General features: G+C 61.9%; 46 protein-coding genes (2 of these 46 cut by a window edge). 26 read left to right on the top strand and 20 right to left on the bottom strand.

The features are described 5' to 3' along the window. The 3 genes in view from AO240_RS12625 to AO240_RS12615 are tightly spaced (at most 58 nt apart) and all read right to left on the bottom strand, a layout consistent with a single transcriptional unit that may run on beyond the window. On the bottom strand, positions 1-1,223 hold the 5' end (the start) of the coding sequence (locus AO240_RS12625) for an ATP-binding protein (RefSeq protein ID WP_099236759.1). 1,576 nt of this gene lie to the left of the window's left edge; the window shows 1,223 of its 2,799 coding nt (coding positions 1-1,223); the start codon lies at positions 1,221-1,223; its stop codon lies off the left edge, out of view. Between the two features lie 58 nt (positions 1,224-1,281). Next, positions 1,282-2,262, bottom strand: coding sequence for a fimbrial protein (locus AO240_RS12620; protein WP_099236758.1), 981 nt, complete (start codon positions 2,260-2,262; stop codon positions 1,282-1,284). Between the two features lie 23 nt (positions 2,263-2,285). Then, the gene (locus AO240_RS12615) at positions 2,286-2,975 is read right to left on the bottom strand and encodes a molecular chaperone (protein WP_099236757.1); all 690 of its coding nucleotides are present in this window, start codon (positions 2,973-2,975) and stop codon (positions 2,286-2,288) included. 199 nt (positions 2,976-3,174) lie between these two features. Here AO240_RS12615 and AO240_RS12610 point away from each other — a divergent pair, with 199 nt between their 5' ends. Next, complete coding sequence (locus AO240_RS12610) at positions 3,175-3,696, top strand: hypothetical protein (protein ID WP_058412828.1); 522 nt, start codon at positions 3,175-3,177, stop codon at positions 3,694-3,696. Here AO240_RS12610 and AO240_RS12605 read toward each other — a convergent pair whose 3' ends face one another. Next, on the bottom strand, positions 3,697-6,009 hold the full coding sequence (locus AO240_RS12605; protein WP_099236756.1) for an FdhF/YdeP family oxidoreductase: 2,313 nt from the start codon (positions 6,007-6,009) through the stop codon (positions 3,697-3,699). A gap of 253 nt (positions 6,010-6,262) precedes the next feature. On the opposite strand from AO240_RS12605, the gene AO240_RS12600 reads away from it, so the two are divergent. Further along, the gene (locus AO240_RS12600) at positions 6,263-7,393 is read left to right on the top strand and encodes a catalase family protein (protein WP_058412826.1); all 1,131 of its coding nucleotides are present in this window, start codon (positions 6,263-6,265) and stop codon (positions 7,391-7,393) included. Here AO240_RS12600 and AO240_RS28955 read toward each other — a convergent pair. The 4 genes from AO240_RS28955 to AO240_RS12580 all read right to left on the bottom strand — a co-directional run bounded on the left by AO240_RS28955 (position 7,379) and on the right by AO240_RS12580 (position 11,754). After that, entirely contained in the window at positions 7,379-7,507 is a 129-nt protein-coding gene (locus AO240_RS28955; RefSeq protein ID WP_256585937.1) for a hypothetical protein, read from the bottom strand. The two genes, AO240_RS12600 and AO240_RS28955, sit on opposite strands and share 15 nt — an antisense overlap. A gap of 116 nt (positions 7,508-7,623) precedes the next feature. Further along, positions 7,624-8,955, bottom strand: coding sequence for an OprD family porin (locus AO240_RS12590; protein WP_099236755.1), 1,332 nt, complete (start codon positions 8,953-8,955; stop codon positions 7,624-7,626). A 72-nt stretch (positions 8,956-9,027) separates the two neighbouring features. Next, positions 9,028-10,536: an MFS transporter gene (locus tag AO240_RS12585; RefSeq protein WP_099236754.1), complete on the bottom strand. Its 1,509-nt coding sequence runs from the start codon at positions 10,534-10,536 to the stop codon at positions 9,028-9,030. 9 nt (positions 10,537-10,545) lie between these two features. Beyond that, complete coding sequence (locus AO240_RS12580; protein WP_099236753.1) at positions 10,546-11,754, bottom strand: aspartate transaminase; 1,209 nt, start codon at positions 11,752-11,754, stop codon at positions 10,546-10,548. Positions 11,755-12,245: 491 nt separating this feature from the next. On the opposite strand from AO240_RS12580, the gene nac reads away from it, so the two are divergent. From nac to AO240_RS12515, 12 genes are all read left to right on the top strand, one after another. Beyond that, entirely contained in the window at positions 12,246-13,151 is a 906-nt protein-coding gene (gene nac / locus AO240_RS12570) for a nitrogen assimilation transcriptional regulator NAC (RefSeq protein ID WP_058412820.1), read from the top strand. A gap of 114 nt (positions 13,152-13,265) precedes the next feature. Beyond that, the gene (locus AO240_RS12565; RefSeq protein WP_099236751.1) at positions 13,266-13,682 is read left to right on the top strand and encodes a biotin/lipoyl-containing protein; all 417 of its coding nucleotides are present in this window, start codon (positions 13,266-13,268) and stop codon (positions 13,680-13,682) included. A gap of 33 nt (positions 13,683-13,715) precedes the next feature. Beyond that, positions 13,716-15,068 (top strand): acetyl-CoA carboxylase biotin carboxylase subunit, encoded by a 1,353-nt coding sequence (gene accC, locus AO240_RS12560; RefSeq protein ID WP_099236750.1) that lies wholly within the window; start codon positions 13,716-13,718, stop codon positions 15,066-15,068. Further along, positions 15,065-15,736 (top strand): 5-oxoprolinase subunit PxpB, encoded by a 672-nt coding sequence (gene pxpB / locus AO240_RS12555; protein ID WP_099236749.1) that lies wholly within the window; start codon positions 15,065-15,067, stop codon positions 15,734-15,736. The genes accC and pxpB overlap by 4 nt, the downstream gene beginning before the upstream one ends. Further along, positions 15,733-16,707 carry a biotin-dependent carboxyltransferase family protein gene (locus tag AO240_RS12550; RefSeq protein ID WP_099236748.1) on the top strand — a complete coding sequence of 325 codons (975 nt, stop codon included), beginning with the start codon at positions 15,733-15,735 and terminating at the stop codon, positions 16,705-16,707. Before pxpB ends, AO240_RS12550 begins: the two co-directional genes overlap by 4 nt. Next, positions 16,704-17,102, top strand: a complete 399-nt coding sequence (locus tag AO240_RS12545) for a hypothetical protein (RefSeq protein ID WP_099236747.1) — start codon at positions 16,704-16,706, stop codon at positions 17,100-17,102. The genes AO240_RS12550 and AO240_RS12545 overlap by 4 nt, the downstream gene beginning before the upstream one ends. After that, a complete protein-coding gene (locus AO240_RS12540; protein ID WP_099236746.1) occupies positions 17,099-17,872 on the top strand; it encodes a LamB/YcsF family protein in 774 nt (257 codons plus the stop codon). The genes AO240_RS12545 and AO240_RS12540 overlap by 4 nt, the downstream gene beginning before the upstream one ends. Before the next feature lie 93 nt (positions 17,873-17,965). After that, positions 17,966-18,718 (top strand): SDR family oxidoreductase, encoded by a 753-nt coding sequence (locus AO240_RS12535; protein ID WP_058412813.1) that lies wholly within the window; start codon positions 17,966-17,968, stop codon positions 18,716-18,718. Between the two features lie 110 nt (positions 18,719-18,828). Next, positions 18,829-19,530, top strand: a complete 702-nt coding sequence (locus AO240_RS12530; protein WP_058412812.1) for an amino acid ABC transporter permease — start codon at positions 18,829-18,831, stop codon at positions 19,528-19,530. Positions 19,531-19,536: 6 nt separating this feature from the next. Beyond that, positions 19,537-20,280 carry an amino acid ABC transporter permease gene (locus AO240_RS12525; RefSeq protein WP_058412811.1) on the top strand — a complete coding sequence of 248 codons (744 nt, stop codon included), beginning with the start codon at positions 19,537-19,539 and terminating at the stop codon, positions 20,278-20,280. A gap of 23 nt (positions 20,281-20,303) precedes the next feature. Beyond that, complete coding sequence (locus AO240_RS12520) at positions 20,304-21,032, top strand: amino acid ABC transporter ATP-binding protein (RefSeq protein WP_177445818.1); 729 nt, start codon at positions 20,304-20,306, stop codon at positions 21,030-21,032. A 58-nt stretch (positions 21,033-21,090) separates the two neighbouring features. Continuing rightward, a complete protein-coding gene (locus tag AO240_RS12515) occupies positions 21,091-21,924 on the top strand; it encodes an ABC transporter substrate-binding protein (protein WP_099236744.1) in 834 nt (277 codons plus the stop codon). A 165-nt stretch (positions 21,925-22,089) separates the two neighbouring features. On the opposite strand, the gene AO240_RS12510 is transcribed toward AO240_RS12515, so the two are convergent. Further along, positions 22,090-23,166, bottom strand: a complete 1,077-nt coding sequence (locus AO240_RS12510; RefSeq protein WP_099236743.1) for an aldo/keto reductase — start codon at positions 23,164-23,166, stop codon at positions 22,090-22,092. A 132-nt stretch (positions 23,167-23,298) separates the two neighbouring features. Between AO240_RS12510 and AO240_RS12505 the strand changes: the two genes are divergently transcribed. Both AO240_RS12505 and fetB read left to right on the top strand, forming a co-directional pair. Then, positions 23,299-23,976 (top strand): ATP-binding cassette domain-containing protein, encoded by a 678-nt coding sequence (locus AO240_RS12505; RefSeq protein ID WP_099236742.1) that lies wholly within the window; start codon positions 23,299-23,301, stop codon positions 23,974-23,976. Continuing rightward, a complete protein-coding gene (gene fetB, locus AO240_RS12500) occupies positions 23,973-24,764 on the top strand; it encodes an iron export ABC transporter permease subunit FetB (protein WP_099236741.1) in 792 nt (263 codons plus the stop codon). Before AO240_RS12505 ends, fetB begins: the two co-directional genes overlap by 4 nt. An 88-nt stretch (positions 24,765-24,852) precedes the next feature. On the opposite strand, the gene AO240_RS12495 is transcribed toward fetB, so the two are convergent. After that, positions 24,853-25,647 carry a helix-turn-helix transcriptional regulator gene (locus tag AO240_RS12495; RefSeq protein ID WP_099236740.1) on the bottom strand — a complete coding sequence of 265 codons (795 nt, stop codon included), beginning with the start codon at positions 25,645-25,647 and terminating at the stop codon, positions 24,853-24,855. 485 nt (positions 25,648-26,132) lie between these two features. Here AO240_RS12495 and AO240_RS12490 point away from each other — a divergent pair, with 485 nt between their 5' ends. After that, the gene (locus tag AO240_RS12490) at positions 26,133-32,402 is read left to right on the top strand and encodes a non-ribosomal peptide synthetase (RefSeq protein ID WP_177445817.1); all 6,270 of its coding nucleotides are present in this window, start codon (positions 26,133-26,135) and stop codon (positions 32,400-32,402) included. A 223-nt stretch (positions 32,403-32,625) separates the two neighbouring features. On the opposite strand, the gene AO240_RS12485 is transcribed toward AO240_RS12490, so the two are convergent. From AO240_RS12485 to AO240_RS12475, 3 genes are all read right to left on the bottom strand, one after another. Beyond that, complete coding sequence (locus AO240_RS12485) at positions 32,626-34,143, bottom strand: glycosyltransferase family 39 protein (RefSeq protein ID WP_099236738.1); 1,518 nt, start codon at positions 34,141-34,143, stop codon at positions 32,626-32,628. Between the two features lie 26 nt (positions 34,144-34,169). Continuing rightward, positions 34,170-35,825, bottom strand: coding sequence for a lipid IV(A) 4-amino-4-deoxy-L-arabinosyltransferase (arnT, locus tag AO240_RS12480; protein ID WP_099236737.1), 1,656 nt, complete (start codon positions 35,823-35,825; stop codon positions 34,170-34,172). A 189-nt stretch (positions 35,826-36,014) separates the two neighbouring features. Then, positions 36,015-36,689: a histidine phosphatase family protein gene (locus tag AO240_RS12475; RefSeq protein ID WP_099236736.1), complete on the bottom strand. Its 675-nt coding sequence runs from the start codon at positions 36,687-36,689 to the stop codon at positions 36,015-36,017. A gap of 274 nt (positions 36,690-36,963) precedes the next feature. Here AO240_RS12475 and AO240_RS12470 point away from each other — a divergent pair, with 274 nt between their 5' ends. The 4 genes from AO240_RS12470 (at position 36,964) to AO240_RS12455 (ending at position 42,718) form a co-directional block, all read left to right on the top strand. Continuing rightward, positions 36,964-37,632 (top strand): ABC transporter ATP-binding protein, encoded by a 669-nt coding sequence (locus tag AO240_RS12470; RefSeq protein ID WP_099236735.1) that lies wholly within the window; start codon positions 36,964-36,966, stop codon positions 37,630-37,632. 1 nt (position 37,633) lies between these two features. Then, positions 37,634-40,096, top strand: a complete 2,463-nt coding sequence (locus AO240_RS12465; protein WP_099236734.1) for an FtsX-like permease family protein — start codon at positions 37,634-37,636, stop codon at positions 40,094-40,096. Continuing rightward, entirely contained in the window at positions 40,086-41,150 is a 1,065-nt protein-coding gene (locus AO240_RS12460; RefSeq protein WP_099236733.1) for a lipocalin-like domain-containing protein, read from the top strand. Before AO240_RS12465 ends, AO240_RS12460 begins: the two co-directional genes overlap by 11 nt. Positions 41,151-41,275: 125 nt before the next feature. Next, positions 41,276-42,718 (top strand): hypothetical protein, encoded by a 1,443-nt coding sequence (locus AO240_RS12455; protein ID WP_099236732.1) that lies wholly within the window; start codon positions 41,276-41,278, stop codon positions 42,716-42,718. A gap of 111 nt (positions 42,719-42,829) precedes the next feature. Here AO240_RS12455 and AO240_RS12450 read toward each other — a convergent pair whose 3' ends face one another. The 5 genes from AO240_RS12450 to AO240_RS12430 form a co-directional block, all read right to left on the bottom strand. Next, positions 42,830-43,693, bottom strand: a complete 864-nt coding sequence (locus AO240_RS12450; protein ID WP_099236731.1) for a LysR family transcriptional regulator — start codon at positions 43,691-43,693, stop codon at positions 42,830-42,832. 144 nt (positions 43,694-43,837) lie between these two features. After that, positions 43,838-44,599 (bottom strand): alpha/beta fold hydrolase, encoded by a 762-nt coding sequence (locus tag AO240_RS12445; protein WP_099236730.1) that lies wholly within the window; start codon positions 44,597-44,599, stop codon positions 43,838-43,840. Positions 44,600-44,701: 102 nt separating this feature from the next. Further along, entirely contained in the window at positions 44,702-46,117 is a 1,416-nt protein-coding gene (locus tag AO240_RS12440; protein ID WP_099236729.1) for an efflux transporter outer membrane subunit, read from the bottom strand. Further along, the gene (locus tag AO240_RS12435) at positions 46,110-48,101 is read right to left on the bottom strand and encodes a MacB family efflux pump subunit (RefSeq protein WP_177445816.1); all 1,992 of its coding nucleotides are present in this window, start codon (positions 48,099-48,101) and stop codon (positions 46,110-46,112) included. The genes AO240_RS12440 and AO240_RS12435 overlap by 8 nt, the downstream gene beginning before the upstream one ends. Next, positions 48,085-49,257 (bottom strand): efflux RND transporter periplasmic adaptor subunit, encoded by a 1,173-nt coding sequence (locus AO240_RS12430; protein ID WP_099236727.1) that lies wholly within the window; start codon positions 49,255-49,257, stop codon positions 48,085-48,087. Before AO240_RS12430 ends, AO240_RS12435 begins: the two co-directional genes overlap by 17 nt. 265 nt (positions 49,258-49,522) lie before the next feature. On the opposite strand from AO240_RS12430, the gene AO240_RS12425 reads away from it, so the two are divergent. The 5 genes from AO240_RS12425 to AO240_RS12400 all read left to right on the top strand — a co-directional run bounded on the left by AO240_RS12425 (position 49,523) and on the right by AO240_RS12400 (position 54,818). Continuing rightward, positions 49,523-50,005: a sigma-70 family RNA polymerase sigma factor gene (locus AO240_RS12425; protein WP_099236726.1), complete on the top strand. Its 483-nt coding sequence runs from the start codon at positions 49,523-49,525 to the stop codon at positions 50,003-50,005. 119 nt (positions 50,006-50,124) lie between these two features. Continuing rightward, positions 50,125-51,462: a lysine N(6)-hydroxylase/L-ornithine N(5)-oxygenase family protein gene (locus tag AO240_RS12420; protein ID WP_099236725.1), complete on the top strand. Its 1,338-nt coding sequence runs from the start codon at positions 50,125-50,127 to the stop codon at positions 51,460-51,462. A 104-nt stretch (positions 51,463-51,566) separates the two neighbouring features. Then, positions 51,567-52,787, top strand: a complete 1,221-nt coding sequence (locus AO240_RS12415) for a putative DNA modification/repair radical SAM protein (RefSeq protein WP_058412789.1) — start codon at positions 51,567-51,569, stop codon at positions 52,785-52,787. Beyond that, positions 52,784-53,626 (top strand): TIGR03915 family putative DNA repair protein, encoded by an 843-nt coding sequence (locus AO240_RS12410; protein ID WP_099236724.1) that lies wholly within the window; start codon positions 52,784-52,786, stop codon positions 53,624-53,626. The genes AO240_RS12415 and AO240_RS12410 overlap by 4 nt, the downstream gene beginning before the upstream one ends. A 298-nt stretch (positions 53,627-53,924) precedes the next feature. Next, positions 53,925-54,818 (top strand): GNAT family acetyltransferase, encoded by an 894-nt coding sequence (locus AO240_RS12400; protein ID WP_099236722.1) that lies wholly within the window; start codon positions 53,925-53,927, stop codon positions 54,816-54,818. Positions 54,819-55,340: 522 nt separating this feature from the next. Here AO240_RS12400 and AO240_RS12390 read toward each other — a convergent pair. Both AO240_RS12390 and lpdA read right to left on the bottom strand, forming a co-directional pair. Further along, a complete protein-coding gene (locus tag AO240_RS12390) occupies positions 55,341-56,360 on the bottom strand; it encodes a branched-chain amino acid aminotransferase (protein ID WP_058413422.1) in 1,020 nt (339 codons plus the stop codon). Between the two features lie 194 nt (positions 56,361-56,554). Beyond that, a protein-coding gene (gene lpdA, locus AO240_RS12380; protein WP_099236720.1) for a dihydrolipoyl dehydrogenase crosses the window boundary here: on the bottom strand, positions 56,555-57,671 show its 3' portion. Its footprint extends 260 nt past the window's final position; 1,117 of the gene's 1,377 nt are visible here — the last part of the coding sequence; its start codon lies off the right edge, out of view; its stop codon occupies positions 56,555-56,557.

Below are 57,671 nucleotides of genomic sequence, written 5' to 3'. Positions count from 1 at the left end.
CGGCCGTCAATCGTTTCAAAGTAGTCGCTGCGTTCGTGCGGCTCACCGGCGAAGGCTTGCTCTATCCAGCCCGCGCGCAACGCCTCGCGCTCCGGGCCGTTGCCCAGCCATTGCTGGGCCAGGGTGTTTTCCAGCACCACTTGGCCGTCGGTGCGGCGCAGTACACACAGGGCGACCGGCGCGGTTTGGATCACGTCGCGGCCGAACGCTTCGCTTTCGATCAATGCCTGGATGCGATGGATCGAGGGCACGATAAAACGTTGGTCGACGCGGCGCATCACCAGCCAGATCAGCGCGAGGCTGAACAAGCAGAACAACAGCGAACCGAGCAGTTGCTTCCACAACCCGTTGACCACCGCGCGCAGGTCAATGGAATACATCAGTTGCCAGTCCGAGGATTTCAGGTGCTTGCGAATCACCAAGTGGTCGGGCAACAAACCGTTACCGACAAAACCGAAAAAGTTCTCTTCCCTCGGCTTGAGGCGTTGCTGCTTCAACTGTGCGTCGTCGCTGTTGGTGAACACCAGCGCGCCCTGCGAGTTAAGCATCATGAACTCGCCGGCGCTGTGGTCACTGAGGGTTTGTGACACCTCGCGGCTTTGCATTTCCAGGCCCAGCCAGCCGGAGTCGCGGTCGCGCTCATCAAGACGGATGAAAATGTACAGGTGCGAGTGTTGCTCGGTCGTGTCGCTCAGCCACACCTCGTTCAGCGTGTTCGGGTCGCTGTGTTGCAAGGCCTTGAGACGGTTGAGCATGCACGTGGAAATCGGCAGCACCTGCGCCGTCGCGTTGTACAGGCGCGTCACCTGTGGCGTGGGGTCGGCGTTCACATAGAGCAGGTTGAGCTGCTTGTTCTTGAGGTAGTCGCGCATGCGCGTGGTCAGCCAGATGCTCCACTGGCTGCCGGGCGTATCGCCCAACTGCACGTGCAGTTCTTCGGGGGAGGGCGGGTAAATCGTGGATTGCTTGCGCACCGCGGAGAGGCTGAGGCTTTCGAGCAGCGCCTCGCGGTTGGTGAAAAACGTATGCGCCTCGGCGATCGCGCTGCTCATGTAGCCACGACGTTGGGAAATGTCGTTGTTGAAGGTCGACAGCAGGAACGTGTAAACCCCACTGAGGATGCCGATGAGCAGCACGGTCGCGAAAATCCGCAGCAGCCTTCTGGCGGCTTCGGGTCGGGAGAGGACGGGGTTGATCTGCAGCAGATAACTTTTCAATCGCATTGGCGCACTTTAAGTGGCGGCCAATGCGCGTGGCATAAGACGATCCTTAAAAGGCCGGCTATTTGTAATACATGTCCACCACCACGGCGGCGTCGAACGCGCCGGGTATCGGCAAGGTGCGCCATTTCACGTCGGCGCGAAATTCATCCAGGCTTGTGCCGCGTCCCATCAACTCCTGCAACGTGAACCAGGTGTTGAAGGGCAGTTGCTGTTGGCTTTCGACGCGCGACAACGAGATGCCCACCGAGCTGTTGTTGTCCGGCACCAGCAAGCCATTGCTCACGCTGCCGCCGCCCGGCGTGGTGGCGAAGCGCGCGCTGACGGTGTAAGGCGTGTCGCAGCCTTTGTTCAGGCCCAAACTGAAGTTTGCGCTGCTGGCCACTTCACCGATCGAGGCTTTGCGCGACGGTGTGGGAAAGCTGACCGTGCTGGGGCTGATGGTCAACTCGGGCGTGCACGGCACGAAGCGAATGCCGTTCATACCGGTGACCACGTAGTTGAAGTTGCTGTTGGGCCGGGAGTTGAGCCCAAGCACGCCGTCGAGCTGGAACACGCGGTACGCGCTCAATGTACTGGCTTGGCCGCTGGGCGGGGTAGGGTCGTACTTCTCGATGAAGACGCTGAAGTTAAGGGTGAAGCGTGCGTACTGCCAGCCCGTGCAGTTGGCGGTGCAGCCACGGTGCGAATAGAACCCGGTACTGACTTTACCGGTGCTTTGCGTAATCGGCTGGTTGTTGTAACGGATACCCACGCGAATGCCCTTGCCGATGCTGACGTTGGCCGGGTTGACGTAGAAATACACCAGCTCGTTGCCGTAGTTGTAGTCGTCCCGGCAGATCACATTGGTCGAACGTGGGCCGGATTCCCAGATGATGCTGCCGTTGGGCGCATCGGCGGCGACCGCCAACGCGGTGCCCAGCGCCTCTTGGGTGATGATCGAATCGGTGCCGTCTTCACGGCAGGCCAGCGCATGGCTGGTGGCCGGCAAGATAGCGCAGGCCCACAGCAGCATCGGCAAAAAACGTTGGGTGAGTGACATAGGTGCAAGTACCCCGCGATAGATTACTTGAGTACCGCGCTGCGGCGGGCCTGCAAGCCAATATCGTTGATTTCGGTGAAGTGAAGGGTGGTGCCGGTTGGCAACGGGCTCGGCGCGCTCAGGGTTTTGTGCTCGTAGGGTTTGAGCAGCAGGTAATCGCTGAGCGCCACGTTGTCGGTTTGCAGGTTCACCAGCGATACGTGGAACGCGCTGGGGTTGCTGACCGTGACACTGCGCCCGGCGTCGCTGCGCCACTGCAATTGCTGCACCGCCTCGGCCGAGCCGCCCTTGAGCGCGGGCGGCCGATAGAACAGCTTGAGCCGTTGGCGTATCGCAAACTGCACGCTGTTGGGGTCTTCAGGCTTGAGCGGTATCTCCATGATATTCAGCCAGAACAGCGATTCGCGATCGCTTGGCAAGCCTTCACCGGCATACAGGATGCGCAATGCGTGATGCTCCCCGGCGGCCAATTGCACCAGCGGCTCGGTGGCGGCAAACGGCACATTGCGCTCGGTGGCCGGGTCCTCGCCGGTGATCCAGGTTTGCACCACCACCTGGCGTGAGGCCTGGTTGACCACGTTGATGCTGGCGGCCTTGTCCTCGCCGAAATAGATCAGGCGCGTGCCTTCGATCTTCAGCGCCGCGCTGGCGGGCGGCGTAAGGGCCAACAGTGCGCTGGTGAGTAACAGCATTCTGAGTAGAAACAGGTGCACAGCAAAACTCCATGGGAGCGTGTGGGGACGCAGGCCATGGTAGGGCGCGGGATGCGCGAGGGCTTTCAGGCGATTCTTAAAAATCAGCCGGGGTGGCGGGGCAGCGTTTCAGAATTGCCTTAAAGGCAGGCTTCGGCGCTGACGGTAACGTGCTCGGCGTTGATTGATCGACGTGGCTGCCAACTGTCAGGTTTACCCTATGTCCAATAAAGCGTTACGCCTTCTGATTGCCGATGCAGACCTGCTAGCGCGGGTCAACATCGAAAAAAAGCTCAACCAGCTGGGCTATTACCGGATCGCCCCGTTGAGTACGTTCGACCAATTGCAGGCGTTGACGAAGGCGGGAAGCGTGGCATTCGACCTGTTGATCATCAACACCGCGCTGGTGCCCGCGCGGCAGGTCAACCTGTTGAAGTTTTGCCACGACAACCCGTTGATTCGCCACACGCTGATCTATGACGGGCGCTGTGCGCAGCGTTCACGGGCGTCGGTGTTGGTCAGCCAAACCTTGCACCTGTCGTTGGCGCAATCGCCGGACCTCAATTCGCTGCGCCGTTGCATGGAAATCGTCGACCCGACGCACAGCGCACCGGTGGTCGAGCGGCCGACCTTGCGCGCTGTCGACACGCGTGTTCAGCCACGCTCGGCAACCCCGCGTGCGAACTACCACGGCGACCCGGCGGTGGTGGCCTGCGCGGTCGGTTTGTCGCCCAAACGCTGATCAAACCGGCAGGCTGAGGCGTACCGGCACCGATTTGGCCGCTGGCACCTTGCTGCGTTCGGCGTGGTGCCACAGCGGCACCAGCGGGTTGCATTCAGGGTAATACGCCGCTGCGCAGCCTTCGGGAATGTCGTAAGCGACAATTTCCAGTGGCCCGACCTGACGCTTCACCGCAGGCTCTATCGCGGTGGTCAGCATCACCCCTTGGCCATTCGCAAAACCCAGCCGCGCGATGTCATTGCAGTGCATGAAGATCACTTCGCGGGTGCCGCTGATGCCGCGAAAACGATCCTCGTAACCATAAATCGTGGTGTTGAATTGGTCGTTGCTGCGCAGCGTCATCAGTTGCAGCACGTCGCGCGGCGCTGTTTTGGCATTTACCTCGACATTCACGTCATCGTCTTCATTCAACGTGCCTGGCAGCACAAATTGCGCCTTGCCGCTGTCGGTCAGCCATTCGCGCTGGGCCACGGCAATCGGACGATGGAAACCTCCGGGCTCGGCCATGCGCGTTTCCATGTCGTGGAAGATCTTCGGGTAAATCGTCGCGATGGCCGTGCGTACCCGCGAGTAGTCCTCGCTCCAGCCTTGCCAGTCAATCGTGCAGCCCGCACCCAGCGTGGCTTGAGCCAAGCCTGCGACAATGCTGGTTTCGGCGCGCAAGTGCGCGCTGGCCGGTTCTGCACTGCCGTGCCAGCCGTGGATGCAACCGGTGCTGTCTTCGGTGGCCCAGGTTTGTTCGACGCCGTTCTGACGGTCGATTTCGATGTGCCCAAGGCAGGGCAACAGCCATTGGTTTTGGGTGGCCAGCAAGTGCGTGCGATTGAGTTTGGTCGCGATTTGCACGTTAAGTTGCAGCGCCTGCCAGGCTGGCTCCATGCGCGACGTGTCGGGAATCGCCCGCAGGAAGTTGCCGCCCAGGCCGATGAAGCCGCGCACTCGCCCCGCTAAAATGCCTTCGCAGGCGTCTACCGTGCACAGCCCCATTTGCTCCGGGACCTTGAAACCGAAGTGCTGCTCGATCAATTGCACCGGGACTTTTTTCGGGTCTTCGGTGATCCCGACGGTGCGCTGGCCCTGCACATTCGAATGGCCGCGCACCGGGCAGATGCCCGCGCCGGGCTTGCCGAAATTGCCGCGCATCAACAACAGGTTCACCAGCATCTGCACGTTCTGCACGCCATGCCGATGCTGAGTCAGGCCCATGCCATAGACCATCATCACCCGCTGGCTGCGCGCATACACCTGCGCCGCCGCTTCTAGGGCGCTGCGGCTGAGGCCGGATTGGCGCTCGATGCGCGGCCACGCGCAGGCGCGCGCCAGCGCCGCGAACGGCTCAAAACCTTCGGTATGTTGCGCAATAAACGCATGATCAAGCACTGCGGCGCGCCCCTCGCGTTGCGCCTGGTCGTCCATCTCCAGCAGCACCTTGGCCATGCCGAGCAGGGCGGCGCTGTCGCCGCCGATAGCGACCTGGTGATACTGGGTGCTGATCACGGTTGATTGTGGCGTGAGCATTTCGACCGGCGATTGCGGGTTGACGAAGCGTTCCAGCCCACGCTCGCGCAGCGGGTTGAAGGTGATGATCGGTACCTCACGTTTACGCGCCTCTTGCAGCGGGTGCAGCATGCGCGGGGCGTTGCTGCCGACGTTCTGGCCGAAGAAAAACAGGCAGTCGGTGTGTTCAAAATCCTCCAGCGTCACCGTGCCGACCGGTATCCCGATGCTTTCCTGCAACCCCACCGACGTGCTTTCGTGGCACATGTTCGAACTGTCGGGCAGGTTGTTGGTGCCGTAGGCGCGCGCGAACAGTTGGTACATGAACGAAGTTTCCAGCGACGCGCGCCCCGACGCGTAAAACACCACACTGTCGGGTGGCAGGCTGCGCAATTGCGCACCGATTTCGCGGTAAGCCTCTTCCCACGACGTCTCGCGGTAGCGGTCACTGGCCGCGTCGTACCGCAGCGGATGGGTCAGCCGCCCGTGCTGTTCCAGCGCATAGTCAGACCAGCCGCGCAGTTGCGTCAGCGTGTGCTCGGCAAAGAATGCCGGCGAGGTTTTCAGCGCGGTCAACTCCCACGCCGTGGCCTTGGCGCCGTTCTCGCAAAACTCCAGCGCGTGCGGCTTGCCGGGCTTGGCCCACGCGCAGCTGACACAGGCAAAACCGTCCGGCTTGTTCTGTTTGAACAGCGCCTTGGCCGCTTTGCCGAAGGCCTGTTCTCGCCACAGAATTCTCATCACCGATTGTGCAGAACCCCAGCCGCCAGCCGCGTGGGTGTAGGGCTGAAAGTGTTTTTTTGGATAGATGAGCATGGCGGCACCTGAAGGCCTTATCGGTGGGGGTTAACGTTACGACGAGTGCGGTGGGCAAAAGGTTCGAGCCAGGTTCCAGGCGGCAGGCTGACCGCTCGTCCGGCGGGCCTGTGGATTTGTTGAACGTCCGTTTATTCGCCCCGGCCATATCCATCACGGCGCCTGAGTTTTCTGATCCCTGAGTTTTCTGATCAATGCCTGCCGATAAAAAAATAGCCTGTCGTGAATAGCATGCCGAGCGGAGATACACCTGATGAACGACCTACCTGCAGTTAGCCCAGCCATTCAGCCTTTGCCCTTTGAGCCTTCATTCGAACAGATCCCTGAGGATGAAGCGCAGACCAGCAAGGAGTTGGCCGAAACCCTTCGCGGCATCATGCAAACCACTTTTGAAGACAGTGGGCATGCCACACGCAGCGTGCATGCGAAAGCCCACGGCCTGTTGCGTGGGCACATCACGGTGCTCGACAACCTGCCCGCCGCCCTGGCACAAGGCGCGTTCGCCAAACCAGTGAAGCTGCCGGTGTTTATGCGCTTTTCGACCAACCCTGGCGACGTGCTCGACGACAAGGTTTCCACGCCCCGTGGGCTGGCGGTGAAAATCGTCGGCGTAGACGGTCCACGGCTACCTGGCAGTGACGGTGAAGTGACTCAGGATTTCGTCATGCAAAACGCCAAGGCCTTTACTGCCGCAACGCCCAAGGCGTTTTTGAAAACCCTGAAGCTGTTGGCGAAGACCACCGACAAGGCTCCAGGCATGAAAAAAGCCCTGTCGGCGGTGCTGCGTGGTGTGGAAGCGACGATTGAATCGCTGGGCGGCGAAAGCGGCACCCTGAAGAGCCTCGGCGGCCACCCGCAAACGCATATCCTCGGCGAAAGTTTTTCCAGTGTGGTGCCGATGCTCTACGGCCCGTACTACGCCAAAGTGGCGGTGGTGCCGGTGTCTTCGAACCTGACCGCGCTGACTGATTTGCACGTGGACTTCGGCGACAACCCGAACGGCCTGCGCGCCGCAGTCGAAGCCTACTTTGCGCAGAGCGGCGGCACCTGGGAGGTGCGCGTGCAGTTGGCCACCGACCTCGACAAAATGCCGATTGAGGATGCCTCGGTGCAATGGCCTGAAGACCTCAGCCCGTATGTCACCGTGGCGCGTATCGAGCTTGAGCCGCAGGCGGCCTGGAGCCCTGAAAACGTGCAGAAAATTGACGATGGCATGGCGTTCAGCCCGTGGCACGGGCTGGCCGCGCATCGCCCATTGGGGGGTGTGATGCGCGTGCGCAAGCCTTCCTACGAGATGTCGTCGGGGTTCCGCGCCGAGCACAACGGCTGCCCGATGCATGAACCGCGACTGGCGCAGGATGCCGGGCCGTCAATCACGCCATAACGGCAGGTTCTCGTCAGTCAGCGTCCAGTGCGGCTGGCGGGGTTTGAGGCAGACCCCGCCGACCCAGCGCTCGTGGCTGGCGTGGTCGAGCCAATACGCATCTCCCTTAAGCACTGAGTGCCCCAAAGCGGTCAGTGCCAACCCGCGCCGAGGCCAGGGTTTCGCGCATCCAAGAGTGTGGGGCGAGCCTCGCGGAAGGCTCGGCCCCACTGCCACCTGAATGCTGGCCTTTACAAAATGCTTAACGGGTAGCTGATGATTACGCGATGTTCATCGCTGTCGCGTTGGGTGGTCACTTCCGTGCGCAACGAGGCGTGGCGCAAGGCAATGCTCAGGTTCTTCAACGGGCCTTGCTGGATCACATAGCTGACCGTGAGGTTGCGTTCCCATTCGCTTTTATCGCCGGTGGGCGTGCGTATGTTCGAGCCGCTTTCGTACATGCCGAGGAAGCTCAGGCCGGGTACGCCGACCGTGGCAAAGTCATAGCCGTAACGCACCTGCCAAGTGGTTTCGCCGGCGCGCTGGAATTTGCCGATCATCGACTCGGTCATAAAGTACGCCGTGGAACCGTCACCCTGGTTCAGCCACACCGCGTCGCTGTCGCCGCTGACTTGTTGCAGGCCGGCAGACAGTGTGTGGCCGTTGATCAAATACGTGAACTGGGCACTGCTCAGGCGGCTGTCGACTTTGCCTTTGGTCACGCCGTTGCCGTAGTAGCCAAAGGTGTAGAAGGCCGGATCGTTGCTGTTGGCGCCATCGGAGCGGTTGTCGAAGTGCCGCAGGTCGGTGCGCAGGGTGCCGGGGCCGATCTGCCAGTCGTATTTGAGGCCGAGGAAGTGCTGTTTGTAGAAGTCCTGAAGGTTGCCGTAGTAGTACTGCAAGGTCAGGTCTTTTGTCGCTTTGTAGTCGACCCCGGCGTAATAGAACTTGTTGACGAATTCACCGGTGACGGCATTGTTGGCGCCCGGAATCGACATGCCCATTTGGTTGCTTGAGCCGCGACCTTTTACGTGTTCCAACTGGCCGAGGGTGAAGGTGAAATGGTCGAGGTCTTTGGATTGCACCTGGCCGCCGTTGAACGTCTGTTGCAGCATGCGATCAGTGGCCATCACGACCGGCAGCATCGGCACCAGGGTGCCGTATTTCAGCTCGGTTTTGGCGAACCTGGCCTTGGCGGTCATGCCCAGGCTGCCGAACTCATCCACCGCACGGCCATCGGCGCCGGTGGGGAACACGTTGCCATTGAACGCGGTGTGTTGCGGGTTGTAGTGGCGACCTTTGCCGGAGTCCAGGCGCACACCGAACATGCCGATAGCGTCGACGCCGAAACCTACCGCGCCTTGGGTGTAACCCGACTCGAAGTTGGCGATAAAGCCCTGGCCCCATTCCTGGGTGTAGTTAGGGTCTGCTGCGCCGCTGCGGTTGTCGGCGTTACTGAAAAAGTTGCGGGCCAGCACATTCAGCTTGCTGTCTTCCACCAGCCCTGCGGCATAGCCTTGTTGGGCGATGAGCAGGCCGCAGAGGCCGGCCAAAACGGTGGGTGCGCGATTGAAAAGCTCCATCGGAGTGATCCCCATGTGTGATTAGTGTTTTTTGAGGGCAGTCAAAAGCGGCAGTGGTGTTTCTATTTTTTTTCAGGAGACAGGCAGTCGCACCGGCGGCAAGCGGTACAGAACGAACAGCGCCAGCACGCCAATTGCGGCGCACAGCAACAGGCCGACACCCACCGACTGGGCCAGCGCATCACGCGCCAGGTTCAGCCAGGGTGAAGGTTCAAGGGTGGCGTGCAGCAACACCTGCGGGTCGGCATACAGCGCCAGGCCTTCGGCGTTGCCCGCCGCGAGAAACACCCGCTGCAAGTTGCTGCTGTAGAGCAGGTTAACCAGCACACCCATGCCCGCCGTGCCGAGCAAGCCGCCGACCAATCGCAGCGATTGGGTCAGCGCCGTGGCGATACCGAGGAACTGGCGCTCGGCCAGGGTTTGCGTGAACACCGTGAGGTTCAGCAAGATAAATCCCAGGCCCAGACCCGCCAGCAAAATCAAACCGAGCAACAGGTTGAACGAGGCCCCACGCCCGACCAGCGCCAGGCCGAGGCACGCCAGCAGCAGCGCGACAAAACCCGCCAGCGGCAAATGGTTGGGGTTGCGCAACCGTGTGACCACGCGGCTATTAATGATGGCGCCAAGCGTGATGCTCAACGCCAGCGGCGTGATCAGCAGGCCGGCGTCTTGCGGCGAGTAGCCATAGGCGCCTTGCAGCAATAGCGGCAAGTAGAACAACAGCGAAAACATGATCGCGCCGGCGGCCATCGACAGCACGAACAGCAAACGCATGCTCGGCAAACTGAACAGCGCAACCGGCAGCAGCGCATGCGCGCAGCGCCGTTCCCAGTGCCACAACGCGATGATCGCGGCGATGCAAGCGAGCCCTAAACTCGCGCTCAAGGCCAGGCTCGAATGCCCCAGCCATTCCACAAACAGTTGCAGACTGCCCAGCGCCAGCGCGATCAACAGCGCGCCGGGCCAGTCCAGGCGAATGCCGCTGCGCTGTTGCGGGCGATACCAGGGCAGGTAACGCCAGGCGATCAGCAACGCCAGGCAACCCAACGGCAGGTTGATGTAAAACACCGAACGCCAGCCGTAAACGCCGGTGAGGTAGCCGCCCAGCCCAGGGCCGATTGCATTGACCACACTGAACATCGCACTCAACAACATTTGCCAGCGCAGGCGTTGGCGGGTATCGGGAAACAGTTCGGGGATGCAGGCGAACGCGGTGCCGATCAACATGCCGCCGCCCACGCCCTGCAGCGCGCGGCCGAGCACCAATACCAGCATGTCGTTGGCCACCGCGCAGGCCAGCGAGGCCAGGGTAAAAATCAGCGTGGCGGCCAGCACGAAGGGCTTGCGCCCGTAGTAATCGCCCAGCCGCCCGAAAATCGGAATGGTCACAATGGACGCCAACAGATAACCGGTGGCGACCCACGCATAGAGTTCAAAGCCATGCAGTTCGGCAACAATGCTCGGCAAGGCGTTGCCGATCACGGTCTGGTCCAGCGCCGAGAGCATCAGCACCAACGAGATGCCGAGCATGGCCAGCAAGGCTTGCTTGAAACTCAGGGGAGGGTGGGCTGCCACGCTCATCGTCGGTCCTCAGCGCAACGCAGCAACGGCAGCTTTGATGCGCGCGCAGCCTTGGTCGAGGGTGCTGATGTCGGTCGCAATCGACATGCGAAAAAACGGTGCCAGGCCATACGCGGTGCCCGCGACCACCGCCACGCCCTGGCTTTCCAGCAGGTACATCACCACCTCGCTGTCGCTGTGCAGCGTAGTGCCGTCGGGTGTGGTTTTACCCAGCAGGCCGGCGCAATTTACATACAGGTAAAACGCGCCGTCCGGCTTGCGGCAGCTCAGCCCTTCAATGGCGTTAAGCAGCTCCAGGCAACGGTCGCGGCGTTGCTGGTAAACCACCACGCTGTGCTTGACGAAGTGCTGGTCGCCGTTGAGTGCTTCGACCGCTGCGGCCTGGCTGATCGAGCAGGCATTGCTGGTGGACTGCGATTGCAGGGTGGCCATGGCACCGATCAGGTCGGCGGGGCCGGCGGCGTAACCGATGCGCCAACCGGTCATGGCATAGGTTTTGGACACGCCGTTGACCAACAGCGTGCGCGCGCTCAAGGCCGGTTCGATGGCCAGGATATGCGGGTTGTCGAGGCCGTCGAAACGGATGTGCTCGTAGATGTCATCGGTCATCAACAGCACCTGCGGGTAGTCCAGCAACACGTCGGCGAGTGCGCGTAATTCGCTGTGGCTATAGCTGGCGCCGGTGGGGTTGCTCGGTGAATTAAGCAGCAGCCAGCGGGTGCGTTCGGTGATTGCTGCGCGCAGTTGCGCAGGCGTCAGCTTGAAGCCGTTGTGCTCAGGGCAGGCGAGCGTCACCGGCTCGCCTTCGCAGGCCAGCACCATGTCCGGGTACGACACCCAGTACGGCGCCGGTATGAGTACTTCATCGCCCGCGCCGAGGGTGGCGGCGAAGGCATTGAAGATTGCGCTCTTGGCGCCGCTGGTGACCAGCACGTGCTGCGCGCTGTAGGTCAGGCCGTTTTCGCGCGCCAGTTTGTCGACAATCGCCTGGCGCAGTTCCGGGGTGCCGGCGTTCTGCGTGTAGCGGGTTTCACCGCGCTCGATGGCGGCGTTGGCGGCCTGGCGAATATTCGGTGGGGTATCGAAGTCCGGCTCGCCGACCACCAGGTTAATGATGGACTGGCCTTGGCGACGCAGCTCGTTGGCGCGGTCGGACGCGGCGCTGCTGGGCGATGGTTTGATACGTTGCACACGGGCGGCGATGCGGGAGGCGGTCACGGGCGTTCCTCGTTGATGGCGTTGACGGGGCCACAGTACGAGGCGCGGGGGAGGCGGCGATAAGACGAGATCGTTCTGGTTTGATAGGCACTGCTTATGGTTGGCTGCGCACCAAACAAGTGCGCCCAGCCCCGCGTGCTCCGGGCGGGTGCCTTGAGGGGTGGATGTGCGTCAGCCATAGCGAAGCCTTATGGCTGTGGCCTGGGTTTTGCACTCACTTGGGCACGCCTGCCGAATTTTTGATGGAGTGGTTAACGCAGATCAAAAGCGCTTTTGTGGGAGCGGGCTTGCTCGCGATTGCGGTGTATCAGATAAGTATTTTTCAACTGACACACCGAATCGCGAGCAAGCCCGCTCCCACAGTTTTGACCGAGTTCGGCTTGGGGTTGGTAAACCCAATAACGGGTATGTACCCAATCCAGCAAACACCCCTATGACGCGCAACAGCGCTGCATCAAACCCCCACTCATCCTTACAAGAGCACCGCCCACTTGAACCTGCGTCGATTGAAGTATTTCGTAAAGCTGGTCGACATCGGCAGCATGACCCAAGCCGCCGATGTGCTGCATGTGGCGCAACCGGCGTTAAGCCAGCAACTGGCAACCCTGGAAGCGGAGCTGCAACAACAACTGCTGATTCGCACCAAGCGCGGCGTCACGCCCACCGAGGCGGGCAAGGTGTTGTATGGGCACGCGCAAATCATCCTGCGCCAGTGCGAACAGGCCCAGAGCGACATCAACGCGACCGGCCAGGCGTTGTCCGGGCAGGTGTCGGTCGGGCTCGCACCGGGCACCGCCGCGTCGGCGTTGTCGCTGCCGCTGTTGCGCACGGTGCGCGAGCGGCACCCAGGCATCCTGCTGTACCTCAATGAAAACTTCGGCACCACGCTGAGTGAACTGATCATGAACGGGCGCATGGACATGGCCGTGCTCTACGGCGGGCGCGAAGTGCATGGCTTGAGTTTCGTCTCGCTGTTGCGCGAGCCGCTGTACCTGGTGAGTGCCGACCCTGCGATTGCAACGCGTGATGACATCCCGCTGGCCGAGCTGGCCGACATGGACATGCTGTTGCCGCGCCCCTACAACGTCATGCGCCGCCTGGTCGATGAGGCCTTTCTGCGCATCGGCCTGGGCGCGCGGGTGGTGGCCGAGATCGAGTCGTCGACCACGCTCACGGCGGCTGTGGCCGACCACTTCGGCTCGACCATCCTGCCGGAGTCGTCGGCGCGGGTGATGGTGGCTGCCACCTCGGTGCACATGTGCCGCATTGTCCAGCCCGAGGTAGAAGCACCGCTGGCGCTGTGCTTGTCCGGGCACTTGCCGTTGTCGGTGCCGGCGCAAGCGGTCAAGGCGATCCTGCTGGAATTGGTCGCGCAGATGCGTGGCAGCTTGATCTGAGTGGTCATAAGGTCGGCTTATCACCCCAAAGCCAAAGCGTCTTGGCTGCTTTTCGAGGGGCTCGGTAGATTGGGCCTATCCACTCAAGACACGCTCGACAGGCAGGGGCCGTACATGGATTCAGCACGTATCAAGGGGTTGATGGATTTGCTCGCCGAATCCGATCTGCTGGAACTGAGCCTCACCGAAGGCGACACCACGCTGCGGCTGTTCAAGCAGCCGGGGCAGGGTGTTATCAGCGCAGCGCCCAGCGTGAGCGTTGCGCCGCCACAACCGGTAGCACCCGCAGCCCCCAGCGCTGTGGAAATCAAGGCCAGCCTCTACGGCGTGCTGCACCTGACGCCCGCTGTCGGCGAAGCGCCCTTCGTGAGCGTTGGGCAAGCCATTGAGGCGGGCCAGACCGTGGCGGTGATCGAGGCGATGAAGATGTTCCACCCGGTCAAGGCCAAGGTCGCCGGCAACGTCCTCGCGGTGCTGGCGCAGGCCGGGGTTGAAGTTGAAGCCGGCCAGGCCTTGTTTCGACTCGGTTAACCCCCACGCGTATTGGTTATTCAGGTGACTACAATGTTCGATAAAGTGCTGATCGCCAACCGTGGCGAAATCGCCCTGCGCATTCAGCGTGCCTGCCATGGCCTGGGCATCAAGACCGTGGCCGTGCACTCCGAGGCGGACCGCCACGCGCAGTATGTGCAAAACGCCGACGAGTCGCTGTGCATCGGCCCCGCCGCACCCGGCCTGAGCTACCTGAACCAGACGGCGTTGCTGTTTGCCGCGAAGGTCAGCGGCGCGCAGGCGATTCATCCGGGTTACGGGTTTCTCTCGGAAAACGCCGGGTTTGCCGAGCGCATTGAAGCGGCGGGCCTGACGTTTATCGGCCCGAGCGCTGCCTGCATTCGCACCATGGGCGACAAAGTCGCTGCCAAGCGCGCCATGCGTGAAGCCGGTGTGCCGTGCGTGCCGGGGCCGGACTCAAGCATGCCGAACGACGATGCGAGCATCCTCGCGATTGCCGCTGAAATCGGCTACCCGGTGATCGTCAAGGCGGCGGGTGGTGGCGGCGGTCGCGGCATGCGCGTGGTGCACGAAGCGGCCGACTTGCTCGCCGCCATCGGCCTCACGCGTGAAGAAGCGCGCCTGGCGTTTGGCAACCCGGAGCTGTATATCGAGAAATTCCTCGGCCACCCTCGGCACGTGGAAATCCAGGTGCTGTGCGATGCCCATGGCCATGCGATCTGGCTGGGTTGCCGTGATTGCTCGCTGCAACGCCGACATCAAAAAGTGCTGGAAGAAGCCCCGGCACCGGGTATTGATCCTGCGCTGATCGCCAAGGTCGGCGAACGCTGCGCCGAAGCGTGCCGGCAGATCGGCTATCGCGGCGTGGGCACCTTTGAGTTTCTGTATGAGGACGGCGAATTCTTTTTTATCGAGATGAATACGCGCCTGCAGGTGGAACACCCGGTCACGGAGATGACCACCGGCATCGATATTGTTCAGCAACAATTGCGCATGGCGCGTGGTGAGGTGCTGAGCCTGCGCCAGCAGGATGTGCAGCTTAACGGGCACTCGCTGGAGTGCCGCATCAACGCCGAAGACCCGAACACCTTTATGCCGACACCGGGCCTTATCCAGCGCTGGGAAGTGCCGGGCGGCTTTGGTGTGCGCGTTGATTCGCATGTCACCACCGGCTATCGCGTGCCGCCGTATTACGACTCGATGGTGGCCAAAGTCATCACGCATGGCGCCACGCGCGAAGAAGCCATGGCGCGCATGCGCCTGGCCTTGAGCGAAATGCGTGTGGAGGGCATCAGCACCAATATCGCGCTGCACCGCGACATTCTTGACGACCCGGCCTTTTGCGCCGGCGGTGTCGACATTCATCACCTGGAGCGCTGGTTACAGCAAAGGAGTCCAACATGAGCACTGCCGATCGGCACGCTGGCCCGACCATCAGCCTGTTGGGCTCCAGCGCCTTGCTGTTCGAAGCGCCGGGCGAACTCGACCTGGCCCCGCAACAGCGCATCTGGAGCCTGGCTTTACTGGCCGGCGAATGGCCGGAAATTCGTGAAGCCGTCCCCGGCATGAATAACTTGATGCTGACGTTTCTCACGCCGCCGCGCGAGCTGGATGCACTCTGCGACCGCCTCTTGCAGGCGTGGGAACACAGCCAGCCGCTGCCGCTGCAAGGGCGTATCGTCGAGCTGCCGGTGGTGTATGGCGGCGAGTTCGGCCCGCACATGGCCGATGTGGTCGCCCACACCGGGCTGGACATCGAGACCATTGCCAACCTGCACTGCGAACCGTTGTACCCGGTTTATGCACTCGGCAGCCACCCCGGTTACTGCTACCTCGGCGGCATGGACCCACGCCTGGCCACGCCGCGCCGCCAAGTGCCGGTGCTGAATATCGGCGCCGGTTCGGTGTCGATTGGCGGCGTACAAACCGGCGTGTCTGCGTCGGCAGGCCCGAGTGGCTGGAACACCATCGGGCGTACCGAAATGGCTTTTTTTGACCCCGCCCAAACCCCGCCAGCCATCCTGCGGCCAGGCGATTTCCTGCGCTTGCGCATCGAGAGGATCATTCGATGATCGAGATTCTATCGGCCACCGCCCTGGCCACTGTGCAGGACTTCGGCCGCTTCGGCAGCCTGGGTTACGGCGTGGGTACTTCGGGTGCGATGGACCCGTTGGCGCTGGCCTTGGGCAATGTGTTATTGGCAAACCCCGAAGACGCCGCCGCAATTGAAATACCGCTGTTTCCGTTCGACGTGGGGCTGTTGCAGGACTGCGCGTTCGCCGTGACCGGCGCCGTGTGCGACGCCACCCTCGACGGCCAGCCGCTGCTGCCGAACTGGGTGTATCAGGGCCTCGAAGGTCAGGTGTTGAGCCTCGGTTACCCCACGTCAGGTAGCCGCGCTTACCTGTGCCTGGCCGGAGGCGTGGATGTGCCGATGGTGCTCGGCTCCCGCAGCACGCAACTGCGCGGCGAGTTTGGTGGACTGGACGGCCGCGCGCTGCAGCAAGGTGATCGGCTGGCGGCGTTACGCCCTGGCATCAGCCCATTGGCGTTGGACTTTGGGGTGTTGGCACCCAGTTTGGCGCTGCCCTTGCAGGTGGATGGAGTGCCCGCCATGCGCGTGCTGCCGGCCGCCGAATATGAACGTTTTCAGCCCGCCTCGCGTGCAGCCTTTTGGGCCGGTGAGTGGAAGATCACCACCCAGAGCAATCGCTACGGCTACCGGCTGCAAGGTGAGCCGCTGCTGCCTGTGGCGCCCATGGAAATTCGCTCGCACGGCATCGTGCCGGGCGTTATCCAGGTGCCGCACGGTGGCCAGCCGATTATCCAGATGCGCGACGCCCAACCCAGCGGCGGTTACCCCAAGTTCGGCAGCGTGATCGAGGCCGACCTGTGGCGGCTGGGCCAGGCGCCCATCGGCAGCACCGTGCGCTTTGTCGAGTGCAGCTACGGTGAAGCCGTCGAGGCGCTGCAAACCAATCGCCGTTACCTGCGCGAAGTCAGCCGCCTGGTGGGCCTGCACCGTGAGGGAGTTAACGCATGAACATCGACGAAATTCGCCAACTGGCGCAGTGGCTCAAGGAACACCATTTGGCCGGCGCCGAGCTGAGCCGACCGGGCGTGCACCTGGCGCTCAAACGCAGTGTTTCGGCCGAAAGCAGCGGGGCGGCGGCGCCTGCGCCCGTTGCGATTGAACCCGACGTGCTGCGAACCACCGGCCTTGGCCGTTTGCTGCTGACTCCTCCGCAACTCAGCGAACCGTGGGTGGCCGTGGGTGACCACATCAAGGCTGGTCAACTGGTCGCGCTGTTGCAAGTGGGCGAGTTGCTGTTGCCACAGCGCAGCCCTTACGCGGCGCGGGTGGTCGATGTACGCCTGCCGTGTGGCAGCACCGTGGGTTATGGCGAAGCCTTTATGGGCCTGGAGCGTCAGCCATGAAAATTGATTTGAACGCCGACCTCGGCGAGGGCTTTGGCCCGTGGTGCATGGGCGAAGACGAAGCGCTGATCAGTCTGGTTTCGTCCGCCAACGTCGCCTGCGGTTTCCACGCCGGTGACCCCTTGATCATGCACAACACGGTGCGCCTGGCCAAAACCTGTGGCATTGATGTGGGCGCGCATGTCGGCTTCCCGGACCTGGTGGGCTTCGGCCGTCGGCAGATGAACATCGAGATCAAGGAATTGGTCGCCTGTGTGATTTACCAACTGGGTGCGCTGGCGGGCATCGCGGCGGTCAACGGCCATCGCATGACCCACATGAGTTTCCACGGCGCGCTGGGCAATATGGCCGCTGCCGACGCCGCGCTGGCCGAGCCGTTGGTGCGCGCGGTGGCGGCGTTTGACCCCAGGCTGATCATCAGCTCTTCAAGCAGCCGTGCCATCGAAGGCGCGGCGGATAAATGCGGCTTGCGCGTGGCGACCACGTTTCTCGCCGACCGCGCCTATGACGATGACTGCTTGCTGGTGCCGCGCTCCGTCGAAGGCTCGGTGATCAAGCAACCCGCGGCGGTGCTGCGCCGGGTGCGGCAGTTGCTGGAGGAGGGCAGCGTGACCGCCCTCAGCGGCAAGCTGCTGAAGGTCCCGGCCCAGTCGATTCTGCTGCACGGCGACACCCCCGGCGCGGTTGAGCTGGCGCGTACCATTCGCCAGGAAATCGAGCAACTGGGCGGGCAGATTACGCCGATTTCGCAGCTGTTGGCCGCGTCATAAGCAGGCCTTATCGCCACACAACCATTGCGTCTTGGTCCAGCGCCTGAAGGCTGGATACAGTCGAACCATCACCCGTAGCACAAGGATTTCTCCATGCCATTTTCCGACTACAAAACCGCGCTGGTCACCGGGGCCTCCTCCGGCATCGGCGCCGCCGTCGTCGAACGTCTGTGCCAGGAAGGCGTGCAGGTGCATGCGCTGGCCCGCAGCGCCGACAAGTTGCAGGCACTCGCGGCGAAAACCGGCTGCATCGCCCACGCGATTGACGTAACCGACCTGGCTGGCCTGACCCGGCTGTTCGCCGAACAGCGCTTCGACATCCTGGTCAACAACGCCGGTGTCGACAAACCAGGCTCGTTGCTCAAGGCCGATGCCGCCGGTATCGACCTGCTGATCGACGTCAACTTGCGCGCCGTGCTGCACCTGGCGCGCCTGGCCTTGCCGGGCATGGTCGAGCGCGACTGTGGGCACATCATCAACATCAGCTCGATTGCAGCGGCCTACAACTTTGGCGGCAACTCCACCTATCACGCGACCAAGGCGGCGGTGAGCATGCTCTCGCGCCAGTTGCGCATTGATGCGTTCGGCAAGCGCGTGCGAGTTACCGAGATCTGCCCCGGGCGTGTCGCCACGGATATTTTCGCGCATGTGCACGGCGATTCCGAAGAGACCTACAAGCGCTTCGTCGAAGGGTTTGAATTACCGCAGGCCGAAGACATCGCCAACGCCATTGCCTTTGCGATTGCCGCGCCGATTGCCGTCAACATCGGCCACATGGAAATCACCCCGACCTTGCAAGTACCGGGCGGGCTTTCGACCGCACGGCCACAGGACTACCAGGGCTGACTACCCGCCGCTTTAAAAGAACGGATTGATCCGTCAGCGCTGCACCCCCGCCACGGCCACGCCGGGTGATTTTATTTTCTGCCCTAGCCCAATGCCGATAGGGATTGACCATGAAGCAAGACTTCGATTTGGCCGCGATCATGCAGGGCGAATATGCCGAGCTGATCGTCAAGGGCATCGAAATGACCTTGCAGCTGGCGTTATTCGCTTGGCTGCTGGCGATGGTGCTGGCGCTGACACTGGTGACGGTGCGCCTGACCGGCAATAAACTCGCCGACCGCCTGGTGGCGGGGTACGTGTCCTACCACCGCAATGTGCCGACCCTGGTGCAATTGATGCTGTGGTACTTCGGCGTGCCGACGCTGCTCAGCGAGTCTGCGCAGTTGTGGCTGGCCAACCACAACACTGAATACCTGTTCTCGGTGATTGCCTTGGGGCTGTGCCAGGGCGCGTACTTCTGTGAAGACATTCGCAGCGGCCTGCGCGCGATTCCCGCCGGGCAGACCGAAGCGTCAAGGGCGTTGGGCCTCGGTTACGTGCGCTCGATGCGCTATGTGATCCTGCCGCAAGGCGTGCGCAATTGCCTGCCGTCGCTGATCAACCACACCGTGCTGTTGTTCAAGAACACCAGCCTGGCGATGGCCATCGGCGTGATGGAACTGACCTACGCCACCCGCGAAGTCGAGAACTACACGTTCCGCACCTTTGAGTCGTACCTGGTGGCCACGCTGTTCTACCTGGTGTTTTCACTGCTGCTGATGGGCGCCGGCGCGTTGCTCGCCCGGCACTTCAGCAAAGCCCTGGCGAGGTAGACGGCCATGTTCGATATGTTTGCGATAGTCCAGCAAAACTGGACGCTGTTGCTGATCGGCCAATACCCGCACGGGCCGTTGGGCGGCCTGGCGAGTACGTTGATTTTGGCGGCGCTGGCGTTGTTGCTGGCGTTCCCGTTCGGTTTGCTGTTGGCGTTGGCGCGGGTCTCGCCGTGGAAAAGCCTCTACCTGTTCGCCACGGTGTGGGTCTACATCTTGCGCGGTATCCCGTTGCTGATGGTGATCTTCTGGACCTACTTCCTGGTGCCGTTGCTGATCGGTCATAACATCACCGGGTTCATGACCATGCTCTGCACGCTGGTGATTTACCAAAGCGCCTACCTCTGCGAAATCATTCGCGGCGGCATTCAGGCCTTGCCGAGCGGCCAGTACGAAGCCTCGCGCGCCTTGGGCCTGGGCTACGTGCGCACCACGCTCTGGGTGATTTTGCCGCAGGCGTTGTACAACGCGCTGCCCAGCTTGATCAGCCAGTTCATCTCGATCATCAAGGAAACGTCACTGGGCTATGTGATCAACGTGCAGGAAGTGACCTTTGCCGCCAACCAAGTCAACAACCAACTGCTGACCAAGCCGTTTCAGGTGTTTTTTATCCTGGCGATCATCTACTACCTGCTGTGTTTCGGCCTGACGCGTCTGGCCGGTTGGGTGGAACAGCGCATTGCGCGCAAGCGCCTGGGTGATGGCGGGCAAACCGTGCCCGGCCGTCCGTTGCTGACCACTGATAATTGAAGAGGGTTGCGCTCATGCATCCAATGATCATGTTTTCGAACATCAATAAATGGTACGGCGAATACCAGGCGCTCACCGACATCACGGCGCAAGTGCAACCCGGCGAAGTGGTGGTGCTGTGCGGCCCATCGGGCTCGGGCAAGTCGACCTTGATCCGCACGGTCAACCGCCTGGAAGACATTCAAAAGGGCCAGATTTTGTTCGACGGCCAGGACGTGCACGGCACCGACGCGCAGATCAACCGCTTGCGCAGCCGTGTGGGGTTCGTGTTCCAGAGCTTCAACCTGTTCCCGCACCTGTCAGTGCTGGAAAACATCACCCTGGCGCCCAACAAACTGCGCAACCTCAAGGGCGCGGCGGCAAAAACCAAGGCCATGGAACTGCTCGACCGTGTCGGCCTGGCGCACAAGGCGGGCGCCTACCCGGCGCAGCTCTCCGGCGGCCAGCAACAACGCGTGGCGATTGCCCGCGCCTTGGCGATGGAACCGCCGGTGATGTTGTTCGACGAACCGACCAGCGCACTCGACCCGGAAATGGTCGGTGAAGTGCTGAGCGTGATGAAAGGCTTGGCCAAGGACGGCATGACCATGATGTGCGTGACCCACGAGATGAACTTCGCCCGCGAAGTGGCCGACACCATCTGGTTTATGGACGCGGGGCAGATTCTGGAAAAGAGCACACCCGAGGCTTTCTTCAGCCAGCCTTCGCACCCGCGAGCGCAACGTTTTATCGCCGACCTGCGGGCCCATTGAGCTGCAGCGGCGTTGCTCCCTCTGCCCTTTTGCTGGTTCAACTTTCTGGAGATTTACCATGCGTATGAAGCACCTGTTGACCGCGCTGGCACTCGGCCCACTGACAATCGCGGTGGCTCAAGCCGACCAATTGAGCGACATCATGGCCAAGCAATCCTTGAGCTGCGGCGTGTACGCCGACGTACCGCCGCTTTCTGCGCCAGACCCAAAAACCCGCGAGCTGGTGGGCATGGACGTCGACCTGTGCAAAGCCCTGGCGAAGACCTTGGGCGTGGCCCTGGAGCTCAAGCCGTTGTCGGTTGAAGCGCGCATTCCCGAAGTAAAAATGGGCCGTGTCGACGTGATTTTCGCCAACCTGGCCTACACCAAAACCCGCGCCGAACAGATCCAGTTCAGCGACCCGTATTACATCGCCAAGGAAACCCTGGTGGTGCGCGCGGCGAATGCTGATCAGCCGAAAAGCTTCTTTAAGGACAAGCGCATCAGCTCGACCAAAGGCTCCACCTCCGAGCAGTCGATTCGCATGGCTGGCGCTACCCCGGTGACGTTCCAGGACACCGGCTCGGCTTACATGGCCCTGCAACAGAACAAAGTGGTGGGCTTGGTCACTAACACCATGACCGCGCTGAAATTGGTCAATCAGGCCAAGGCCGGCGGTGTGGAATTGGCGTTGGCCAAAGAGCCGATGGCGCTGGAGCCGATTGGCGCCGGTATGCGCCGTGATGAGCCGGCGTTTCTGGCCAAGGTTAACCAGGCGTTGATGACGATGGAGACGGCCGGGGAAATCGACGCGATCTGGGACCGCTGGATTGGCCCGAATACCGAGTACAAGATGGTCCGTGAGGACAAGGTACAGAGCTTGAGCGCGCTGAAGTTTGATCCGCTGCCTTAGCGCGAATAGCGCGGCCCGGGGTTGCTGGAGGTGAGCTTCAGTGGGAGCGGGCTTGCTCGCGATTGCGATACGTCAGATACGTATTTTTAACTGACACACCGCTATCGCGAGCAAGCCCGCTCCCACAGGTTGAGCCGCTGTGTTTGGCAGATTCGCACTCAGGGCTTATTTGTCCTTGCGCGCGTCCATGGTCTTCTGGTGCTCAGCCAGGAAGGGCTGCTCCGCCGGATCAAAACGGTCGATCCCGGCGGTAAAGCGATGCCAGTACGGATACAACGGCTCACGGCGCGTCACCGCTTCGATGCGCGCAAACTGCTCTTCGGTAAGCTTCAGTTCAGTCGCCGCCAAATTGTCACGCAAGTGTTCTTCAGTGCGCGCACCGACGATCAACGAGGTAATCCCCGGGCGGTCCTTAAGCCACGCCAGGCACGTACGCGCCACCGAAACACCGTGCTCGTCACCGACTGCCGCCAGCGTCTCGATAATATCCAGCGCGCGCTCCTGATCATGCACATAGGGTTCCGGCCAGCCGCTACCCTGACGCGTATTCGCCGGCGGCTTGCGCCCGCGACGTGTCGAACCGGTCAACAAACCTTCGCCCATCGGCCCCCACACCAGCGTACCCACCGACTGGTCCAGCGCCAGCGGCAGCAACTCGTACTCGGCTTCACGCGATTCCGGCGTGTAGTAAATCTGTTGGGTAATCGGTTTGAGCATGCCGTGCAGCTCGGCTTTACCCAAGGTTTTCATCATCTGCCAGGCAGTAAAGTTGCTGGTGCCGAAGTAGCGAATTTTACCCGAGCCGACCAACAGCCGCAGGGCTTCGAGCGTCTCCTCGATCGGCGTCATGCCGTCCCAGTTATGCAGTTGGTAGAGGTCGATGTGGTCGGTGCCCAAGCGCTTCAAACTGGCTTCGCAGGCACGGATAAGGTGGTAGCGCGACGAGCCTGAGTTGTTCGGGTTTTTATCCACCGGGCTGCGGCCCTTGGTGGCCAGCAGGATGTCGTGGCGCTTGTCGCCCAAGGCTTTGCCGACCACTTCTTCGGCCAGGCCGTGGGAGTAGAGGTCGGCGGTGTCGACCATATTCACCCCGGCGTCGAACGCGATATCGAACATGCGCTTGGCCTGAGGCACGTCCACCGAACCGCATTTTTCGAACTCGGCGCGACCGCCAAAGGGCACGGTGCCGAGGATAATTTCGGATACCAGCAGGCCCGAATGGCCCAGTTGTCGGTATTGCATGTCGTCTCCTACTTTTACGTTACACGTGAAGGTGTGAACGACGTGGGTGGCGATAGTTTGAATTTTTTCATGAAATCTTGCCGCGCCTGCCGCACCATTACGCCCGACATGACCAAGAGGAACATCGCGTCCATGAGCGCACTGATAGAAACCCGCGCCCTCACGCGCAGCGATGAGCGTCGCCAGGTGGCGTTGCTGCAGCCCACCGATTTCACCTTGAACCGCGCCGATCGCGTGTCGATCACCGGTTCCTCCGGCTCCGGCAAAAGTGTGTTTTTGCGTGCGCTGGCGCTGTTGGATACACCAAGCGGCGGGCAGATTCTGTGGAATAACCAGCCAATCGTGAATGCACAGATTCCGCACTATCGGAGCCACATCAGTTACCTGTCGCAGCGCCCCGCGCTGATTGAGGGCTCGGTGCAAGATAATCTGCGTTTCCCGTTTGGCCTCAAGACCTTGCGCCAGCGCAGTTTCGATCTGCCGGCGGTCACCGCGTTGCTCGGGCATGCCGGTAAAACCCCGGACTTTTTGGCGAAAAATGCGGGTGACCTGTCGGGCGGCGAGTCGCAGGTGGTTTCGCTGATTCGCACGTTGCAACTGAACCCCGAAGTGCTGTTGCTCGACGAACCCACCGCAGCCCTGGACCCGGCGTCGTCGCGCGAGGTCGAGGCACTGATCGAAGCGTGGTTTGCCGGCGATGCCGCGCGTGCTTTTATCTGGGTCTCGCATGACCTGGATCAGGCTCAGCGAATGAGCACGATCCACCTTCAGATGGCTGCCGGTGTGTTGAGCGGAGCAGACCCGCGATGAATTATCAAAACCTCACGGCGCTCGACATGGGCATCGCCGCTTCACTGATTCTGGTCAACGGCGCGCTGTCGCTGCTGTTGCGACTTGGGTTGGGGCGCCAATTGTTGTGGGCAGCGGTGCGCACCGTGGTGCAACTGCTGGCCATCGGTTACTTGCTGGGTTGGGTGTTCGAGTTCGCCTATTGGTACGTGGTGCTGCCGCTGATGTGTGCGATGACCTTGATTGCCGGCCTCTCGGCGGCAGGGCGCGGGCGCCGGACTTATCACGGGCAACGTGTGGACAGTATTGTATCGGTGTGGGGCAGTTCGTGGCTGGTCACCGCGGTCGGGTTGCTTGCGGTGATCCGCATCCATCCGTGGTACGAGCCGCAGTACGCGATCCCGATTTTGGGGATGATCCTCGGCAACACCCTGACCGGCGTGTCGTTGGGCATTGAGCGCATGACCCAGGAACTGACCTCGGGCCGCAACACCATCGAGATGATCCTGGCGCTCGGCGGTTCTCGCTGGGAAGCGGCGCAGGAAGCGATCCGCCAGGCGGTACGCGCCGGGATGATTCCGACGCTGAACCAGATGACGGTGGTGGGCATCGTCAGTTTGCCAGGCATGATGACCGGCCAGGTGCTGGCAGGGGAGAGCCCGGTGGATGCAGTACGCTATCAGATCGTGATCATGTTTCTGATCGCTGCGTCGTCGGCGCTGGGCACCGTGGGCGCGGTGCTGCTCACGTATCGGCGGCTGTTTTCCAAGAGCCACCGGTTTTTGCGCGACCGACTGGAAGAGCGCTGACGGCTAGTCGCGGGTTTGTTTGGCAAGCGGCCTTTCTATGGCAACTGGGCTTTCTGTGGCGAGCAAGCCCGCTCGCCACAGTTTTTAATCACACGCCCACCATCCATTTGGCCAAACCATGTCGCCCGCTCACACCCAATTTAGCCGCGGCGCGTTTCAGGTAGGTTTCAATCGAGCTGTTCTTGACGCTGAGTTTTTCCGCCATCTGCGGCACGGTGCCGCCGGTTAGCAGGCCCAGGCACACTTCCTGCTCGCGCGCCGACAGGGTGATCTCGCTGAGCGACAAACGCTTGTAGAACTCGCGCTGTAACTGCGATTGCTCCAACACGTTGAGCGCCGGCTCGGTGTCGGTATGCGGCGAATGGCGCAGGATCTGCGCATGCCGCTCCATCAGCGGTAACAGCGTCTCCGACAGGCTTTTGAGAAACGATAACTCAACCAGCGAGAAGCTTTGCTGGGAGGGTAGGCGGTAGAGCGAAATCACGCAGCGTCGATTGCCCTGGCGCGACACCAGGTTGCACTGGTGCGAGCTGCCAAGCGGGTGTGCGCTGTCGGCTTTGGCCTTCATCTGGATCAGCAACGGGTCCTGCATGTGCAGCATCTCGTGCAGCAGCGGGTGGTCCTTCAGCGGGTGCAGCGTCTGCGGCGCGGACAGGCCGCTTTGCAGCCCTGCGCTGCCCAACAGCTTAATATCCCGCACGCTGTCGCGCAGGTCATCAAGGGTCCATTCGCTGAGGTCTACCAAATGAATCGGCACCCACTTTTCGACCAGATGCAACATGTGGGCAGCGAAGTTCTCGTGACCACTGGTTGAAATCAGTTCGCCCAGTTCTGCATAGAAGTGCGGGCTCTGTGTGTTGCCAATATTAAGCGTCAGACTCATAGCCATCTCATTGATCTCGAAAAAAGTCGATGGACGCCCTGGGTCTGTAGCGGGCTATCCGTGCACCTTAAACGCAACGCGGCGTTTGAAAATCATTTAGCCATAGCGATTCATCCTACGTATGTAGCGGAATCAAGGGACACAAACTGCCATAAAAACCGCGTCATTAATTCGACGTTTCTTACAGACTATTCGCTTGGCGGTAGGTGCAGGATAGTCACTGATATCGGTTAAATTGCTGATAAATATAAATTTTCTACTCGCGTAGGGTAGTTGGTTTGGCATCGACATCGGCCAAATGTAGCCAATCTCTTACATTCATTTAATCGTTTCAGCAGTGAACCTTCAGCCAAGCCCGTTTGTGCCGGTCACCTGTCCGGGTTTCGGGTGACAGACAGGTGTTGGTCGGCATGCTCAAATCCGCCAATTTCGTCGTAATGGGTCACCCTGCGCGGCCAGAGCCTGACACCCATGAGAAGGATCTTATGACGCATCCCGACTGCCTGCCGACCCGCTTCCCCCTCACTGCCGCCCAACACGACATCTGGCTTGACCAACTGCGTGTGGGCGATTCGCCGCTGTACAACATTGGCGGCTATGTGGATTTCGCCGGCGCCGTGGTGCCGGAACTGATCCAGCGCGCCGTCGAGCGGTTGGTGGCCAGGCACGATGCGTTGCGCACTCAACTGCACAGCGATGCCGATGGTTTGCCGCGGCAAAGCTTCGCCACCATGTTGGCGGCGCAGGTCCCCGTGCATGATTTTTCCGCGCTGCCAGACCCGTCAGCCGCCACCCAGGCGTTGATGCACGCGCACATGGCGCGGCCCTATGCGATGGCGGGTGAGCCGTTGTTTGGCTTTTTTCTGGTCAAGCTCGCCGAGGACCATTACCGCCTCGGCACCCAGGCCCATCACCTGATCCTCGATGGCTGGGGCTTTGGCCAGATGCTGCAGTCGCTCGCATGCCTCTACACCGAGCTTGAACAAGGCCTGCCACCGCAGCCGCTGGCGCCGTCTTATGTCGACTTTATCGACACTGACCAGCGCTATTCGCAATCCGCGCGTTACGCCAGTGACCGTGCCTACTGGCTGGACAAATACCAGGTGTTGCCCGAGCCGTTGTTAACCCCGCGGCACAACGCGCAGGCGTCGAGCAACAGCCTGGTGCAAGCGTTTCCGGTGGAGTTGCTCCAGCGCATGCAAGCATTGGCCGGCCGTTACCAGGCCTCGGCTTTTCATGTGTTGCTGGCAGCGCTGTCGGTGTATTTCACGCGTACCAGCCAGCGTGATGAATGGGTGGTGGGGCTGCCGATTCTCAACCGGTCCAACGCACAGTTTCGCGCCACGGTGGGCTTGTTCACTCAGGTCAGTGCGGTGCGGTTTCAGTGCCCGGAACAGTTGACCTTCGGCGAGCTGGTGCGCGGTGTGCGCGACCAGCTCAAGCAGGATTTCCGCCACCAGCGTTACCCGTTGAGCGAGATGAATCGTGAGCTGGGCCTGCGCCGAACCGCTCGCAGCCAGTTGTTCGACCTGTCGGTATCGTTTGAGCAGGACGAGCATGACCTGCGTTTTGGCCAGGTGCAGGCACGGGCGATCAAGGTGTCCAACCACCATGAAACGCTGCCGATTGCCATCCACCTGCGCAGCAACCCGTGCCAGGGCACCGCGAGCCTGCATTGCGTGTACAACGAGGCGTATTTTCAGCACGACGAGGTGCAGGCGTTGGCGCAGCGTTTCACGTGGCTGCTGGAACAGGGGCTGGCAGATGCCGGGTTGACCGTCGCTGAATTTTCCCTGGTGACACCTGCCGAACTGGCGCAACTTCAGCGCTGGAATACCACCGCGCAAGCGCCTGCCAGCGTGCACACCCTGCACGCGCGAATTGAAGCGCAAGCCGCGCGCACACCGCAGGCCGTGGCGGCCGTGTACCAAGGCCAACAACTGACCTACACCGAGCTGGATCAACAGGCCAATGCCTTGGCCTATACGCTGCTGGATCAAGGCGTGCAGCCGGATGACCGGGTGGCGATTGTGGCCCGACGCGGCCTCGACACGTTGGTCGGGCTGCTTGCGGTGCTCAAGTCCGGCGCCTGTTATGTGCCGGTGGACCCGGCGCATCCCGCCGAGCGCCTGCATTACCTGTTGCACGACAGTTCACCGGTGGTGGTGCTGACCCAACCCGACTTGCTGCATCGCTTGCCGGCATTGGATGTGCCGGTGATTCGGCTCGGCAACCTGCGCGCTCACCTCGGTGGCAGCCCGCGTGTGGCGGCCACGCCGGGCAACCTCGCCTATGTGATCTACACCTCCGGTTCCACCGGGTTGCCCAAGGGCGTGATGGTCGAGCATCACACTGTGTCGAATCTGGTCGACTGGCATTGCCAGGCGTTCGACCTGCACGCGGGCAGCCACACTGCCAGCGTCGCCGGCTTTGGTTTTGATGCGATGGCCTGGGAGGTCTGGCCGGCACTGTGCGTGGGCGCCACGCTGCACCTGCCGCCTGCGCACGATGACGCGCAAGACATCGATGCGCTGCTGAGCTGGTGGCAAGCGCAGCCCCTGGATGTGTGCTTTTTGCCGACCCCGGTGGCCGAGTACGCCTTCAGCCAGCGCCTGCAACACCCGACCCTGCGCACCTTGTTGATCGGCGGCGACCGCCTGCGCACTTACGCCCGGGCGCAGACCTTTGCGGTGATCAACAACTATGGCCCAACCGAGGCCACGGTCGTCGCCACCTCCGGGCGCGTCGAGGTGGGCCGGCCGCTGCATATCGGCGGGCCTATCGCGAATGCCATGGTGTACTTGCTGGATCAACAACAACGCTTGGTGCCGATCGGTGTGGCGGGCGAGTTGTACGTCGGCGGCAAGGGCGTGGCGCGCGGTTACCTGAACCGCGCCGAACTGAGCGCCGAGCGCTTTATTGATGACCCTTTCAGCACTGGCCGCCTGTACCGCACCGGCGATTTGGCGCGCTGGCTGCCCGACGGCAACCTCGAATACCTGGGGCGTAACGACGACCAGGTAAAAATCCGTGGCATGCGCATCGAACTCGGCGAAATCGAAGCCGCGCTGGCACACCATCCGGCAGTCACGGAAGCCGTGGTGCAGTATCGCGAGGGGCAGTTACTGGCCTGGTTTATCGAAAAGCATCCCGTCGATATCGAAGCATTGCGCACCCATCTGCAAGCCTCGTTGCCGGACTACATGCTGCCGGTGGCCTATGTGAAACTGCAGGTTTTGCCGCTGACCGCCAACGGCAAACTCGACCGCAAGGCCTTGCCTGAACCCACCCATCAAGCATTTGTGACGCGCGTGTTTGAGGCGCCGCTGGAAGGTGCGGAAAGTACCCTGGCGCAGATCTGGGCCGAGCTGCTGCAGGTTAAACAGGTGGGCCGCCACGATCATTTTTTCGAACTCGGCGGGCATTCGCTGCTGGCGGTGCAACTGGTGCAACGCATGCGTCAGGCCGGGTTGCAAGCCGATGTGCAGGTGCTGTTTGGCCAACCGACGTTGGCCGCGTTGGCCGCGGCGAGTGCCGGCAGCGAGGTCGAGGTTGCGGCCAATCGAATTCCGCCAGGTTGCACCGCTATCACCCCGGACATGCTGGCGCTGGCCGAACTCGACGCGCCGAGCCTTGCGCGCATCGTCGCCGGCATCCCCGGCGGGGCGGCCAATGTGCAGGAAATCTACCCGCTGGCGCCGTTGCAGGAAGGTTTGCTTTACCACCACATCACCGACGAGCGTGACCCGTACCAGCAACAGGCGCTGTTCAGTTTTGCGCGCCGCGAGCAATTGGATGCGTTTGCCCACGCCTTGCAACAGGTGATCGACCGCCACGATATTCTGCGCACCAGCCTGGTGTGGGACGCCCTTGAGCAGCCAATGCAAGTGGTCTGGCGCCAAGCGTTGTTGCGTGTTGAAGCGCTGTGTGAACAGGCTGCACCGCTGGACTTGCGCCAAGCGCCGCTGATGGCCCTGGATTACGCCGAAGAGCCACACAACCAGCGGTGGGTCGCCAGGTTACGCTTCCATCACTTGGTCAACGACGCCACGTCGACCACGCTGCTGTTGGATGAAATTCGCGCGCACCTGCTCGGCCAACAGGCGCAGTTGCCGGTGCCGGTGCCTTATCGCAATGTGGTTGCGCAGGCCCGCTGCGCGGTGCGCCAAGCCGCGCACGAGGCGTTCTTTCGTGAGCGCTTGGCCGACGTTGACGAGCCGACCCTGGCCTTCGGTTTACACGAGCGTCAGGCCGATCGCGCGGACACTCAAGCATTCGAACAGCCGCTGAGTGACGCCCTCAACCAACGCTTGCGGGCACAGGCGCGTGCCTTCGGCGTCAGCGCCGCCAGCCTGTTTCACCTGGCCTGGGCGCAGGTGCTCAGCCGTGTCGCAGGCCGCGATGACGTGGTGTTCGGCACCGTGTTGCTTGGGCGTTTGCAAGCCGGTGAGGGCGCCGACCGGGCGCTGGGCATGTTCATCAATACCTTGCCGCTGCGCGTGCGCCTGGCCGGGCAAACCGTGCTTGATGCAGTCAACGACACCCACGCCCAACTGAGCGCGTTGCTCGCGCATGAACAAGCCTCGCTGGCGCTGGCCCAGCGTTGCAGCGGCGCCTCACCGCTGTTCAACAGCTTGCTCAACTACCGCCACACGGCTGCCGAAACCGACATGAACCTGGTGCCGGGCATCGCCTTGCTCAGCAGCGAAGACATCCTCAGCTACCCGCTGATGCTCACGGTTGATGATATTGCCAGTGGCTTTCGTCTCAAGGCCAAGGCGCCGCGCCAAGTCGGTGCCGAGCGGCTGCTGAGCTACCTCGACACGGCCTTGCACGGCCTGGTGCACGCACTTGAACAGGCGCCGCAACGGCCCTTGCGCGAGGTGCAGGTGCTGCCCGCCGGCGAATTGAAAACGCTGTTGCTGGACTTTAACGCCACCGCGACCGAGTACCCCGAAACCCTCACCGTACAGGCGCTGTTTGAGGCCCACGCGCGGCACATTCCGCATGCTGTCGCGGTGCAGGCCGGCGAGCAGCAACTGACCTACCGTGAGCTTAACGAGCGTGCCAACCAGTTGGCCTTCCACTTGCGCGAGCGCGGGGTGCAGCCGGATTCGCGGGTGGCGCTGTGCGTTGAACGCGGGCTGGATCTGGTGGTGGGCTTGCTGGGTATTCTCAAAGCGGGCGGTGCCTATGTACCGCTCGACCCTGGCTACCCGCGTGAGCGACTGGCCTACATGCTTAAAGACAGCCAACCCGTGGCGTTGCTGGTACACGCGGCCACCCGCGATGTGCCGGGCGAGGTGTCGATTCCGGTGCTCGACTTCGACCACTGCGCCTGGCGCCAGGCGCCCACCGGCAACCCAACGGTGCCGGGTTTGAGCGTCGCCAACCTGGCCTACGTGATGTACACCTCGGGTTCCACCGGCACGCCCAAGGGGGTGATGATCGAACACCGTGGCCTCGGCAACCTGATGCACTGGGGCTCTCAACTGTGCCCTGACGCCGAAGGCGGTGCGCTGTTGCAACGCGCGCCGTTCAGCTTCGACGGCTCGGTGTGGGAACTGTTCTGGCCGTTGACCAATGGCATGCGGCTGGTGCTCGCGCGGCCCGATGGCCATCGCGAACCGGCTTACCTGGCGCAGGTGATTCGTGAACAGCAGATCAGCGTGATCAAGTTTGTGCCAGCGATGTTGCAGCAGTTTCTTGAGCTGGACGAGTCGGCGCTGTGCACCAGCCTCACCGACGTACTCTGCGGCGGCGGTGAACTCACCGAAACCCTGGCGCGCGGCGTACAGGCGCGCTTGCCCACTGTGCGTTTGCACAATGTCTACGGCCCCACTGAGGCGACGGTGGACAGCAGCGCCTGGACCCTGGAACCCGGCGCGCCAGTGCCGCCGCTGCAATTGCCGATCGGTCGGGCGATCAATAACACGCGCCTGTACGTGCTGGACGAACACGACCGGCCGGTGCCCATCGGCGTCAGCGGCCAACTGCACATCGGCGGCGTCGGTGTTGCGCGGGGCTATTTGGGGCTTGAACAGATGAGCGCCGAGCGCTTTATCGACAGCCCTTTCGTGAAGGGTGACCGGTTATATCGCACCGGCGATCTGGTGCGGTACTTGCCGGATGGCAACCTGGCGTTTCTAGGGCGCAATGACTTCCAGGTCAAGCTGCGTGGGGTGCGCCTGGAGCTCGGCGAAATCGAGTCACGCCTGGCCGCGCATCCAGCGTTGCGCGAAGTCGCGGTGCTGATTCGCGACGAGCGTTTGGTTGCTTACTTCACCCCGCGTGGCGCAGTGCCGAGCCTCGAAGCGTTGCGTGCGCATGTGCTGGAGCAACTGCCGGAATACATGGTGCCCGCGGCCTTTGTGCAGCTCGACGCATTGCCGCTCAACCCCGCCGGCAAACTCGACCGCAAGGCACTGCCGGCGCCGGGTGTGGAGTCGGTCGTCAGCCGTGCCTACGAGGCGCCGATAGGGCCGGTGGAAAATCTGATGTGCGGTATCTGGGCCGACGTCTTGAAGCTTGAGCGGGTAGGGCGCCACGACCACTTCTTCGAACTCGGTGGTCACTCGTTACTGGCGGTAAACCTGGTGGCGCGGCTGCGCAAGGCCGGGTTGGAAGTTGATGCGCGCACGCTGTTCAGCCAGCCGACGCTGGCGCAACTGGCCGCCGCCACGCTGACCTCAACGCAGCGTGTGGAAACCCCACAAACCGCGATCCCCCAGCTCAACCGCCGCCGTAGAATTTGAGGCCAGAATGCAGCTTTTAGGGGGGCTGGGCTTTTCAAGCTCAAAAGCAGGCGGTCAAACTGTGGGAGCGGGCTTGCTCGCGATGGCCTCAACCCGGTGCGCCTGGTGTCCCGGGGTGCCTGCATCGCGAGCAACCCCGCTCCCACAGAAAGGAGATCTGCTGTGTACTCTAAACCCGCTTTTGATCGGCTTTAACCGCTCAGGCCACCGTGCGACTGGCCGATCATCTCGGCGTGGGAATAAACGCCACACTGCCGCCCTCACGTTTTTGAAACAGCCGCTCGCCATTGTCCGGCTGGGTGGTGATTACCTGATGATCCGCGCCCAGGTAAGCCAGTGGCGTCGGGTCGTCTTTGGTGTACTGCGCGACGATAATCGTGTGGCGAGGGTCGAAGCCCTGGCCGCTGGTTTTTTCCAGCCAGGCCATCAACGCGGCGCTGTCGCCCTGGCGTGGGAAGTCTTGGGTTTCACTGACGTAGTAGAACGGCTTGCCGCCATTTTGAAGGTACATCGGCAGCTTGTTATCGACCTCCACCAGTACCATCTGCCAGTGGTTCCACGGCGCGCTTTTGACGGCTTCGGCTTTTACATCCTCAGCGAAGCGGGTCACGCCGCCGTTGCCGGTGGTCCAGGGGTAGATCACGCCAAGCACCAGCAGCAGCAAGCCTGCGGTGATGCCAAACGCCTTCTGCCAGCGCGGCCAACTGGCGGGCTTTTTGTGCAGGCGTTCACTCAGCCACCAGGCGCCGAGCAATTGCGCAAATGGCACCAACGGCAGCACGTAGTAGCTGCGGCGGCTGCCACTGGCGGTGAAGAACACAAACAGCAGGCCCAGGCCCCATACCAGCCAGCGCACGTTGGCGGGCGTGTGTTTCCAGTTGCGCAGCGCCAACGCCACGCCGAGCAGCCAGCACGGTGCCCATGGCAGGGTGTAGGCGGGCAGGTAAATCAGGTAGGTGTAGATCGGCCCCATGTGGTCGAACGGGTCGAAGAAGCGCACCACGTTTTCCTTGAACACCAGTTCAAGGCCGCTCTCGCCGTAGGTCGGCGCGCCATAGACGTGCGACAGCACAAAGGGAATCGCATAAAACGCAGCGGCAATCAGCACGGCCAGCAACAGGCGCAGGTTGAGGTGGCGTTTGTAGCGCTGCTCGCTGAGCAGGTGCGGCAACAGCACCAGGCCCGGTAGCACAAAGCCGATCAGGCCTTTGAACAGCGACGTCACCGCCAGCAGCAAAAAGAATACCGTGTAGCGCCCGAGCCGGGTGTCATCTGGCCCGCGCCAGTACCACCACACCGCCGCCAACACGCCACACACGGTGAGTATGTCCGCCGTGGCAACCCGGCCCCAGAACAGAAAGTAGAAGGTGGTGGCGAGCATCCAGCCGGCAATCAGCCCGCTGCCTTTGCGCAGCAAGCGTTCGCCGATCAAGTAGACCAGCCAGATGCTCAGCCAGGCTGCAATGACCGATGACAGGCGCAGCGACCACGGCCCAAGCCCGCCCATCAGGCCGGCTGACGCGGTGATCAGCCAATAGGAGGGCAGGGGTTTATCGTAGTAGGGCGCGCCCTTGAGGAACGGGTCGAAATAGTCAGCGCTTTGCAGCATCTGCAAGGCGATGTTGGCCCAGCGGGTTTCCGGCCCCCACAAGTCGCGACTGCCCAGCCCCAGCAACAGCAGCAATGCCGAGACGCTCAGCAACAACACCAGGGCGCCGCGTTCGGTTTTCCAAAAGCTCATGGGGGGTTCTCATGGCAGGCGTAACGTTAGGGAAGCTTGGGGTAAATAATCAGTAGCAGGGCGCCCTTGCGATAGCGTGTGCCGCCCGCTGGCAATTGCCCTTCTTCGCGATGTTCGCTGGTGCTTTTGACGCGCATCAACACCCCGACCGAACCCTGTTGGCGAGCCTCGGCCAACCACGGCTGTACGCTTTCCAGGCTGACCTTGCGATGCTCCGCGTCTGCATAGTTGAGGCCGTAGCTCAGCTCGCCTTCGGTGTCATAAAACGCGACGTCAGGCCGACGCAGGCGCCAGGCCAATGCGGCGGCTGAGCCCAACTCATTGCTGATTAAAGCATGGGTTTGTTGCAGTTCATCCAGATGTTCAAGCACGAACTGGTCGGGCATTTCGGTCGCGGTGATCGCGTGCGGCATGCCCGCCGGCAGCAGCGCCACCAGCAAGCCGATACCCAGCGCAGGCATGGCCCACAACGTCAGCGGGCGCAAGGCTTGCAGCAAGTTGACCAGGATCCAGCCGAGCAGCACGATAAAGCTCAGTGACAGGCTGAACATTTCAGCGTGGCTGTTGCCGTACAGCGGCTTGTCGATTTGCAGGTAGATCAACGTCACCATCGCGCCGGCGCCAATCACGAAGTTGAGCAGGCCGTTGATGCGCAGCGAACGTGTTTCGCCGCGGCTGATCAGGTCGATCAACGCGTGCCCCATCAGCAGCGCCAAGGGCAGCAGGCACGGCATGATGTAGGTGGGCAGCTTGCCGTTACTCAGGCTGAAAAAGCCCAGCGGCAGCAGCAACCACAGGGCCAGGAAGACAATCGCCGGTTGGCCTTTGTCTTTCCATATTTTCAGCAGCGTGCTTGGCAGCAGCCCGGCCCATGGCAAGCACGCCACCACCATGATCGGCAGGAAGAACCACCACGCGCGTGCATGTTGTGCATTGCTCGCGGAGAAGCGGCGGATATGTTCGTGCCAGAAAAAAAACCGCCAGTAGTCCGGTTCCTGCAGATGAATCGCCCACACCCACGGCAGGCAAATCAGCAGCGCCAACCCAATCGCCAGCGGGCCGTAGCGCAGCAGTTCAGCCAGCCGACGCTGCCAGAGCATGTACGGCACAGCGATCAGCACCGGGAGCATCCAGGCCAGAAAACCCTTGGTCATAAAGCCCATGCCACAGGCCACGCCCAGCGCCGCCCAGGCGCCAAGCCGAGCGCGAGGCGTGCGGCTGTCGAGGGCAAACCACAGCGCAACCAGGCTGAGGTTGACCCAGAAGGTGAACTGCGGGTCGAGGTTGGAATAACCCGCTTGGCCAGCCACCAGCCCAAAGCTCATGTAGAGCAGGGCGCAGGCAAAACTTTTGCGAGGGTCGTTCCACAGGCGCCGCGCGATAAGGTAAGCCAGCACGACGCTGAGGCCGGTGGTCAAGGCCGAGGCGATGCGCACGCCGAACAGGTTTTCACCGAACACCGCCTGGCCGAGCGCGATCAACCAATAGCCAGCGGCGGGTTTTTCGAAGTAGCGCACGCCCATAAAGTGCGGTGCGACCCAGTTGCCGCTCAGCAGCATTTCCTGGCTGACCTGGGCGTAACGGGTTTCATCGGGTATCCACAAGCCGTGCAGGCCGGTAGGCAATAAATAAAATACGGCGAAGGCGAGTAGCAACAGATGCAGAGGTGTGAACCGGGTCATGAAAACGCCGCTCCTTGACGTTCAATGGGTAACAAAGAGTGTGTAAAAGTAATAGCGGAAAGAATCACAATGTTCACTAAGTGGCTGAAAGTATTCATGACATGCTCAAGTAACGGGCGCAGTTAAACATGCCAGAAGAGGGCTGTCGTTTTGCTGAACATGGGAGGGTGCAAACGTTAAAGAATGTAACTACAAGGTCTTCATGACGGCAGCCCACGCCTGGCTGTTCATGATGCCAAGCGTCTCGAACTTACCGTTGGCCAGTAACCGAACGAACAAGGCACTGCCGTATTCGGGGAACGTGGCGTGGGGGAAACCCAAGCTCTTTTCGAAGTCCGCGATGCAGCCGCTGTGCGTCACGAATACCAGGTTGCGCCCCGGCTGTTTGTGGCTGAGCAGTTCTTCGCCGATGGCCGCGCCGCAAATGGCTTGCTGGCTCGACGTGAGCTCGGCCTTGCCGAACATGAAATGCGCGGTTTGTGCCGTGCGCGTGATAGGGCTGGCGAGGATGTCGCTGTGCTCCATGCCGAGCGTGGTGAACGCTTTACCGAGCAATTCGGCTTGTTGGCTGCCCACTACCGTCAGGCCATCCGGTGGGCCAAGGCAGGGGTTGCTCGAGCGATCGCAGCGTTCTTCATGGCGCACCAGTACGATCAAATCGCCATCGCGCCAACTCGGCAGTACTTGCGAGGTCAGCAAGCGATTGCCGATGCCCAGGTCATGCGGCGACGACGGCCAGAGCACGAAGCAGGCCACCAGCAGGGCAATTACTACAAGGCCTGCGCAGCCCGTTCGCAGCCGTTTGAGATAGGCCCGGCGCGAGCGCGGTTTAATCAAGCTAACGTCAACCACATCATTCACCATGGGCACTGTCGGCAGTGTTTTATTAAATAGGCGCAACGCGTTGAGGCATGCCAATAATCGGGCAAAAGCCTGTCACAGGGCTGCTGTCTTTTCGCTGAACACGCGGCGGTTAAAAGTTGCCGTGAAGGGCAACTAAAAAGTTGCCGGTTATCGACGCTTGGTGGGCAATTTAGAGCGGTGTGGGTGGGCAGGCAGTGAAATCCATGTGAAAAATTTGCATGGCGTCAACGGTCAGCCGTTATTCTCACGTGGAGTCCTTAACACGAGCGTTCTTATGTTGCAGGTGCACAATGTGCTTAAAAGCTACGCCACCCCGCAGGGCCCGCTGACGGTGCTGGCGGGCGTCGACTTGTGCCTGAATGAGCGCAGCAGCCTGGCGCTGATGGGCGAGTCGGGCAGCGGCAAGAGCACGCTGCTGCACTTGGTGGCCGGGCTTGATCGGGTAGACGGCGGCAGCATCCAGGTCGGCGAGCAGCGCCTCGACCAACTGAGCGAGGCGCAACTGGCGCATTGGCGCCGCACCGAAATCGGCCTGGTGTTTCAGCAATTCAACCTGATCGGCAGTTTGCGCGTTGACGCCAACCTGGCGTTCCAGGCACGCCTGGCGGGGCGCTTTGATCCGCAGTGGCAAGCGCAACTGGTCGAACGCCTGGGCCTGGGTGACTTGCTCAAACGGTACCCCGAGCAACTGTCGGGTGGCCAACAGCAGCGGGTCGCCGTCGGGCGTGCGTTGGCGTCGCGGCCCGGCTTGTTGCTGGCCGATGAACCGACCGGCAACCTCGACGAAGCCACCAGCGATGAAGTGCTGCAACTGCTGCTGGACCTGTTGCGCGACAGCCCCACCAGTCTGTTGATGGTCACGCACAGCCCGCGTATCGCCGCGCGCCTCGACCAGCAAGTGGTGTTGCACCGCGGCCGTGTTGTGCCTGCGGACGCGCGCTGAAATGGCGGTATTTTATTGGACGTTACGTGCGCTGCTGAGCCATTGGCGGCGCCACCCGGTGCAGTTTTTCAGCGTGTTGACGGGCCTGTGGCTGGCCACCGCGCTATTGACTGGGGTGCAGGCGCTCAACAGCCAGGCGCGGGACAGCTACGCACGCGCCAGCCAATTGATCGGCGGTGAACCGCAAGCCAGCCTCAGTGCGCCGGACGGTGCCAGCTTTGCCCAAGCGCTGTTTGCCGAACTGCGCCGTGCCGGGTGGCCGGTGTCGCCGGTGGTGCAGGGGCGTTTGGTGCTACAGGGGCACGAAGAGCAACGCCTGCAATTGATGGGCATCGAGCCGCTGTCGTTGCCCGGCAGCGGCGCGGTGGCGGGGCAACAGTTGAGCCAGGCGCAGATGCTCGGGTTTTTTGAGCCGCCGGGGCGCACCTGGATAGCGCCGCAAACCTTGCTGGCGCTGGGGCTGCACGCGGGTGACCAACCGCTGACCGCGAGCGGGCAGGCGCTGCCGCCGTTACAGGTTCAGCCGGACATGGCCCCCGGCCTGTTGCTGACCGACATCGGCTTTGCGCAACCGTTGCTGAACATGCCCGGGCGACTCTCGCGCTTGCTGCTCGACAAGGCGTTTGCCGCCACGCATCCCACGCCCCCGGCTGAACTGCAGCTCAAGCAGGGCGAAGACAACAACCTCTCACGCCTCACCGAAAGCTTTCACCTGAACCTCGATGCGCTGGGTTTTCTGTCGTTTGTGGTGGGGCTGTTTATCGTCCACGCGGCTATCGGCCTCGCGCTGGAGCAACGCCGTGGGCTGCTGCGCACCCTGCGTGCCTGCGGGGTCAGTGCGCGCATGTTGATCCTCAGCCTGGGCGTCGAACTCGGTGTTTTGTCGTTGCTCGGCGGTGTGCTCGGCGTGGCCAGCGGTTACCTGCTGGCAAGCCTCTTACTGCCGGATGTCGCCGCCAGCCTGCGCGGCTTGTATGGCGCCGAGGTGCCGGGCCAATTGAGCCTCAGCCCGTGGTGGTGGAGCGCCGGGTTGGGGTTGAGCCTGCTTGGCGCACTGCTCGCCGGTGCCAGTAGTTTATGGCGGGCGGCGCGCTTGCCGCTGCTGGCGCTGGCCAATGCGCAAGCCTGGCACGAGGCGCACGGGCGCTGGTTGCGGCGCCAAGGCTGGGTGGCGTTGACGGCGCTGGTGATTGCCCTGTTGGCGCTGTACGTCGGCGACAGCCTGGCCGCAGGCTTTGTGCTGATGGCGAGCTTGCTGCTGGGTGCGGCGCTGGGCCTGCCGGTGGTGCTCAACGGCGTATTGACTGCAGTGCTTGGGCGCAGCCGTTCAGTGCTGGGCCAGTGGTTTCTGGCGGACTGTCGCCAACAGTTGCCGGCCTTGAGCCTGGCGCTGATGGCATTGCTGTTGGCCCTCGCGGCGAACATCGGCGCGGGCTCGATGACCTCGGGTTTCCGCCAGACCTTCAATAATTGGCTGGAACAACGCCTGACGGCCGAGCTGTACCTGAACCCGCAAAACCCGCTGCAGGCTGAGCAACTCGGCAGCTGGTTAGCGCAGCAACCACGGGTGCAGGCGGTGCTGCCCACCTGGCAGGTCGCGGTGCAATTGCAAGGCTGGCCGGCGGATGTATTCGGCGTGGTCGACGACCCCACCTATCGCCAACACTGGCCGTTGCTTGAGGCCGCCAGCGCACCCTGGGACCAGTTGCTGCAAGGCGACACGGTGATGCTCAGCGAGCAATTGGCGCGGCGTTTGAAGGTGCAGTTGGGTGATGTGGTCAACATCCCCACGCCGCAGGGTAGCTGGTCGCCCAAACTGGTGGGCATCTACGCCGACTACGGCAACCCCAAAGGCCACCTGCTGGTGCATTCGCAACACCTGTTGGCGCACTGGCCGACGCTGACCCCCGCGCGTTTCAACCTGCGCGTACTGCCGCAAAACGTGGCGCCGCTGGTGCGTGAGGTGCAGCGTGTGTTTGCCCTGGAAGACAGCCGCATCGTCGATCAACAGCAACTCAAGGGCTGGTCGAGCCAAGTGTTTGAACGCACCTTCGCCGCCACTGCCGCCTTGAACAGCCTCACCCTCGGCGTCGCCGGTGTGGCGCTGTTTATCAGCCTGTTGACGCAGAGCCAAAGCCGCCTCGCTCAACTCGCCCCGCTGTGGGCGCTGGGTGTGACGCGGCGGCAACTGATGCTGCTTAACCTCGGCCAAACCTGGCTGCTGGCGGTGTTGACGCTGGTGCTGGCGTTGCCGCTGGGGCTGCTGCTGGCGTGGTGCCTGGATGCGGTGATCAATGTGCAGGCGTTCGGCTGGCGCCTGCCGTTGCAAGTGTTCCCGTGGCAGCTTGCGCAGTTGTTGGGGCTGGCGTTGCTGGCCACCTTGTTGGCCTCGGCGTGGCCACTGTGGCAGTTGTACCGCAGTCGCCCGGCGGATTTGCTGAGGACCTTTGCCAATGAAGATTAAACCGCTGTTGTGGGCGGCAATATTGCTGCTCACGGCGTGTGATAAAGCGCCCGCGCCGCAACAGAGTTTCGCCGGGCTGGGCAGCGATGCCGCGGACTTTACGCAGGTAGTGCCCGGCAAGGTGTTCAGCTTTCCCGAGGACCACGGCCCGCATGCTGGCTTTCGCATCGAATGGTGGTACGTCACCGCCAACCTCAAAGACGCGCAAGGCAATGTATTCGGCGTGCAATGGACACTGTTTCGCAATGCCTTGAAGGCAGGCCCGACGCAACCCGGTTGGCACGACTCCACCGTTTGGCTGGGCCATGCGGCCGTCACCTCTGCCACCCGGCATTACGCCGCCGAACGCTACGCGCGAGGCGGCGTTGGCCAGGCGGGTGCCCAAGCGCTGCCCTTTAACGCGTGGATCGACGATTGGAATTTCGCCACGCGCGCGGGGGCCGCGAGCCCGTTGGCGGATATGCAGCTCAAAGCGGCTGGCGCGCAATTCGCCTACGATTTGCACCTCACGTCCAGCCGGCCACTGGTGCTGCAGGGCGACAACGGCTACAGCCGTAAATCCGACCAGGGCCAGGCGTCGTACTACTACAGCCAACCGTCTTTTACCGCGGCCGGCAGTGTCAGCATCGACGGCAAAACGTACCAGGTCAGCGGCACCGCGTGGCTCGACCGCGAATGGAGCAGCCAACCCCTGGCGGCCAGCCAAACCGGCTGGGACTGGTTCTCGCTGCACCTGGACGGTGGCGAGCAATTGATGTTGTTTCGCGTCCGGCAAAAAGACGCTGCGGGTTACCTGACCGGCACCTGGATCGACCAGCAAGGGCACACACAGACCTTGCACAACGCCGACATCCAGCTCACGCCCTTGGCCACCACCCGCATCGAGGGGCGTGAAATTCCGACGCGCTGGTCGCTGAAAATCCCTGCCAAACAGCTGGATATCACCACTCAAGCGGTTAATCCAGAGGCGTGGATGAACCTGAGTATTCCGTACTGGGAAGGCCCGGTGCAGTTTGAGGGCGGTGTGGGGTACTTGGAGATGACGGGGTATTAACGCGATTTTTTGGCAGGCACTTATTTAAAATAAATACTGTACATCCATACAGTCATGTTCTAGAGTTTATCCCAGGTGACCGGATGTCACCTGAGCTTCACTTTTTAACTATGGATGGATAAAAAATGAAATCGAAAAAAGCTTTGTTGCTGGGCGCGGCCATGATGGCCGCAAGCTTCACATCGGCCTTTGCCCTGGCCGAGCCACCGCTGCCTAAACTCAGTACTGATAAGGTCAACCAGGCGGTGCTTGACGCGCTTAAACCGGGCGGCACGCTTGTGCCGGAAAAGGTCTCGGACGCGTTTCGGCAAAAACTCCTGGACGCCAAAAACGGCAAGGCTAAAGCCGTTGCAAAGGCGGCTAAATCTGCGCCCTTCAACACCGCCGTCGGCGAGCTGAAAAAAACAGACCAGGCGCAGTTGCAAGCTGCGGCCAGCGCCGCCTTTGAACCGCTGTTCCCAACCCTCGATATCAACACCCTCTACACCATCACCGAAGTGCAAACGGGCCAGGAATTTCCGTACCACTTCAACCTGCCGCAAAACGCCCGTGTGTTGGTGCAATTGGTCGATCAGAGCGCCGGCGCCGATATGTCGCTGACCCTGTTCCGTGATGATGGCCAGGGCAACCTGGAAGTGGTTGCCAGCTCCGACAACGCCGGCAATGCCGATGAGTACCTGAGTGGCGTGCTGCCTGCCGGGGACTACTACTGGTACATGGTGGCCAAGACCGCGGACAACGCGCAGTTCAGTTTCGGCGTGGCGGTGGACACCAACATCGATGCGTTTGAACCCAACGACACTGCGCAAACTGCGTTCGTGCTGCCGGACTCGATGAACAAAGTGACCGGCAACCTCGACAACGCCGACGACGTTGATTACTTCGACTTCAAGGCGGTGCGCGGCCAGAGCGTGAGCATGTACTTGGCGGGTGACGCGAATGGCAGCCGCAACCAGTGGATCTTCGACCGCTTCGACGGCGCCAACTGGATTACCGTGCCAGCCGGTTCGAGTTCGACCTACCCGAGCGTAACGCCCGGCAGCACAGTCAAGGTGCGTGTGCGTGCCAACCCTGAAGTGGCGCAAGACCCGACCTTGCACTACCAATTGAGCCTGGGCTCTACGCCACGTTTGAATACGAGCAACGTCAAGGGTGACAACATCGTGCGTGTACCGGTGAGTGAAATGCCGCTGGCGACACAAACCGGGCGTGTGCTGAATTGGTCGACTCAATGGTCGGACTCGACCGGTGCGCCGTTGCTGGGCGTCACGCCGCTGCTGCGTGTTGACAGCCACTTCATCGACCTCAACTACCGTTGGGTTGACTACACGGCGACCACCAACAGCGCGGGTGTGTCTTCGGCCACCGCGAATATCGGCACCTGCGTGGGTGATTTCCGTACGGTGATCGACGATAGCAGCACCGGTGTGCCGTACAAGTGGGCGACCACGTATAACCAGGGTGGCTGGCGTATCGAGCTGGCGGAGTTCCCGGGTGTGGGCGTGGGGGGCAACAATGTGGAGTACGTTAGCCTGGGGCATATTTGCACTCAGAGCATCATCCGTTGATGGGATGAAGTGAGAAGGGGCAGCCTGTGTGGGCTGCCCCTTTTTTTGTGTGGCTGTGGTGAGCATCCCTGTGGATGCTTCCCGCGCTGTGCACGGCGCTGTTGGGTGGGTTCAAATCAACGGGTCCCAGCGTTGCGACCAGTCACTTTCCGCCTTGACCACGTCGCGCAGCAACCCCAGCGCTTGTTGCAATACGGCTGAATCGCGTGCGCGTGAGTACACCAGGTAGGTCGGGAAACTGAATTCAGGCGCTTTCGGCACGCGCTGCATCACACCGCTGTCGAGGTAGCTTTGCACCACCCGCGTGCGGAAATACCCGGCGCCGCCGTTCTCCAGGATGTACTGCAATGCCAGTGGGCCGAGGTTGAAACTCAGCGCGGCGCGAGCTTTTTCGGGCAGGGCGGCATCGTGCTGTTGGCGAAAACCCTGGCCCCAATCGATGTACACGTACGGGGTAGGCTTGCTGACCAATTGCACCAGGATCAGTTTTTCTTCGAGCACTTGCTCGACCTGCAACCCCGGCCAGTAGTGCGGCTGAAACACCAAGGCAGCGTCCAGCGCACCCAGTTCCAGTTGGCGCAGCAGGTAGTCGCCTTCGCGCACTTCGGTACGCAGCGCATGCCCCGGAATCTGTTCGCGCAGTGCCTGGGCCCAGCCGAGCATCAATGGGTTGCACAGGCTCACCTCTCCGCCGATATGCAACACATTGCGGCAGCCCTCGGGTAACGGCAGGTCACGCCGCGCGGCTTCCCAGGTTTGCAGTAACTGGTTGGCGTACACCACGAAGGCCTCGCCATCGGCGGTCAGCCGTGCACCGGCGCGGTTGCGCACAAACAGCGTGCTACCCAGCTGACTTTCGAGGTTTTTAACGCGCGCGGTGATGGCGGTCTGGGTGACGTGCAGTTTCTCGGCCGCCGCGGCCAGGCTGCCGCAACGGGTAATTTCGAGGAAGGTGCGTGCCAGTTCGATGTCCATGAAGCCCCCAGGGATGAATGGGCCACATTGTAGCGGCCGGGTATTGAAGAGGGCTCAAAAAAACGCTGAGACGCTGGCTGCCGATAGCGTGGAAGCGTCAACGCGGCCTGAGGTTTTCAGCGCGTTGAGGGCGTAAACCGGCGGTTATTCCCAACTGCCGAGGTCGAGGCAGCGCGTGGCGGCCGGCGGCTGCTTGCCACTCACCAGAAAATCAGCCACCCATCGGTTTACGCACCCGGCGGCTACGGCACCGGGCTGGGTCGGCTCCTTCAACAGCAATTGCTCAACGCCGTTGGCCGGCGGCTCGGCGTGCCCGGCGTTGACCAACACCATGCGTGCAACACGTTCGGAAAACAGTGCGGCGTAGCGGCTGCCAATGCGCGTGGCGTCAGCGTTACCGAGGTAGTTCAGCCGTGCCTCACCGAGTTGCTTGCGCACAAACTCCATGTCGAACGCGGCCTGATCAACGCCGCCCTCGCGGCTCAGGTCACGGGCGCTCAGTTCGATAACGTCATAGCGGTTAGTCAATGTGCGATAGGCCTGCGTGGCGTAGGACTCCCAGCGGCTGACCAAGTGGATAACAAAGGTTGCACCTTGGCCTTTTTGCGGCTCGCCGGCCTGAATAAATACCACCCCTTCACGGCTGAGCGGGTCACGCGCGCCAACACGGGTCATGGCCAGGCGCACATTGCCGCGCTTGGGCGCGGCATGGTCGCGAGGCACGTTGACGCTGCCGCACTGGGTTCGGTCAAGCACCTCGGGGTCCGGCCGTTCAAACTCGGGGAAGGGGCAGTCCAGCAGCCAGTCAATGGCAGTGGGCGCAATCAGCGGTTCGGCCAGCGCGCGGCCAGCCACCAGCCACAGGCAGAGGCACGCCAGGCTTCCTACAATCACGCAGGGTTTCATCAAGAGGTTCCGGGCAGCCGTGTGAAGGCGGCTTTTTACCAAGGACCCAGGGTCGGCGAATGTAGGTTTATTAAACGGATTGTGTAGGAGTTTGGAGTTTTGCTATTTGACGCGTGCGTCCCAGCCGCCACCCAACGCCTTGTACAGGGCAATACTGGCTTGCAAACGCGACAGTCGCAGTTGCACGTTCAGGTCTTGCGCTGCGTACAGCGTGCGTTGGGTTTCGAGCACCGTGAGCAGGTCTTCGGCGCCCGCCTGGTAGCGGCTTTCGGCGATCTGCAAGGCAGTTTGCGCCTGTTGCAGCTCTTCGGCCTGCCATTCGCGCTGCTGGTCGAGGCGCGTGATGCTGCTGAGCGACTTCTCGACATCGGCAAAGCCGTTGATGATTGCGCCGCGATACGTCTGTAGCAGTTCGTCCTGACGGGCGCGGGCCTTGTCGCGCTCGGCGCTTAAACGGCCATTGTTGAAGATCGGCGCCACCAGGCCCGAGGTCAGGCTGTAGAACGGGCTGCGCAGTATTTCTTGAGCCTTGTAGGCACCCGAACCCAGGGTCGCGCCCAAGGTCACCGCGGGCAGCATCGCCGCGCGGGCCACCGTGACGTCGGCACTGGCCGCGGCAAGCTGCGCTTCGGCCCGTGCCAGGTCGGGGCGACGGCTGAGTAACTGGCTGGGCACGCCGGGGCCAATGCTCGGCCAGGTCAGTGCCTGGAACGGCTCGGTGCCCAGGTTCAGCGCCTGCACCGGCTGGCCGAGGAGGGCGGCGAGGGTGATCAGTGACTCTTCGGCCAGTTGCTGTATCAGCGGCAGTTGCCGCTCTTGGCTGGCCACCAGGCTTTTCTGTTGGGCCAGCTCCAGGGCGGTGGCTGCGCCTGCAGCGTAGCGGGTGTGCACGAGGTCGAGCACAGTGCGCGCATTCGCAAGGTTCAGCTCGGCGATCTGCCTGCGCTGGCGCGCGGCGAGGGTTTGCGCATAGCGGTCGGCCACGTTGCCGAGCAGCGTCAGCTCCACCGTGGCCTGATCGAACTGGCTGGCGCGCAGGGTTTGCACGGCGCTGTCGCGAGCGGCGGCGCGGCCCCCCCAGAAGTCCAGCTCATAGCTGGCGGTGAGGTTAGCGCCGAAGCTGTCGACGGTGTTGTTGCCCTCTGTGGCGTCGAGGTCCGAACTGCCGCTGCCGCGCAGCAGCTTTTCACGGCTGGCGGTCAGGTTGAATTTGACCTCGGGCAACAACGGCGCACCGGCTATCACCGCGCTGGCTTGGGCCTGGCGCACGCGTGCCATGGCGGCGGCCACGTCATGGCTGTCACGTCGCGCCTGGTCGATCAGGCGATTGAGCCGCGGGCTGCCAAACTGCGTCCACCAGCGCTGGTTGGTCGCTTGGGCTACGTTGCGCTCAGCGTATTGCCACGCGGCGGGCGGTGTGATGCCGCTGTCGTTGGCGGGCGGGTTAGTGCTGCAGGCATTGAGCAACAGGCACAGGCCAAGCAAGCTCAGGTGCGGTGTGACGGAGGGTTTATTCACTGGTCAACGCCTTAACCGGATCGAGCCGGGCAGCTTTACGGGCCGGCATAAAGCCGAATACGACACCGGTGACCAGCGCACACCCAAACGCGCCAAGCACGGCCACCAGAGAAAACTGCACCGCCACCTCGGCCAGCACCAGCACGCCGCCCACCAGCAGCGCCAAGGCAATACCGCACAGGCCGCCGACCACCGAGAGCATCACCGCCTCGGTGAGAAACTGGCGCAGAATGTCGCGCTGGCGTGCCCCGGTGGCCATGCGGATGCCAATTTCGCGGGTGCGTTCGCGCACGGTCATCAGCATGATATTCATCACGCCGATGCCGCCCACCAGCAGCGAAATAGCCGCAATCGAACCGAGCATCAACGACAGCGTGTTCGCCGTGCGCGCCTCGGCCTGGATCATCGCGGCGTTGTTGGTCAGTTGGTAATCGCGCTTGCCGTTGTGCAGCTTCAGCATCAACTCATCAATGGCCTGTTCGGCCTCCTTCACCTTGCGTGCGTCGGCGGCGGCAATCACCACGTATTCGGGGTTGTAGGTGCCGAACAGGCGCACGCTGGCAGCGGTGTAAGGGATGGCGACGCGGTCGTCGCTGTCTTTGTTGCCGGAACTGGAGCCTTTTTCCGCGAGTACGCCGATCACCTGGAAGGGCACGTTTTCGATCAGGAGGTAGTGGCCGATCGGGCTGTCTACGCCCTTGAAGAGTTTTTCGCGGATACGGTGGCCGATCACTGCCACGGTGGCCCCGGCACGCTCGTCGGCCTCGCTGAAGTAGCTGCCCTCGACCACCGGCCAGTTGAAAATCTGCGGGAAGTTGACGTCGTTGCCGCCCACGTAGGCGAGGTAGTCGACGTTGCCGAAACGTACGCCTGCGTCGCTGCCATTGACCGGCATGATGCGCTTGACCTGCGGCAGTGTCGCCAGGGCCGCCACATCGTTGAGGGTGACCACCCCCAGCGGTGTACGCGGGTTGGGCGATGAGCCGCTTAAGTAGAGGATGTTGGAGCCGAACGCGCCCATCTGCGCCATGACCTGGCGTTTGCTGCCTTCGCCCACCGCCAGCATGACCACCACCGAGGCGACGCCGATGACGATGCCGAGCAACGTCAGCGCGGTGCGGAACCGGTTGATCCACATCACCCGCCAGGCCGCCTGCACCGCGTCCACCAGTTCGGCTTTCCAGGCACCGTTGTGTTCGGCGCCATCGGCCAGCCGCTGGCGCAGGTCGACGGCTTGCAGCGCGCCGCTGTTGGCCGGGGCGGGCACGCAGGTTTCACTCTGCGCCGAATCGCTGATGATCAGGCCGTCGCGAATCTCGATGATGCGGTTGGCGCGCGCCGCGACTTCACGGTCGTGGGTAATCAGGATGACCACATGGCCCTGGTTCGCCAGCTCGTCGAGCAGCGTCATCACCTCGGCGCCGCTGTGGCTGTCGAGGGCGCCGGTGGGCTCGTCGGCGAGGATGATATGGCCGCCGTTCATCAGCGCGCGGGCAATTGAAACGCGTTGTTGCTGGCCGCCGGAAAGCTGGTGCGGGCGGTTGCCGGTGCGCTCGGCCAGGCCCAGGCGGGTCAGCAGCGCCTTGGCGCGGGCGTGGCGTTCGGTGGCGCTGATGCCCGCGTAGATCGCCGGCATCTCGACGTTTTCCTGCGCCGAACCGGACGCAATCAAGTGGTAGCCCTGGAACACAAAACCAAAGGCTTCGCGGCGCAGCCAGGCCAATTCGTCGCTGCCCAAGTGCGCGACGTTTTCGCCAGCAAACAAATAGTCGCCTTCGGTGGGCCGGTCGAGGCAGCCGAGGATATTCATCAGCGTGGATTTGCCCGAGCCCGACGCGCCGACAATCGCCACAAATTCGCCGGCATGAATCGCCAGGTCGATGCCACGTAATACGTCGACCTGCGCGCTGTCGCCGCCGCCGTAGGATTTACGGATGTGCTTGAGTTCAATCAGCGGCGTGGTCACATCAACCCCCGTTGCCATCGGCTGGGCCGATCAGCACATGGTCGCCCTCGTTGAGGCCGCCGAGCACCTCAACCCGCAGGCGGTCGCTGGTGCCCAAGCGCACTTCGCGCTGTTCGATGGCGCCGTTTTTCGCCACCACCCGGGCGATCTGCGTGTCGCTGCCGTGGGTGCCTTGCAGGGCCGCGACCGGCACGGTGAGTGCATCCTGAACGCGGCTGGCGACGAAAAATACCTGGGTGGTCATTTCGGCCATCAATGCATTGTCGGTGTTATCGACGTCGAGCAACACGGTGTACAGCACCACGCGGCCACTGCCGGTTTTGCTTGCGCTGCTGGGGCTGCCATTGCCCTGGCTGGTCTCGTTCAGCGGCTTGGGCGGGATCGGCAGGATCTGGCGCACGGTGCTGGTCCAGCGCCGGTTGCCGCCGCTGAGGGTGGTGAAGTAAGCGCTCATGCCGGGTTTGACGTGGCCGATGTCGGCTTCCGAGACTTCGGCCCATACCGTCATCGGTGACAACTTGGCGATGCGCAAAATCAGCGGCGTCTGTTGCTGGGCGTTCAGGGTCTGGCCGACGCGCGCGTCCACCGCCACCACCGTGCCGCTCATGGGCGCGTAGATGCGCGTGTAACCGAGTTCTGCCTCGTCGCTGCGCAGGCTGGCCTGGGCCTGGCGAATCTGTGCCTGGAACATGTCGACGCGGGCCTGGGTGGCACTCAGTTCGGCCTTGGCGGTTTGCACGTCTTCTTCGCGGGTGGCATTGCCCGCGACCAGGCGTTGTTGACGGCGGTATTTCTGCCGGGCCAGTTCGTGCTGGGCGATCTGTTCCTGTAGCTGGGCCTTGAGGTTGTCGATGGCGTAGCGGCTGGCGTCGAGCTTGGCTTGTTGCGTTGCGGGGTCGATTTCTACCAGTAACTGGCCTTGCGTGACCTGATCGCCAGCCTCGACGTGGATCTGGCGGATTTGCCCGGACGCCTGAGCACCCACGTCGACATACCGGCGTGGTTGCAGCGTGCCCAGTGCCGTCACGCTGTTTTCAATGTTGCCGCGGGTTACGGTCACCGTGGCCAAGCTGTCACGGCCCGCAGGCAGCACCTGCCAGGCGGCCGCCGCAATGATCGGGAGCAGGCACGCGACAGCAAGCAGGGCACGTCGGGCAGGGCGGGGGCGTTTCATGCAGTGGTTCCAGCCAGGAGGTGTGGGCCGCAGTTGCGGAGGGCTGACTGATATACGAGAAAAATGCCCGAGGATTTAGGCGCTTACATAAGCGGTAACAGCTCTGTCGAATAAAAAATTCGCGCGTTGGTGCAAGACTTGGTTAAAAGTAGATGAGAATTACTATAAATTGCACGCACTCAAACTGCCATCATCCATGGCCGGTCTGTACAGGCGCGAATATCCGCGAAAAACGTTCACGGCGACTGCGAGGCGGTCGGGAGTCATGTTGGAAAACTACTATCGCGAGCTGGTGTGTTTCCTTAACGCCAAGCTGGGCAACCGTCAGGTGGCCGAGGATGTGGTGCATGACGCTTATGTGCGGGTGCTGGAGCGCGCAAGTGATACGCCGATCGAGCAACCGCGCGCGTTTTTGTACCGCACGGCGCTGAACCTGGTGATCGACGGCCATCGACGCAACGCCTTGCGCCTGGTCGAACCCCTCGAAGTACTCGACAACGAAGAGCGTTTTGCGCCCAATTCACCGCACGCGAGCCACGATCAGGGCCAACGCCTGGAGATGCTCGAGCGCGCGCTTGCCGAACTGCCGAAGGCCTGTCGCGACAGCTTCCTGCTGCGCAAACTGGATGGCCTGTCGCACCCGCAGATCGCCCAGCGCCTGTGTATTTCCCGCAGCCTCGTCGAGAAACATATCGTCAATGCAATGAAACACTGCCGGGTGCGCATGCGTGAGTGGGAAGCGCCCTGATCCATGATCAGTTAAATTTTATTTCACTGTCCTCGTTTCCTATCAACAGATGGCCTGTTGTTCAGGCCTTGAAGGTATTCACGCCCCATCGCCAAGGGGCTTATCCAGAGGACACTGGAATGACACAGGCAATTGCTTCGCCCGCGGTTCACGACCTGATCGGTATCGGTTTCGGCCCCTCGAACCTGGCGCTGGCCATCGCCCTGCAGGAGCGCGAGAAGACTCAGGGCAAACTGGACGCGCTGTTTCTCGACAAGCAGGCCGATTACCGCTGGCACGGCAATACCCTGGTGACCCAGAGTGAATTGCAGATTTCATTCCTCAAAGACCTGGTGACCTTGCGCAACCCCACCAGCCCCTACTCGTTCGTCAACTACCTCAAGGCCCACGACCGCTTGGTCGACTTTATTAACCTGGGCACCTTTTACCCGTGCCGCATGGAGTACAACGACTACCTGCGCTGGGTCGCCGGGCAGTTCCAGGCCCAGGCGCGCTATGGCGAGGAAGTGCTGGCCATCGAGCCGATTCTGCACCAGCAGCAGGTTGAAGCATTGCGCGTTATTTCGCGTGATGCACTCGGCGAACAGCATGTGCGCACCACCCGTTCGGTGGTGGTCAGCGCCGGTGGCACGCCGCGTGTGCCGCAAGCGTTCAACGCCCTGCGCGACGACGCCCGGGTGTTCCACCATTCCCAATACCTGTCGCGCATGGCCCAGCAGCCGTGCGTTGACGGTAAGGCGATGCGCATTGCGATCATCGGCGGCGGCCAAAGCGCGGCCGAAGCGTTTATCGACCTCAACGACAGCTTCCCCTCGGTGCAGGTCGACATGATCCTGCGCGGTTCGGCACTCAAGCCGGCCGATGACAGCCCGTTCGTCAACGAAGTGTTCTCGCCGGCCTTTACCGACCTGGTATTCCAGCAAGTCGGTGCCGAGCGCGAGCGCCTGGTCGCCGAGTACCAGAACACCAACTATTCGGTGGTTGACCTGGACCTGATCGAGCGTATCTACGGCATTTTCTACCGTCAGAAAGTTTCCGGCATTGCCCGTCAAGCCTTCCGCACCATTACCGTGGTCGAGAAAGCCAGCGCTGGCCCGCTGGGCATCGAACTGGCGCTGCGCAACAACGCCACTGGCGAAACCAGCCTCAGCCATTACGATGCGGTGATCCTCGCCACCGGTTACGAGCGCCAGATGCACCGCGAACTGCTCGCGCCGCTGCAAGCCTACATGAGCGACTTTGAAGTGAGCCGCGACTACCGCATCGTCACCGACGAGCGCTGCAAGGCGGGGGTTTACATTCAGGGTTTCAGCCAGGCCAGCCATGGCTTGAGCGATACCTTGCTGTCGGTACTGCCGATACGGGCGGATGAAATTGCCGCCTCCTTGTATGAACATGATCGTCATCGTGGCAAGGCGCGTTCGGCGCAGGATCTGCTCCTGGCGAACGCGAGCTGACGCACTACCGTTCAGCCGCAAGTTGCACCCAGCTTGCAGCTAACCCCTTGCAGCTCGAAGCTGGCTACTGATACTGTACAAAAAACCAGTACCGGTAGCCCGCCATGCAGTTGATCGAAAAACTCAGCATCCTCGCCGACGCCGCCAAATATGACGCGTCGTGCGCCAGCAGTGGCGCGCCCAAGCGCAGCTCCGAGGGCAAGGCGGGGCTGGGTTCCACCGACGGCATGGGCATTTGCCACAGCTATACACCTGACGGGCGCTGTGTGTCGCTGCTCAAGGTGTTGCTGACCAACTTCTGCCTCTACGACTGCCAATACTGCGTCAACCGGCGTTCCAGCGACGTGCCGCGCGCGCGTTTCAGCCCGGAGGAGGTGGTCACCCTGACGCTCGACTTCTACCGGCGCAATTGCGTCAGCGGGCTGTTTCTCAGTTCCGGCATCATCCGTTCGGCTGACTACACCATGGAGCAGCTGGTGCGGGTCGCCAAACTGTTACGCGAGGAGCACGACTTTCGCGGTTATATCCACCTCAAGACCATTCCCGAGGCAGACCCGGCATTGATCGCCGAGGCGGGGCGCTATGCCGATCGACTCAGCGTGAATATCGAACTGCCCACCGATGCCAGCCTGCAAACCCTGGCGCCGGAGAAACAGATTGTCTCGATCAAGCAAGCGATGCAGACCATTTACACAGGGGAGCAGACCGTACTCAACGAGCCGCGCGCACCGCGTTTTGCCCCGGCCGGGCAGAGTACGCAAATGATCGTCGGTGCCGATGACACCGACGACAGCACTATCCTCCACGGCGCCGAGGCGTTGTATGGCAGCTACAAGCTGCGCCGCGTGTATTACTCGGCGTTCAGCCCGATTCCCAACAGCCCGAAAAGCGTGCCCCTGGCTGCGCCGCCATTGATGCGTGAGCACCGCTTGTACCAGGCGGATTTTCTGCTGCGCAGTTACGGTTTCAGCGCCAACGAACTGTTTCAAGGCCCTGGCGATCTGGCGCTGGACATCGACCCCAAGCTGGCGTGGGCGCTGGAGCACCGCGAGGTGTTCCCGCTGGACCTGAACCGCGCCGAACCGACCCTGATTGCGCGCATCCCCGGCATTGGCCTGCGCACCACGCAGCGCCTGGTCGACCTGCGGCGCGAACGCAAGATCCGTTTTGAAGACCTGGCGCGCATGCGTTGCGTGCTGGCCAAGGCCAAGCCGTTTTTCATCACCAGCGATTACCACCCGCAACAGGCGGACAGCACCAGCGTGTTGCTGCGCGAGCAATTGCGTGACCGCCCGCAGCCACAGCAAATGGGCTTGTGGGGATGATCAGCCTGGAATGCGACAACCTGTTCAGCATCTGGCGCGAGCAGGCGCGCTGGCTGCTCAGCCATCAAGTCGACCCCAGCCAGGTGAGCTGGGGCAAGACGGAGGTGGCGGATTTGTTTGCCACTGACCAGCCGATTCCCGAAGGCCTTGGCCCGTTTCAGGCGCGAATCCCCAAGGCACTGTTAGCGTTGTTGGAGTCGGCGGCGTGTTATCACGGCGATCAGCGCTGGAGCTTGCTCTACGAGGTGTTGTGGCGCGTCAGCCATGGTGATCGCACGGCGATGTTGGCGGGCGACAAGCTCGGCAGCGAGTTGCAGCGGCGGATCAAGCAGGTCAGTCGCGAAGCCCATCATTTGCATGCCTTTGTGCGGTTTATCGCCTTGCCGGCAGAGGCGGGGCCGGAGTTGCCGGAATACGTGGCCTGGCATGAGCCGGCGCATGACATTCTGAAATCCGCCAGTGAACATTTTATCGGGCGCATGGGCCGCCATCGCTGGATGATCGCCACGCCGTTGGACGCTGTGTATTACGACGGTGAACAGTTGATTCATCAGCGAGAGTGCCCCGAGGCGTGGCAGCAACTGGCACAGAATGTGGAAGACCCGCACAGCGCCATGTGGCTGACCTACTACAGCCATATTTTCAACCCGGCGCGGCTGAACCCCAAGGTAATGGAGGGGCACTTTCCGAGCCGGTTCTGGAAGAACCTGCCGGAGGGCAAGTTGATACCGGGGTTGATCAGTGAGGCACGTACGGGCAAGCAGAAAGATGGGCAGGCCAAGCTGATTGGCGCCAAGCCGGGCAAGCAGATTGCGCCCCCGCTGGTTGCAGACCGCTGAGTGGTTAAATCAAAAGCGCTTGTGTGGGAGCGGGCTTGCTCGCGATGGCCTCAACCCGGTATGCCTGATGTGCCCGATGCGCCTGATGTACCGAGGTGCCTGCATCGCGAGCAAGCCCGCTCCCACAAAAAGCGGATTTGATGTGTACTCTAGACTCGCTTTTGATCTGCTTTAACCACTCAGGTCGGCTCCCACATTTGATCGAGTTGATTCGCTGTGAGGGCGCACTCAAAAGCCCAGCCACACCCCCACCTTGGTATGGTGGTACGCGTCATCGCCCCGTCAGCCAGGAGGAATCATGTCTATCGCCATTCGTCTCGCCCAGGCAACCGATGCCGACGAGATCAGCCAGGTCATCCTGGCCGCCTTGCACAGCAGCAATGCCCGGGATTACCCGGCGGATGTTATCGCACGCGTCGCGAGCAACTTCACCGCAGAGGCTGTGCTTGCCCTGCTTGAACGCCGGGTTGTACTGGTGGCGATTCAGGATCAAGTGATCGTCGCCACCGCGGCCCTTGATGGCAATGTGGTGCGCTCGGTATTCGTCAACCCCGCCCTGCAAGGCCAGGGCATTGGCCGGCTGTTGATGCTCGACATCGAAGTGCGCGCCCGTGAAGCCGGTGTCACGGTATTAAACGTTCCGTCTTCGCTGACCGCCGAGCCGTTTTATACCCAGCTGGGGTTTCACACCGTACGCGATGTTTACCACGGTAACGAACGTACGCTGGTGATGGAGAAGGTGCTGTCATCGCGCCACCCGATCGGGCCGTATCGCGACCGTCAGCACCGCGCGCAGGTGGTTGCTTTGTGGGAGGAGGCTTTTGGCTATGACACGGCGCATAACCTGCCGAGCCTGGCGATTGATAAAAAGCTGGCGGTCAACGACGGCTTGTTCTTCGTAGCGACAGATAAAAAAGCCGTGATCGGCACTGTTCTCGCAGGCTATGACGGGCATCGTGGCTGGCTGTATTCGGTGGCGGTGCACGCCGACTATCGGCGGCACGGCTTGGGTGCCTCGTTGGTTCGGCACGCCGAACAGGCGTTAACTGCGCTGGGCTGCATGAAGATCAACCTGCAGATCACCGGCGGTAATGACGCGGTGGTGGGCTTCTACGAAGCATTGGGGTACGCGGTAGAGCCGAGAATCAGCCTGGGCAAGAAGATTGCCGAGAATATCCCCACTCAATCCTGAAACCGCCGCAAGCCAATGTGGGAGGGGGCTTGCTCCCGATGGCGGTGGGTCAGCCAACTCATGTATCAACTGTAAAACTGCTATCGGGAGCAAGCCCCCTCCCACAAAAAGCAAAAAAAAGCAGATCTGCTGTATATGCAAATCCGCCTTTGATCTGCTTCAACCACTCAGGTCGGCTTTCAGGCCGCCGTGCTCTTGCTCTTGATCTTTGTGATCTTGATCTGAGAAGCGCCCCGTTAAACCACGATGGCCGCACGCAGGCTTGAATCCGTGGGTAACCCGGCAGGACGCCGGGTTAGCCGCGCTGGGCCAAGGATGGCCCATCGCGGCGGCCCCCGGGTTCAAGCCCGCGGGCGGGCATGCCGAGCCTAAGCGAGGCACCGAGTGGTGGGGCGAGAGCGTTTTGGTTACTTTTGGGCTCTATCAAAAGTGACTCGCTGTAAGAGCGAAACCAATACAAGCCATCACCCAAAGAACGGATATATACCCAACCTGAACAAAAAATTTTGCAATGTGGCCCGCTTAGACCTTTACGATCCAACCCGCTGGCGCTTCAACATCGCCAGTTTGCACACCCGTCAGCTCTTTATAGAGCTTCTGGGTGATCGGGCCGACCTCGGTCTCGCTGTGAAACACATGCAGCTTGCCGTTGTACTGGATGCCGCCAATCGGCGAAATCACCGCAGCCGTGCCGCAAGCCCCGGCTTCCTTGAACAGGTCCAGTTTGTCGATGAACACTTCGCCCTCGACCACTTCCAGGCCCAGGCGGGTCTGGGCCAGCTCGATCAGCGACAGGCGGGTAATGCCCGGCAGCACTGAAGGCGACTTGGGTGTGATGAACTGGTTGTCGTGAGTGATCCCGAAGAAGTTGGCCGAGCCGACTTCTTCGATTTTCGAATGGGTCATCGGGTCCAGATAGATTGCGTCGGCGAAACCGGATTTTTTCGCTTCGGCACCCGGCATCAGGCTGGCGGCATAGTTGCCACCGACCTTGGCGGCGCCGGTGCCTTGTGGCGCGGCGCGGTCGTAACCGGAGATCTGAAAGTTATGCGGCACCAGGCCGCCCTTGAAGTAGGCGCCGACCGGAATGGCGAATACCGAGAAAATAAACTCCGGCGCGGTACGTACGCCGATGTTGTCGCCGGTGCCGATCACGAACGGGCGCAGGTACAGCGCGCCGCCACTGCCGTACGGCGGGATGAACCGCTCGTTGGCTTTGACCACTTGCTTGCAGGCGTCGATGAAGGCTTCAGTCGGCACTTGCGGCATCAGCAGGCGGCCACAGCTGCGCTGCATGCGTGCGGCGTTCTGGTCCGGGCGGAACAGGTTGATCGAACCGTCTTTGCAGCGATAGGCCTTGAGGCCTTCAAAGCATTGCTGACCATAGTGCAGGGCAGTCGAGCCCTCGCTGATGTGCAGCACGTTGTCTTCGGTCAGGGTGCCTGCTTGCCATTCGCCGTTTTTCCAGACTTGGAGAAACCGCTTGTCGGTCTTGATGTAGTCAAAACCCAGCTTGTCCCAATTGATGCTCTCGTTACCCATGACACCCTCTATCTCTGTTCAACCGCCTGGTCGAGGCAGGCTTGTCGGTTATTTCTGGCTGGGCGCAACAATACTTCATTCTTGCTGTGTGTGGGAGCGGGCTTGCTCGCGAATGCAGGGTGTCAGTCAATACATCTGTGACTGATCCACCGCTTTCGCGAGCAAGCCTGCTCCCACAGGGGATTTGCGTCAGTTTACATATGCAGCGCGTGGCCCAAAGCCCTTAAAGCGGCTTCTTGTACTGCTTCACCGAGCGTCGGATGGGCGTGGATGGTGCCGGCCACGTCTTCAAGGCGTGCCCCCATTTCCAGGCTCAGGCCAAACGCGGTCGACAGCTCGGAGACACCGACGCCAACGGCCTGCCAGCCGACAATCAGGTGATTGTCGCGGCGTGCCACCACCCGCACGAAGCCGGTTTTGGATTCCAGGGTCATCGCCCGGCCGTTCGCCGCGAACGGGAAACTCGAGACGATGCAGTCCAGGCCCGCCGCCTTGGCGTCGTCCGGGGTCTTGCCGACCACCACCAGCTCCGGGTCGGTAAAACACACCGCCGCAATCGCTGCCGGGTTGAATTCGCGGGCTTTACCGCTGATCAGTTCGGCGACCATTTCACCCTGTGCCATGGCCCGATGCGCCAACATCGGCTCGCCGCTCAGGTCGCCGATCGCCCACACATTGCGCATGCTGGTCTGGCAGCGGCTGTCGATCTTGATCGCTGCGCCGTGCATGTCCAGGTTAAGCGCCTCAAGGTTCCAGCCTTGGGTATTCGGTGTGCGGCCCACGGCCACCAGTACTTGATCGGTCTCCAGCGACAGGGTGTCGCCATTCGGGTCACGTACTTGCAGCGTGTTGTCGGCAAAACCGCTGACGCTGTGCTTGAGGTACAGCTTGACCCCAAGGCGCTTGAGCGACTCCGCCACCGGCTGCGTCAGCTCGGCGTCGTAAGCGGGCAAAATGCGCTCTTGCGCCTCGACCACACTGACGTCGGCGCCGAGCTTGCGGTAGGCAATGCCCAACTCCAGGCCGATATAACCACCGCCCACCACGATCAGGCGCTTGGGCACGCTTTTCGGCGCCAGCGCTTCAGTGGACGAGATGATCGGCCCGCCCAACGGCAACATCGGCAGGTTGACGCTTTTTGAACCGGTGGCCAACAGCAGGTGCTCGCACTGGATGCGTTGGTCGCCGACGTCGACAGTCTTGCCGTCCACGACTTTGGCCCAACCGTGGATCACCTGCACGTTGTGCTTTTTGAGCAGCGCGGCGACGCCAGTGGTCAGGCGGTCGACGATGGCGTCTTTCCATTCCAGG

The organism is Pseudomonas sp. ICMP 460 (assembly GCF_002723595.1).
Taxonomy (GTDB): domain Bacteria; phylum Pseudomonadota; class Gammaproteobacteria; order Pseudomonadales; family Pseudomonadaceae; genus Aquipseudomonas; species Aquipseudomonas kitaguniensis.
The sequence above is the reverse complement of the archived record's forward strand: the minus strand, read 5'-3'. Positions and strand labels throughout refer to the sequence as shown.

Coding starts and splice junctions, on each gene's coding strand:
- AO240_RS12620 (WP_099236758.1), bottom strand. CDS start 2,262: ATGTCACTCACCCAACGTTTTTTGCCGATGCTGCTGTGGGCCTGCGCT.
- AO240_RS12610 (WP_058412828.1), top strand. CDS start 3,175: ATGTCCAATAAAGCGTTACGCCTTCTGATTGCCGATGCAGACCTGCTA.
- AO240_RS12605 (WP_099236756.1), bottom strand. CDS start 6,009: ATGCTCATCTATCCAAAAAAACACTTTCAGCCCTACACCCACGCGGCT.
- AO240_RS12600 (WP_058412826.1), top strand. CDS start 6,263: ATGAACGACCTACCTGCAGTTAGCCCAGCCATTCAGCCTTTGCCCTTT.
- AO240_RS12590 (WP_099236755.1), bottom strand. CDS start 8,955: ATGGAGCTTTTCAATCGCGCACCCACCGTTTTGGCCGGCCTCTGCGGC.
- AO240_RS12585 (WP_099236754.1), bottom strand. CDS start 10,536: ATGAGCGTGGCAGCCCACCCTCCCCTGAGTTTCAAGCAAGCCTTGCTG.
- AO240_RS12565 (WP_099236751.1), top strand. CDS start 13,266: ATGGATTCAGCACGTATCAAGGGGTTGATGGATTTGCTCGCCGAATCC.
- accC (WP_099236750.1), top strand. CDS start 13,716: ATGTTCGATAAAGTGCTGATCGCCAACCGTGGCGAAATCGCCCTGCGC.
- pxpB (WP_099236749.1), top strand. CDS start 15,065: ATGAGCACTGCCGATCGGCACGCTGGCCCGACCATCAGCCTGTTGGGC.
- AO240_RS12550 (WP_099236748.1), top strand. CDS start 15,733: ATGATCGAGATTCTATCGGCCACCGCCCTGGCCACTGTGCAGGACTTC.
- AO240_RS12545 (WP_099236747.1), top strand. CDS start 16,704: ATGAACATCGACGAAATTCGCCAACTGGCGCAGTGGCTCAAGGAACAC.
- AO240_RS12540 (WP_099236746.1), top strand. CDS start 17,099: ATGAAAATTGATTTGAACGCCGACCTCGGCGAGGGCTTTGGCCCGTGG.
- AO240_RS12535 (WP_058412813.1), top strand. CDS start 17,966: ATGCCATTTTCCGACTACAAAACCGCGCTGGTCACCGGGGCCTCCTCC.
- AO240_RS12530 (WP_058412812.1), top strand. CDS start 18,829: ATGAAGCAAGACTTCGATTTGGCCGCGATCATGCAGGGCGAATATGCC.
- AO240_RS12525 (WP_058412811.1), top strand. CDS start 19,537: ATGTTCGATATGTTTGCGATAGTCCAGCAAAACTGGACGCTGTTGCTG.
- AO240_RS12520 (WP_177445818.1), top strand. CDS start 20,304: ATGATCATGTTTTCGAACATCAATAAATGGTACGGCGAATACCAGGCG.
- AO240_RS12515 (WP_099236744.1), top strand. CDS start 21,091: ATGCGTATGAAGCACCTGTTGACCGCGCTGGCACTCGGCCCACTGACA.
- AO240_RS12510 (WP_099236743.1), bottom strand. CDS start 23,166: ATGCAATACCGACAACTGGGCCATTCGGGCCTGCTGGTATCCGAAATT.
- AO240_RS12505 (WP_099236742.1), top strand. CDS start 23,299: ATGAGCGCACTGATAGAAACCCGCGCCCTCACGCGCAGCGATGAGCGT.
- fetB (WP_099236741.1), top strand. CDS start 23,973: ATGAATTATCAAAACCTCACGGCGCTCGACATGGGCATCGCCGCTTCA.
- AO240_RS12495 (WP_099236740.1), bottom strand. CDS start 25,647: ATGAGTCTGACGCTTAATATTGGCAACACACAGAGCCCGCACTTCTAT.
- AO240_RS12490 (WP_177445817.1), top strand. CDS start 26,133: ATGACGCATCCCGACTGCCTGCCGACCCGCTTCCCCCTCACTGCCGCC.
- AO240_RS12485 (WP_099236738.1), bottom strand. CDS start 34,143: ATGAGCTTTTGGAAAACCGAACGCGGCGCCCTGGTGTTGTTGCTGAGC.
- arnT (WP_099236737.1), bottom strand. CDS start 35,825: ATGACCCGGTTCACACCTCTGCATCTGTTGCTACTCGCCTTCGCCGTA.
- AO240_RS12475 (WP_099236736.1), bottom strand. CDS start 36,689: ATGGTGAATGATGTGGTTGACGTTAGCTTGATTAAACCGCGCTCGCGC.
- AO240_RS12470 (WP_099236735.1), top strand. CDS start 36,964: ATGTTGCAGGTGCACAATGTGCTTAAAAGCTACGCCACCCCGCAGGGC.
- AO240_RS12465 (WP_099236734.1), top strand. CDS start 37,634: ATGGCGGTATTTTATTGGACGTTACGTGCGCTGCTGAGCCATTGGCGG.
- AO240_RS12460 (WP_099236733.1), top strand. CDS start 40,086: ATGAAGATTAAACCGCTGTTGTGGGCGGCAATATTGCTGCTCACGGCG.
- AO240_RS12455 (WP_099236732.1), top strand. CDS start 41,276: ATGAAATCGAAAAAAGCTTTGTTGCTGGGCGCGGCCATGATGGCCGCA.
- AO240_RS12450 (WP_099236731.1), bottom strand. CDS start 43,693: ATGGACATCGAACTGGCACGCACCTTCCTCGAAATTACCCGTTGCGGC.
- AO240_RS12445 (WP_099236730.1), bottom strand. CDS start 44,599: ATGAAACCCTGCGTGATTGTAGGAAGCCTGGCGTGCCTCTGCCTGTGG.
- AO240_RS12435 (WP_177445816.1), bottom strand. CDS start 48,101: ATGGCAACGGGGGTTGATGTGACCACGCCGCTGATTGAACTCAAGCAC.
- AO240_RS12430 (WP_099236727.1), bottom strand. CDS start 49,257: ATGAAACGCCCCCGCCCTGCCCGACGTGCCCTGCTTGCTGTCGCGTGC.
- AO240_RS12425 (WP_099236726.1), top strand. CDS start 49,523: ATGTTGGAAAACTACTATCGCGAGCTGGTGTGTTTCCTTAACGCCAAG.
- AO240_RS12420 (WP_099236725.1), top strand. CDS start 50,125: ATGACACAGGCAATTGCTTCGCCCGCGGTTCACGACCTGATCGGTATC.
- AO240_RS12415 (WP_058412789.1), top strand. CDS start 51,567: ATGCAGTTGATCGAAAAACTCAGCATCCTCGCCGACGCCGCCAAATAT.
- AO240_RS12410 (WP_099236724.1), top strand. CDS start 52,784: ATGATCAGCCTGGAATGCGACAACCTGTTCAGCATCTGGCGCGAGCAG.
- AO240_RS12400 (WP_099236722.1), top strand. CDS start 53,925: ATGTCTATCGCCATTCGTCTCGCCCAGGCAACCGATGCCGACGAGATC.
- AO240_RS12390 (WP_058413422.1), bottom strand. CDS start 56,360: ATGGGTAACGAGAGCATCAATTGGGACAAGCTGGGTTTTGACTACATC.